Here is a 55,708-nt window from a genome sequence, read left to right as displayed (position 1 = left end):
CGTTGTTTGCCAGCGTCATGGTGCTGTGGCTGGGCGTGTGGATGCATGACCGTCGTCACGCGGCGGCCTGGCAGGATTACATCAAGACCAGCCTGGTGGGCGGCGGCGGGCGCTTGGGCTTCGCGACCCTGGCGTTTTTCTCGGTGTATCGCGAATTGTTCGAAGTGATTCTGTTCTACGAAGCCCTGTGGCTGCAGGCCGGTCCCGCGGGGCACAACGCGGTGCTGGCCGGTGGTGCGACCGCTGTGGTGATGCTGACTGGTCTGGCCTGGGTGATTTTGCGCGGTTCGGCGAAGTTGCCGCTGGCGCTGTTCTTCAGCATCAACGCCGGTCTTTTGTGCGCCTTGTCGGTGGTGTTTGCCGGGCATGGCGTGAAAGCGCTGCAGGAAGCCGGGATCTTCGGTACGCGACCGGTGCCGTTCTTTGACTTTGAATGGCTGGGGATCCATGCCGATGCGTATTCGCTGAGTGCGCAGGCCGTGGCGATTGCAGCGATCATCGTGTTGTATGGCCGCAGCCGGGTGGCTGAGAAGCAGCGCGTGCAGGTTTCTTAAACGGCATTCGCTTCGCTCACTTTCGCGGGCAAGCCACGCTCCCTCAGGTTTAGCGTTAACCTGTGGGAGCGTGGCTTGCCCGCGATGCTTTTCAACAGAGGAAAAACCAATGCGTGTGTGGATCGATGCCGACGCCTGTCCGCGGGCAGCCAAGGACCTGGTGGTGAAGTTCGCCCTCAAGCGCCAGTTCGAAGTGGTGCTGGTAGCCGGGCAGCCGCAGATCAAGCCCGGTCTGGCGCTGGTCAAGCTGATCGTGGTGCCAAGCGGCCCGGATGCAGCGGACGATTATCTGGTGGAACACGCGGTGCCTGGTGAACTGGTGATTTGCAGCGATGTGCCATTGGCCGACCGTCTGGTGAAGAAGGGCGTGGCAGCGCTCGATCCACGAGGCAAGGAGTTTGATGCGCAGAACATGGGGGAGCGACTGGCCGTGCGCAACCTGTTCACCGATTTGCGCGAACAGGGGCAAACGGGCGGGGGGCCAGCGCCGTTCGGCGACCGTGAAAAGCAGGCGTTTGCCAATGCGCTGGACCGGATTTTGACTCGGCTTTCGCGCAAGTCTTAAGTCTTGCGACGAACCCTGTGGGAGCGAGCTTGCTCGCGATGGGGTCAGCAACTTCAACATTGATGTCGCTTGCCAGACCGCTATCGCGAGCAAGCTCGCTCCCACATGTTTGAACAGTGTCAGGCATCGTTTTCGTGGGTCAGTTCAAGCACCCGGTCTACCAGCTTGTTGATCCCCGACGCCGCTTCGCTGATCGATTGCGCCAGCATGTAAGCCGGGGTGCTCACCAGTTTGCGTGCCTTGTCTTCGACGATGTCACTGACCGCGCAATCGGTATGGGTTGCGCCCATCTTGTTCATCGCGGCAGCGGTGTCGGTGTCGTTGCCAATGGTGCAGGTCACGCCCGGGCCGTAGATTTTTGCCGCCAGGGCAGGGGAAATGCACATCAATCCCACCGGTTTGCCGGCCTCGGCAAAGGCTTCGGTCAGTGCCAGGACATCCGGTTGAACGGTGCAGCCGGCGCCTTCGATGGCGAAGCTGGACAGGTTCTTGGCCGAGCCGAAGCCGCCGGGCACGATCAGCGCATCGAACTCATCGACGTTCGCGTCACGGATATCCTTGATGTTGCCCCGGGCAATCCGCGCCGATTCCACCAGCACGTTGCGCGACTCGGGCATTTCTTCGCCGGTCAGGTGGTTGATCACATGCAACTGCGCGATGTTCGGTGCGAAACACTGTACCTGGGCACCGCGCTGGTCCAGGCGCAGCAGGGTGATAACACTCTCGTGGAGCTCGGCGCCGTCGTATACGCCACAACCGGAAAGGATCACTGCAACTTTTTTGCTCATGGGCTTTTCTCCAGATTCATGGCGTTAAATGTCCACTAATTTGTCACTCGTTGCCATAGGGTTAATTCACGGTTACACATAGCATCTGTCCTCAAGATTCCGGTCAGGGCGCGTCATGGACCTCATTCTGTATGCGGTTCCGTTTTTCTTTGTGCTGATCGCGGTCGAGTTGCTGGCCGACCGTTGGCGTGGGGTGAGCAATTATCGGGTGGCGGACGCGATCAACAGCATCAGCACCGGCGTGCTGTCGACCACCACGGGTCTGTTGACCAAGGGTGTGGGTCTGGTGACCTATGCGTTTGCCCTCAGGCATCTGGCACTGTTCGAGCTGTCGGCCGACAGCGTCTGGACCTGGGTGTTTGCCTTTGTCTTCTACGACTTCTGCTACTACTGGCTGCACCGCTTGGGCCATGAGCGCAACATTCTCTGGGCCGCCCATTCGGTGCATCACCAGAGCGAGGACTACAACCTGTCCACGGCGTTGCGCCAGACCAGTACCGGATTCCTGTTGAGCTGGATCTTCTATCTGCCGATGGCAGTGTTCGGCGTGCCGCTGCTGGTGTTCGTCAGCGTCGCGGCGCTGAACCTGCTGTCCCAGTTCTGGGTGCACACGCGGCATATTCCCAAGCTTGGCTGGTTCGAATGGTTCTTTGTCACGCCGTCCAATCATCGGGCTCACCATGCACAGAACGCTCTCTACATGGATCGCAACTACGGCGGCGTGTTCATTATTTGGGATCGTCTGTTTGGCTCGTTCCAGGCAGAAGACGACAACGAACCGGTGATCTTTGGCGTGACCACGCCGCTGGCGAGCTGGAATCCCGTGTGGGCGAACGTGCAGTTCTACACGCAATTGTGGGCCGATGCCCGGCGTGCGGAAAGCACCTGGGACAAGCTGCGGATCTGGTTCATGCGCACCGGCTGGCGCCCGGCGGACGTGGCGGCCAAATACCCGATGAGTAAGCCGGACCTGAGCCAGTTCCGTAAATTCGAAGTAGCACTGGACGGGCGTCAGCAGCTCTATGTCCTTTTGCAGTTCTGTGTCTATATCGCGCTGGGCAGTTACTTGATGAATCTTGAGCCGAAGCTGCCAGTCGCTGCCCTGGTATTGGGCTGGGGAGCGGTGGCGTTCGGTCTGTTTGTGCTGGGCGTGGCCCTGGAGAATCGCCCGTGGGCGTTGAAGCTGGAGCTGGCGCGGCTGGCGTTGACTCTGCCATTGGTATGGCTGGCCCCGGTGGTGGGGCTGTGGCCGGCCAGCACCGTGGGCTGGGTCGGCCTGCTCAGTTACAGCCTGTTGAGCGGCATCGGTCTCTATTGCTGCAGAAACCGCATCACTCGGTTGGTGTCGTAGGGCCTTCGGTATTGGTCCGCACAGCTTTCAGGGCTTGCTCGTCGGCGTAGACCTGCTTGGCCAGGCGGGCATTCTTGAAGCGCCGGCGCAGCCACAGTACGAAGCCCAGGACCAGCAGCGCACCGAGCACCCATAGTTCGTACTTCTTCACACTGCCGAGCATGCCTTCGAGTACTGCGCCGAAATGGTACGCGGCCGCTGCCAGTGCGGCAGCCCAGATCGCCGCGCCAATGCCGTTGAGCAGCAGGTAACGACCCGGCGGATAGCCCGACAGCCCGATGGCTACCGGCATGACCGTACGCAAACCGTAGACGAAGCGGAAGCTCAGTACCCAGATGTCCGGATGCTTGCGAATGTGTTCCAGCGCGCGATCACCCATCATTTGCCAGCGCGGCTTGCGCGCCAGCAACTTGCGGCCGTGTTTGCGCCCCAGGAAATACCACAGTTGGTCGCCGGCATAGCTGCCGAAGAAGGCCACGACCACCACCAGGTTGATGTCCATGTATCCACGGAACGCGAGGAAGCCCGCGAGTACCAGAATGGTTTCGCCTTCGAAGAACGTGCCTAGAAAAAGGGCAAAGTAGCCGAAGTCATGCAGAAATTGTTGGAGCATTGTCTGGGTGCTGGCGAAATGAACGCGCAGCCTAACCCTTCGGACACATTCAGGAAAGTGTCCAAATGTGTCTCGACGTGAACATTTCCTACAACGACAATGGAATGCGGCTACCTGTCACAGGGGTGCACACAACTGTCACACGTTCGTCATAATGGCCGCTTATAACTGTCACGCTCGCCCGTAAGCGCGGGCTCAGGAGTCTGCCGTGAGCTTTACCCCCGCCAACCGTTTGTTCCCCGCAACCCGCCTGCGCCGTAATCGTCGTGACGACTTCTCGCGTCGTCTGGTCCGTGAAAACGTCCTGACCGTCGATGACCTGATCCTGCCGGTGTTCGTGCTGGACGGTGAAAACCGTCGCGAAGCAGTGGCCTCGATGCCGGGCGTCGAACGCCTGACCATCGATCTGTTGCTGGAAGAGGCGGCCAAGTGGGTCGAATTGGGGATTCCGGCACTGGCGCTGTTCCCGGTGACGCCAGCGGAGCTCAAGTCGCTGGATGCCGCCGAAGCGTGGAACCCGGAAGGCATCGCCCAGCGCGCGACCCGCGCATTGCGTGCGCAATTCCCTGAGCTGGGCGTGATCACCGACGTCGCCCTGGACCCGTTCACCACCCACGGCCAGGACGGCATTCTGGATGAAGAAGGCTACGTGCAGAACGACATCACCGTCGACGCACTGGTCAGGCAAGCCCTGTCCCACGCCGAAGCCGGCGCTCAGGTCGTGGCGCCATCGGACATGATGGACGGTCGCATCCAGGCGATCCGCGAAGCCCTCGAAGTGGCCGGTCACGTCAACGTGCGGATCATGGCCTACTCGGCCAAGTACGCCAGCGCCTATTACGGCCCGTTCCGCGATGCGGTCGGTTCGGCGCTGAACCTGGGCAAGGCCAACAAGGCCTCCTATCAGATGGACCCGGCCAACAGCAATGAAGCCCTGCACGAAGTGGCGGCAGACTTGTCAGAAGGTGCAGACATGGTCATGGTCAAGCCAGGCATGCCGTACCTGGACATCCTGTGCCGGGTAAAAGAAGAATTCAAAGTGCCGACGTTTGTTTATCAAGTCAGCGGCGAATACGCCATGCACATGGCGGCGATCCAGAATGGCTGGTTGAGCGAAGGGGTTATCCTCGAGTCGCTGACCGCTTTCAAACGTGCAGGGGCAGATGGCATCCTGACGTACTTTGCCGTTCGTGCCGCTCAATTGTTACGAGAGCAAAAATAGCCCTCCCAGGAACATTCGATGAATACCGAAGTACTCACTGAAGTTGCCGTAAAAGACGCTCAACCTGTTGTGGAGCAAGTCGACGAGACCCCGCCGGAGCTGGAGCCAGCTCCGCCCGCGGCGGTAGTCGAAACAACTGCGACAGTGCCGGCGGTGGCCATTCCCGGCCTGGATGACAGCAGCCTGTACATCCACCGCGAGCTCTCGCAACTGCAGTTCAACATCCGCGTGCTGGAGCAGGCGCTGGACGAGTCCTATCCGTTGCTGGAACGGCTGAAGTTTCTGCTGATCTTCTCCAGTAACCTGGACGAGTTCTTCGAAATTCGTGTCGCCGGCCTCAAGAAGCAGATCACCTTCGCCCGTGAACAGGCCGGCGCCGATGGTCTGCAACCGCATCAGGCACTGGCCCGCATCAGCGAACTGGTCCACGGTCACGTCGATCGCCAGTACGCGATCCTCAACGACATTCTGTTGCCGGAGCTGGAAAAACATCAGGTCCGCTTCATCCGTCGCCGTTACTGGACGACCAAGCTCAAAACCTGGGTGCGTCGTTATTTCCGCGACGAGATCGCGCCGATCATCACCCCGATCGGCCTCGACCCGACGCACCCGTTCCCGTTGCTGGTGAACAAGAGCCTGAACTTCATCGTCGAGCTCGAAGGCATCGACGCCTTCGGTCGCGACTCCGGTCTGGCGATCATCCCGGCGCCACGCCTGTTACCGCGCATCATCAAGGTGCCGGAAGAAGTCGGTGGCGCTGGCGACAACTATGTATTCCTGTCGTCGATGATCCACGCCCACGCCGATGACCTGTTCCAGGGGATGAAGGTCAAGGGTTGCTACCAGTTCCGCCTGACCCGTAACGCCGACCTGGCGCTGGACTCCGAAGATGTAGAGGACCTGGCCCGCGCCTTGCGCGGCGAGCTGTTCTCCCGTCGTTACGGTGACGCAGTACGTCTGGAAGTGGCCGACACCTGCCCGAAACACCTGTCCGACTACCTGCTCAAGCAGTTCAACCTGAGCGAGAGCGAGTTGTATCAGGTCAACGGTCCGGTGAACCTGACGCGGCTGTTCAGCATCACCGGCCTGGACAGCCAGCGCGAGCTGCAATACCTGCCGTTCACCCCGCAGATCCCGAAACTGCTGCAGAACAGCGAGAACATCTTCAGCGTGATCAGCAAGCAGGACATCCTGCTGCTGCACCCGTTCGAGTCGTTCACCCCGGTGGTGGACCTGCTGCGCCAGGCCGCCAAGGACCCACACGTGCTGGCGGTGCGCCAGACCCTGTACCGTTCCGGCGCCAACTCGGAAATCGTCGATGCGCTGGTGGATGCCGCGCGTAACGGCAAGGAAGTCACGGCGGTGATCGAACTGCGTGCGCGGTTCGACGAAGAATCCAACCTGCAACTGGCCAGCCGGCTGCAAGCGGCCGGTGCGGTGGTGATCTACGGTGTGGTCGGCTTCAAGACCCACGCCAAGATGATGCTGATCCTGCGCCGCGAGGCCGGCGAGATCGTGCGTTACGCGCACTTGGGCACCGGTAACTACCACGCCGGCAACGCCCGCCTGTACACCGACTACAGCCTGCTGACCTCCGACGACGCCCTGTGCGAAGACGTCGGCAAACTGTTCAGCCAGTTGATCGGCATGGGTAAGACGTTGCGCATGAAGAAATTGCTGCACGCGCCGTTCACCCTGAAAAAGGGCATGCTCGACATGATTGCCCGCGAAACACAGTTCGCCCTCGACGGCAAACCGGCGCACATCATCGCCAAATTCAACTCGCTGACCGATCCGAAGATCATCCGCGCGCTGTACAAGGCCAGTCAGTCGGGTGTGCGCATCGATCTGGTGGTGCGTGGCATGTGCTGCCTGCGGCCTGGCATTGCCGGGGTCTCGCATAACATCCACGTGCGTTCGATCATCGGCCGCTTCCTGGAGCACACCCGGGTCTTCTACTTCCTCAACGGTGGCGATGAGCAGATGTTCCTCTCCAGTGCCGACTGGATGGAACGCAACCTCGACAAGCGCGTCGAGACCTGCTTCCCGGTGGAAGGCAAGAAGCTGATCATGCGGGTCAAGAAAGAGCTGGAGCTGTATCTGACCGATAACACCCACAGCTGGAGCCTGCAGTCGGACGGCCGTTACATCCGTAACACGCCGACCGGTAACCAGAATCCGCGTAGCGCCCAGGCGACATTGCTGGAACGTTTGGGCAGTCCGATCCTGGCGGTTCGTTAACGCCGGCAACCTGTGGGAGCGAGCTTGCTCGCGATAGCGGACCGTCAATCGACACTTCGTTGCCTGACACGCCGTCATCGCGAGCAAGCTCGCTCCCACAGGGGGTAACATCGACTGCTGTATCGTAGATAAAAAAAGGCCTTCCGAAGAAGGCCTTTTTCAATTTCAGCGCACGCTCAGTACGACATCGACCCGGGTCAGCCACTCCGCTTCGATGGCGAAGTCGGCCTGGGTCAGCTGGTTTTCGTCCAGCCAGTTTTCCGGGAACACCACTTCCAGGCTGTTGCCATAGGCGTTCAGTTCCACCTGTGGCATTTGCTGGGTACCGCGAATGTGGTGGAACAGGATCGCGAAGCGCAGCAACACGCACAGGCGAATCAGCTTGGTGCCGTCCTCGCCGAACTCGGCGAACTTGTCCTTGGGAATGTTGCGTCGGTGGCCGCGTACCAGAAGCGCGAGCATCAACTGGTCTTCGCGGGAGAACCCGGCGAGGTCCGAGTGCTCGATCAGGTAGGCACCGTGCTTGTGGTACTGGTAGTGAGCGATGTCCAGGCCCACTTCATGGACCTTGGCCGCCCAGCCGAGCAGTTCGCGCCAGACGCCGTCTTCCAGATCCCAGTCCTCGGCCACCTGATCGAACGCATGCAGCGCCTTGCGCTCGACCCGTACCGCCTGCTCCTGATCGACGTGGTAGCGCCCCATCAGCGAAGTGAGGGTGCGTTCACGCACGTCTTCGTGATGATGGCGGCCCAGCAAGTCATAGAGCACGCCTTCGCGCAGGGCGCCTTCGCAGTGATCCATGCGTTGCAGTTCGAGGGAGTCGAAGATCGCTTCGAGAATCGCCAGGCCGGCCGGGAAAATCGCCCGGCGATCCGGCTTGATACCTTCGAAATCGATTTTCTCGACGTCACCCATCTTGATCAGTTTGCGCTTGAGCCAGGCCAGCCCCTCGGCATTGACCTCGCCCGAGCCTTGACCGCCGGCCTTCAGCGCCAGGCCGATGGCACGGATGGTACCCGAGGAGCCGATGGCTTCATCCCAGGTCAGGCGGTGCAGGGCGTGCTCGATGCTCATGATCTCCAGCCGCGCCGCGGTGTACGCCTGGGCGTAACGGGCCGGGGTGATCTTGCCGTCCTTGAAATAACGCTGGGTGTAGCTGACGCAGCCCATTTGCAGGCTTTCGCGCAGCAACGGTTCGAAGCGCTGGCCGATGATGAACTCGGTACTGCCACCGCCAATGTCGGCCACCAGGCGTTTGCCCGGGGTGTCGGCGAGGGTGTGGGACACGCCGAGGTAGATCAGGCGTGCTTCTTCACGGCCGGAGATGACTTCAACCGGATGGCCGAGGATTTCTTCGGCGCGGATGATGAATTCGGCACGGTTGCGGGCTTCGCGCAGGGCGTTGGTGCCGACGATGCGCACGGCGCCGGTGGGCATACCGCTGATCAGCTGGGCGAAGCGCTTGAGGCAATCGAGCCCGCGCTGCATGGATTCTTCGCTGAGGTGGCGCTCTTCGTCGATGCCCGCGGCCAGCTGAACCTTCTCCCCGAGACGCTCGAGAATACGGATTTCGCCGTTCTGGGCCTTGGCCACGACCATGTGAAAGCTGTTGGAGCCCAGGTCGATTGCGGCGATCAGGGACAGATTCTTGGCTTGGGATTGCGGCATGGTCAGGGGATCTCGGTCGATAACCTCGACATCGTGCCACGATCAAAGGCTGCCGCCAACGCGTAGGAGCTGCCGAAGGCTGCGATCTTTCACCATGGGGCTCTAGTGGTGCGGCCACTGGCCTCTTCGCGGGCAAGCCCGCTCCCACAGGTTTTTGCAGCGAATACGCAATCGTATTCCAGCAGAGGACCCTGTGGGAGCGGGCTTGCCCGCGAAGACGGCGTCAATAGCACCGCAGATCTTCAGCCCGCCGCTTCGACCGTGCCGATGAAATTCGCCAGCTCCGCCGTCTGCGGATTGGCGAACAACACCTTCGGATCGCCTGTTTCATGCACCTTGCCCTGGTGCATGAACACCAGTTTGTCCCCAACCTCCCGGGCGAAGCGCATTTCGTGGGTGACCATGATCAGCGTCATGCCTTCCCTGGCCAGTTGCCGGACCACGCTCAGCACTTCGTTGACCAGTTCCGGGTCCAGCGCCGAGGTGATTTCGTCGCATAGCAAAACCTTTGGCGACATCGCCAGTGCCCGGGCAATCGCTACCCGCTGTTGCTGCCCGCCGGACAGCCGATCAGGGAAGGCATCGAACTTTTCCCCCAGCCCGACCCTCTCCAGCATCTGCCGCGCCAGTTCGGTGGCCTTGGCTTTCGGTACTTTCTGCACCACTTGCGGCGCGAGCATGACGTTCTCGCCGACGGTCAGGTGCGGGAACAGATTGAACTGCTGGAACACCATCCCGACTTTCTGCCGCAGGCTGCGCAGATCGGCGCGGGCGGCGTCGAGGTACTCGCCGTCGACTTCGATCACGCCGTCGTTGATCGACTCCAGGCCGTTGAGCGTGCGCAGCAGGGTGGACTTGCCCGAGCCGCTGCGACCGATGATCGCCACCACCTGGCCTTCCTCGATGCTCAGGTCGATGCCTTTGAGCACATGGTGATCGCCGTAGTATTTATGCAGGGCGGAAATTCTAAGCAGAGGCATGCAGTCTCCTTTCCAGGTATCGCGCACTGAGCGACAAGGGGTAGCAGAGCAGGAAGTAGCCGAGGGCGACGAGGCCGTAGACCATGAAAGGTTCGAAGGTGGCGTTGGCGAGCATGCCGCCGGTCTTGGTCAGCTCGGTGAAGCCGATGATCGAGGTGACGGCGGTGCCTTTGACCACTTGCACCGAGAAGCCCACAGTCGGCGCCACGGCGATGCGCAATGCCTGTGGCAGGATCACATGGCGCAACTGTTCCAGCGGGCTCAACGCCAGGCTCGATGAGGCCTCCCACTGGCCGCTGGGAATCGAATCGACGCAACCGCGCCAGATCTCCGCCAGATACGCACTGGTGAACAACGTCAGTGCAATCGCCGCCGCCATCCACGGCGAAATCTCTATCCCGGCCAGCGCCACGCCGAAAAACACCAGGAACAGCTGCATCAATAGTGGCGTGCCCTGAAACAGTTCGATGTAGGTACGGGCGAAACTGCGCGGCAGGGATTTATCCGAGATGCGCATGACCATGATCAGCAAGCCAATCAGTCCGCCGCCAACGAACGCCACCAGCGACAGCGCCAGCGTCCATTGCAGGCCCGTGAGCAGGTTGCGCACGATGTCCCAGAAGGTGAAGTCGCTCATCGGCTGCTCCTTGCAATGAAACGGTGGCCGATCCAGTTCAGTAACTGACGGATCAGCAGTGCCATGCACAGATACAGCAGCGTGGTCAGGGCGTAGGTTTCAAAGGCGCGGAAGTTACGCGATTGAATGAAGTTGGCGGCGAAGCTCAGCTCCTCGGTGGCGATCTGCGAACACACCGCTGAACCGAGCATGACGATGATGATCTGGCTGCTCAGGGCCGGCCAGACTTTGCCCAGTGCCGGCAGCAGCACCACATGGCGGAATGCTTCGAGGCGCGTCATCGCCAGTGCCGCCGCGGCTTCCAGTTGACCCCGGGGGATCGCCTGGATGCCGGCGCGGATGATCTCGGTGGAATAGGCGCCGAGGTTGATGACCATCGCCAGCACCGCCGCCTGCCATTCGGAAATCTGCACGCCCAGAGACGGCAAACCGAAGAAGATGAAAAACAACTGCACCAGGAATGGTGTGTTGCGGATCAACTCGACATAAACCGCGAAAATCCCCGCGAAAGGCCGGATGTTCCACGCCCGCACCAGCGCCCCGACGATGCCCAGCCCCACGCCGAGCACAGCGCCGATGGCGGTCAGCTCAAGGGTGAACAACGCACCGCGCAGCAACAGATCGGTGTTGTTCACCACGGGCAGGAAATCGAACTGATAAGCCATAAAACGTCTCCAGCGCGCCGTATCAGAGATCGGCCGGCAACGGTTCTTTCAACCAGGTCAGGGCGTTCTTTTCCAGCGCACCGTCGCTCTTGGCGGTCACGAGGATCTGGTTGACCTTGTCCAGCAGCGCCGGCTCGTTCTTGTTAACGCCGACGTAGACCGGCGAATCCTTGAGCTTCACTTTCAGCGCCGGTACGCGTTTCGGGTTCTTCTCGCTGATGGCGACCATCACCACGTTGCCGCTGGCGATCAGGTCGACTTGCCCGGCCAGGTACGCGGCGATGGTCGAGTTGTTGTCTTCGAAACGCTTGATGGTCACGTCTTCAGGGGCGACCTTGGTCAGCTCGATGTCTTCGATGGCGCCGCGGGTGACGCTGATGGTTTTGCCCTTGAGACCGTCCAGACCTTTGATGTCGGCGTCTGGCGGACCGAACACGGCGAGGTAGAACGGCGCGTAGGCGCGGGAGAAGTCGATGACTTTTTCGCGCTCCGGGTTCTTGCCGAGGCTGGAGATCACCAGGTCGACCTTGCCGGTGGTGAGGAACGGGATGCGGTTGGTGCTGTTGACCGGCGTCAGTTCGAGTTTGACCTTGAGCTGGTCAGCCAGCAGTTTGGCGGTGTCGATATCGAGGCCGCGGGGTTTCATGTCCGGGCCGACCGAGCCGAAGGGCGGGAAGTCCTGGGGTACGGCCACCTTGAGGACGCCGCGCTTGACCACATCCTCCAGGCCGTCAGCGTAGGCGGGTGCCTGGCTCAGCATCAGACTGGCAAACAGTGCAGCGAGGAGGGCGCGGTAACGCTGGGTCATGGCAAATCTCCGAATCGGCAAGAAGTGATTTCTGCGGATCGACTGAGCATGGGCCATGCCAACTTAGGGTTATGGGGGCGCCAGAGCGCGGTTTTGCTGGTGTCGAACGGTCTTACTGGTCTGAACAGTCAGGTTGCAATTCGCACCCCGATAGCGCAGCCAGGTAAATCACCGAACCCCCATGGGGCACGACTTGCCGGGCGTCGCGAATAGCTTTACAACTGAGCGCACATTGGCCTGGTTCGTCTGGAAAACCATGAACTCGATCTCCCGCGCGGTACCTGAAGTGGCGCTGCAAGCCATCCGCAAACTGATTACCGAACAGGGCTTCGGGCCGGGGGATGCCTTGCCCTCGCAACGGGACCTGGCAGTGCAATTGGGGGTCAGCCGGGCTTCCTTGCGCGAGGCGTTGTCGTCCCTGAGTGCGCTGGGCGTCATCAGCATCCAGCCGGGCAAAGGCGTGTTCGTGCAGGCGCCGGTGGAACTGCCGCGAGGCGATGCGCCGCTGAACTGGCCGTTCGCGGCGCAGGCTTCGCCGCTGGACATCTTCCAGTTGCGCTATGCGCTGGAGGGCTTTGCGGCGGGGGCGGCGGCGGTGAATCTGGGCAGCGCCGACCTCGATGCGCTGGAGGAAAACGTCGCCGCCATGCGTGAGCACTTGCGTGCCGGCGATTTCGACGCAGCGTCGCGGCTGGATTTCGAGTTTCATCGGCGCATCCTGCTTGCCTGTGGCAATCAGGCGATGTTGAGCATCCTCACCGCCAGCGCCGATATCTTTCTTGAGAGCCAGAAGTTACCGTTCATCCGGGCCGAGCGGGCCATGGAAACCTGGCAGGAACACCGCAAAATCCTCCGGGCGCTGGCGCGGGGGGCAGCTGGCGCCGCGCAAAAGGCCATGCAAGAGCACGTACGCAATGCGGCGTTGCGCACCGGAATCGCGTTCGTGGTTCCCGTCACTTCATGACGTGAGCTATACCCAAACTCATGAATCACCATAGCGAGACTCAATCATCTGCACCTTCCTGAACGAGGGAAGGGCAGCTATGATGGGCCACGTTTTTTTGCTTACAACCTGGAGAATTCCATGAGCAGCGATCTTATCAAACACGTTAGCGACGCTAGCTTCGAGGCCGACGTACTCAAGGCCGAAGGCGCTGTATTGGTCGACTACTGGGCTGAATGGTGCGGCCCTTGCAAAATGATCGCTCCGGTTCTGGACGAAATTGCCGAGACTTACAAAGGCAAGCTGACCGTTGCCAAGCTGAACATCGACGAAAACCAGGAAACCCCGGCCAAGCACGGCGTGCGTGGTATCCCGACTTTGATGCTGTTCAAGAACGGCAACGTTGAAGCGACCAAGGTCGGCGCGCTGTCGAAGTCGCAACTGGCTGCTTTCCTCGACGCCAACATCTAAGCGTCGCTGCAAAGTGTCTTGAAAAAGCCTCGCAAATAGCGGGGCTTTTTGCGTATTCAGGGCTAGACGCTCCTAAACTCAGGTGGTACATTCGGCCCCGCACTGGTTTCTCCATTGCCCCCTGCTAGCCGTCGCCGACGCACTCCTTTTCGAATAAGTACGCGATCCTGTCGCCTTCTCAGCGGCGCGGCCTCATTAAGCCAAAAGCTTAATTTCCCCCCTCCATAAATGATTACGTCATTCCTATATGAATCTGACTGAACTCAAGCAAAAGCCGATTACCGAACTGCTCGAATTGGCCGAACAGATGGGCATAGAAAATATGGCCCGTTCGCGCAAGCAGGACGTGATTTTCTCCCTGCTCAAGAAGCACGCGAAAAGCGGTGAGGAAATCTCCGGTGATGGCGTGCTGGAGATTCTCCAGGACGGCTTCGGCTTCCTGCGCTCCGCTGACGCTTCCTATCTCGCAGGCCCGGACGATATCTACGTCTCGCCGAGCCAGATCCGTCGTTTCAACTTGCGCACCGGTGACACCATCGTTGGCAAGATCCGCCCTCCAAAGGAAGGCGAGCGATATTTCGCACTGCTCAAGGTCGACACGATCAACTTCGACCGTCCGGAAAACGCGAAAAACAAGATTCTCTTCGAGAACCTGACCCCGCTGTTCCCGACCGTGCGCATGAAGATGGAAGCCGGCAACGGTTCCACCGAAGACCTGACCGGTCGTGTCATCGACCTGTGCGCCCCGATCGGCAAAGGCCAGCGCGGTCTGATCGTTGCACCGCCGAAAGCGGGCAAGACGATCATGCTGCAGAACATTGCCGCGAACATCGCGCGAAACAACCCTGAAGTTCATCTGATCGTGCTGCTGATCGACGAACGTCCGGAAGAAGTAACCGAAATGCAGCGCACCGTGCGCGGCGAAGTGGTTGCCTCGACGTTCGACGAACCGCCAACCCGCCACGTGCAGGTTGCCGAAATGGTGATCGAGAAGGCCAAGCGCCTGGTCGAACACAAGAAGGACGTGGTGATCCTGCTCGACTCCATCACCCGTCTGGCCCGTGCCTACAACACCGTGATCCCGAGCTCCGGCAAGGTATTGACCGGTGGTGTCGATGCCCACGCCCTGGAGAAACCGAAGCGTTTCTTCGGCGCCGCGCGGAACATCGAAGAAGGCGGCTCGCTGACCATCATCGCCACCGCGCTGGTTGAAACCGGCTCGAAGATGGACGAAGTGATCTACGAGGAATTCAAAGGCACCGGCAACATGGAACTGCCGCTGGATCGCCGTATCGCTGAAAAGCGCGTCTTCCCGGCCATCAACATCAACCGTTCCGGCACCCGCCGCGAAGAGTTGCTGACCGCCGACGACGAGCTGCAGCGCATGTGGATTCTGCGCAAGCTGCTGCACCCGATGGATGAAGTCGCTGCCATCGAGTTCCTGGTCGACAAGCTGAAAACGACCAAGACCAACGATGAGTTCTTCCTGTCGATGAAGCGCAAGTAAGTCGAACGGGCAAAGAGAGCCGGGGAAACCCGGCTTTTTGCTATCTGATTTTTGATCAAACGCCAGTTCGTGGTTCTGAACGGAGGGCTTCGGCGCTAAACTGCCAGCCCCCGAACGCCACGGCCAAAACGAGGCTCACGCATGCAGTATCGCGACTTGCGCGACTTTATCAGCGGCCTGGAACAGCGCGGTGAACTCAAGCGCATCCAGGTTCCGGTGTCCCCAGTGCTGGAAATGACCGAGGTTTGCGATCGCACCTTGCGCGCCAAAGGCCCGGCCCTGCTTTTCGAAAAGCCCACCGGCTATGACATTCCCGTGCTTGGCAACCTGTTCGGCACCCCCGAGCGTGTGGCGTTGGGCATGGGCGCCGAAGCGGTCAGCGAGCTGCGTGAAATCGGCAAGTTGCTGGCGTTCCTCAAGGAACCCGAGCCGCCAAAGGGTCTGAAAGACGCCTGGTCCAAGCTGCCGATCTTCCGCAAGATCATCTCGATGGCTCCCAAGGTCGTCAAAGACGCGATCTGCCAGGAAGTGGTCATCGAAGGCGACGACGTCGACCTGGCCATGTTGCCGGTGCAGACCTGCTGGCCTGGCGATGTCGGTCCGCTGATCACCTGGGGCCTGACCGTCACCAAGGGCCCGAACAAGGATCGCCAGAACCTCGGCATCTATCGTCAGCAAGTGATCGGCCGCAACAAGGTCATCATGCGCTGGCTGAGCCACCGTGGCGGTGCGCTGGATTTCCGCGAGTGGTGCGAAAAACATCCCGGCCAACCGTTCCCGGTATCGGTCGCGTTGGGCGCTGACCCGGCGACCATCCTCGGTGCCGTGACCCCGGTGCCCGACAGCCTTTCCGAATACGCCTTCGCCGGCCTGCTGCGCGGTAACCGCACTGAGCTGGTGAAGTGCCGCGGCAACGACCTGCAAGTGCCGGCCACCGCCGAAATCATCCTCGAAGGCGTGATCCATCCGGGCGAGATGGCCGATGAAGGCCCGTACGGCGACCACACCGGTTACTACAACGAAGTCGACAGCTTCCCGGTATTCACCGTCGAGCGCATAACCCACCGGATCAAACCGATCTACCACAGCACCTACACCGGCCGTCCGCCAGATGAGCCGGCGATCCTCGGCGTGGCGTTGAACGAAGTGTTCGTGCCGATCCTGCAGAAGCAGTTCCCGGAGATCACCGATTTCTACCTGCCGCCCGAAGGTTGCTCGTACCGCATGGCCATCGTGACCATGAAGAAGTCGTACCCGGGCCACGCCAAGCGGGTAATGCTGGGTGTCTGGTCGTTTTTGCGACAGTTCATGTACACCAAGTTCGTTATCGTCACCGACGACGATATCAACGCCCGGGACTGGAACGACGTGATCTGGGCCATCACCACGCGCATGGACCCCAAGCGCGACACGGTGATGATCGACAACACGCCGATCGATTACCTGGACTTCGCCTCGCCGGTGTCCGGCCTGGGGTCGAAAATGGGCCTCGATGCCACGCATAAATGGCCGGGCGAAACCACCCGCGAGTGGGGCCGGGTCATCGTCAAGGACGATGCCGTGACCCAGCGGATCGATGCCATCTGGAATCAATTAGGAATAGATTGATGCGTGTAACCTTGCAGCCCTCCGGAGCAGTGCTTGAGATATTGCCCGGCGAGCGGATTCTCGATGGCGCGCGACGACTGGGCTACGAATGCCCGCAAAGTTGCCGCAACGGCAATTGCCACGTGTGCGCGGCGCTGCTGGTGGAAGGGCGGGTCGAGCAGGCCGGCAATGTGCGTGATCATGGCGAGTTCTACACTTGCATAGCGGAGCCGCTGGAAGACTGCATCGTGCTGTGGGATGGCGTGCTCGCCTTGGGAGAACTGCCGGTGCGCAGCGTGTCGTGTCAGGTCATTGAGTGCAAGGACGTGGGCGGCGACACCTGGCGCGTGCGTCTGCGGGCTCCGGCCGGCAAGCCGCCGCGCTACCACGCCGGTCAGTACCTGATGATCGAGCGGGAGAACGGCGAAAAGTCCGCCTTCTCCCTGGCCTCGGCGCCGCATGCGGGGCGCGACCTGGAAATCCACGTACTGGCGCGCGAATCCAGTGCGCTGAGCCTGATCGAACAGCTCCAGCGCAACAGCATGGTGCGGGTCGAGTTGCCATTTGGCGATACCCACCTGGAGGAGTTGCCGGACGGTCCTCTCGTGCTGATCGCCGCCGGCACCGGCATGGGCCAGATCCACGGCCTGATCGAACATTGCCGGGCCTCGGGTTTCAAGCATCCGGTGCATTTGTATTGGGGAGTGCGTCGTCCTGAAGACTTTTACCAGGTCGAACATTGGGACGAATGGCTGAAGTTGCCCAACCTGTTCCTGCACAAGGTCGTCAGCGATCAATGTGGCTGGCAGGGGCGGTGCGGCATGTTGCATGAAGCGGTCTGTGAAGATTTCCCTGATCTCAAGCCGCTTCACGTTTATGCCAGTGGTTCTCCGGCCATGGTCTACGGCACGCTGGATGCGCTGGTGGAAGCGGGGATGGACGCCCATCAGATGCGCGCCGACGTTTTCGCCTACGCACCGCGCTCTTGAGCCCAGATCCTGATCCTGTCCCCTCCCGTAGGAGCGAGCCTGCTCGCGATGGTCGTTAACGATTACGCGGGAAGTCAGGCTGCCCGCAGCGTTCTTGAGTCCATCGTCGGAACGCCGCCCGGAGCAAGCTCGCTCCTACAGGGTTATAGGTTTATAACCCGCTATATAGCCTATCGGTATTTATAAAAACATATAAATGCCGGTAGGTTATATTCCATTCAGGCAATTAATTAACAACAGTGCCATGGCATTTAAATTGCCTTAAAACTTATGTGCCTTATTGTTACAGCGGTGCGTTCTATTAAGTAATTCTTCACTCGCGGGGAGCTGAACGCTATTCGCCATGAGCGCCATCGAATCTGCTTTTTTGAACCTGGCTTACCCTCCGCGGCTCGATCTGGGGCCGCAGCTCACCCACGAACAATTGCTCTGCTCGATGCAGTCGACCATGGCACGCCACAAGGGCGGGCCGGTGTGGTTGTTTGCCTACGGGTCGCTGATCTGGCGGCCTGAATGCACGGCGGTTGAACGGGTTCGTGGCCGGGTGCATGGCTACCATCGCGGGTTGTACCTGTGGTCCCACGAACATCGCGGCACGCCGGAAATGCCCGGCCTGGTGTTTGGCCTGGATCGCGGTGGCTCTTGCAGCGGTTTTGCCTATCGCCTGCCCGAAGAGCAACTCGAAGCCTCGCTGTACGCACTTTGGCAGCGCGAGATGCCATTCCCTTCCTACCGCCCGCACTGGCTCAACTGCCGTCTCGAAGATGGCAGCCAGGTACAGGCCTTGGGCTTTGTGCTGGAGCGACATCTGCCCAGCTATGCCGGCAACTTGCCGGACCATGTGCTGAGCCACGTGTTCGAAAACGCCTGCGGGCGCTACGGCACCACCCGCGATTATGTCGAGCAGACCGCGCATGCCCTGCGCAGCCACGCCATGCCAGACCGCAATCTGGAGGCGCGGCTCAAGCGCTGTAAATCAAAGTCTGCCCAGGCGAATGCCGCGCCCTGACGGTGTGACCTGTTCCTATTGCTCGCCCACGCTGAAATGTCTGTCAGTTTGAATTCAGGTGGGCTGTAGGACGCGTTACCCATTTCTGATTTGAAGTGCTTGCACTGCCGGAAATAGCGCGGGGTTTTGGGAAATGTCCTTCGGCTAAACCGGAAGTCATGACGTTCTGTCGGAAGGCCCCGGGCCTTAACCTTTGTGCTGTTGCCAAGTCTGGCGTTGCGGTCGTAAAGGGAGAGAGGAATGCGCTGGTTAGTGGGTTGGCTTTTGCTGGTGCTGTCGTTGGATATCAGGGCTGGGGAGTTTTTTCTGATACCGGAGTACAACCCCAAGCCGATATACCCTATTGGGCTTCAGCGTGCCGGAATATTCGGTGATGTGCGGGTCAAGTTCACTGTTCGTGCAGACGGTTCGGTTGGCCATGTGAATGTTCTTGCAAGCGATCACCCGGATTTGTCGCAGGCAACCAGAATTGCCATAGAGCAATGGCGATTCAAGCCATGGAAAGTCGAGAAGGGGAAGCCGGCTGAACAGGATGTTGTTGCGCCGATGTTTTTTCGGTTTGATGCCCCGGTTGATGTAAATCTGTGGCTGAAAGAGCTGGAGTGTCGCGTGGTCAATGAGGCGCTCGTCCTTACACCGGAGTCCAGTTGGATCGACTCCGCAGCGTTTCTTTACACCCGGGCTTACCTGTCAGGTGCATTCTTCCAGCGTCAAATCTCGACGGAAAAGCGCCTGGCGTTGATCGCCAAACTCAATCACCTGGTTCCAAGCATTGCGCGGCAATGCCTGGATAACCCGGCTGGTAAATATGTGAGCTATTTGCCGGAAGATCTTCGCCAGTTGCTTTAATCCGTGTGCCAATGAAAAGCGATCCGAACGACTTTTTCGACGTTCAGATCGCTGCCTCGGCTCAGCGAACCTGCACAACAACCTTCCCGACGGCCTTGCGCTGACCAAGATCATTGATTGCTTGCGCTGCATTGCTCAATGGATACACCTGCGACACCAGCGGCTTCAGCTTGCCTTCAGCGAACCAGCCAAACAATTGCTGGAAGTTCGCGGCGTTGTCCTGGGGCTGGCGTTGGGCGAAGGAGCCCCAGAATACGCCGAGCACCGCCGCACCTTTGAGCAGCGCCAGGTTCACCGGCAGTTCGGGGATGCGACCGCTGGCAAAGCCGACTACCAGCAGGCGGCCGTTCCAGGCAATGGCGCGAATGGCCTGGTCGAACAGGTCGCCGCCCACCGGGTCGTAGATCACGTCGGCGCCCTGGCCGTCGGTCAGGCGTTTGATTTCGTCTTTGAGGCTGGTTTCGCTGTAGTTGATCAGTTCATCGGCACCGGCGGCCTTGGCCACGGCGAGTTTCTCTGCGCTGCTGGCCGCGGCGATGACCCGGGCGCCCATGGCCTTGCCGATTTCCACCGCGGCCAGGCCGACACCTCCAGAGGCGCCGAGGACCAGCAGGGTTTCACCCGGTTGCAGGTTGCCGCGCTGCTTGAGGGCGTGCATCGAGGTGCCGTAGGTCATGCTGAAGGCAGCGGCAGTGTTGAAATCCATGGACGGCGGGATCGGCAACACGTTGTAGCCCGGCACGGCGACCTGCTCGGCAAAGCTGCCCCAACCGGTCAGGGCCATGACCCGGTCACCGACTTTCAAGTGGCTGACTTTTTCCCCCACTGCGCTGACCACGCCGGCCGCTTCGCCACCCGGAGAAAACGGGAAGGGCGGCTTGAACTGGTATTTGCCCTCGATGATCAGCGTGTCGGGGAAGTTGACCCCGGCGGCGTGCACCTCCAGCAGGATTTCATTCTTCTTCGCGACAGGACTGGCGACGTCTTCCAGCACCAGCGATTCGGCAGGGCCGAAGGCTTTGCACAGCACGGCTTTCATCAGGGCTATTCCTTTGGGAGTGATGGCCGATAAGTGTAGGTGTGTGGGTCGATGGGTCAACGAGCATGCCCGGCCCTGATAGTCAGCCATAAGCTTGTGCTTGTATGGCGGGTCGTTATGCTAGGCCGCAAACCGGATAAGGAGCGAATTGTGAAAGCGTGGATCATGTTGTTGCTGGCCCTGTCTCTGCCTGTGGCAGCGGTGGCCGAAGAAGCCAAAGAAAATGCAGCTCCGAAGATCAGCTACATCACCCTGAGCCCGCCGTTCGTGGGTAACTACGGGCTGGACGGCACGCCGAAACTCAAAGTCTACAAGGCCGATGTGGCGTTGCGGGTGACCGGTGACGAAGCTGCCAAGGCGGTGAAGGCCAATGAGCCGTTGATTCGCAATCAACTGGTCGCACTGTTCGCCCAGCAGACCACCGAGACGATGAACAACGTCGAGGCCAAGGAAAAGCTGCGTCAGGAAGCGTTGAAGCAGACCCAGCAGGTGATGAACGATGAAACCGGTAAGCCGGTGGTTGAGGATTTGTTGTTCAACAATTTGATCATTCAGTAAGGTTTTCGCTGCTCTTGCCGGCCTCATCGCGAGCAGGCTCGCTCCTACAGGAGGTCTTCAGTGTATGCAGATCTACTGTAGGAGCGAGCCTGCTCGCGATGCGTCAGTCCAGGCGATAAATCACTCAAGGCTTTAAGGCGATCACCGTCGCCCACTGCTCCGGCGTCACCGGCATCACCGAAAGCCGCGAGCCTTTCTGCACCAGTGGCATCTCGGCCAGTGCAGTCTGCTGCTTCAGGTAATCCAGCTTCAGCACCCGGGCAAACGTCTCGACATGCGCGACATCGATCGCACTCCAGGCGTTTTTGTCCGGGGTGGCCTTCGGATCAAAATAATGGCTCTGCGGCTCCAGTGCCGTCGGGTCCGGATACGCGGCTTCGACAATCTTGCCGACTCCGGCGATGCCCGGCTCAGGGCAGCTTGAATGATAGAAAAAGAACTCATCCCCCACTGCCATGGCCCGCAGGAAATTGCGTGCCTGATAGTTGCGAACCCCGTCCCAGCGCGCTTTGCCGAGTTTTTCCAGCCCCTTGATCGAGAGCTCGTCGGGCTCGGATTTCATCAGCCAATAGGCCATGTCTTTTGCTCCTTGCGTGGTGATTGAGCGGCTTGTCGGCGATTTTATGACAAACCGACAGTCGGTTGACGTCAGCATTTGCGCAGCGGTTCACGTTGTCGCAAAATGCCGGCCTTTAAAGCTTGACGCTGCTGCACGGCCTACAAACGGAAACCGCTGCTGTCATCGTGTTGATGTGCCTTTGGGGGGCAATCGATGAAACGCAAACCGGATTTACTATGGATTCTGGTCATTTTGTTTGGCCTTGGCGTCGTGACCACTGGCTATGCCCAAAGCCTGTGGGCCAACAAGACCGATGCGCCGGTCGAGCTCGCTCAATTGCAGCAACAGTCGACCGCCTTCAAGCGCTGATCCTGTTGCCTCGGCGCTGCTGATCGAAGTGGCGCCTAGCCTGCGTAATACCAGGCCTTGTCCGTCACAGTTCCTTGCAGCGGCACATCCCAGCTCGCCTGAGCCAATCGCTCCACTTTCTGACATTCATGGGCCAGCCCCAACAGCGTCGGCTTGCGCCAGTCGTTTCGTCGCGCCAGGTAGGCCAGGCTCCGATCGTAGAAGCCACCGCCCATCCCCAGGCGTCCGCCAACATCGTCAAAACCCACCAAGGGCAATAACACCAGGTCCAGCGCCCAGATCTTGCGTTGCCGGGCGAGGTTGGCCCGTGGTTCGAGAATGCGGAAGCGGTTGGGTTTGAGTTTTTCCCCGGGGCGGATGCGCTGGAACACCATTTTGGTTCGCGGCCAGGCACTCAGCACCGGTAGATAGGTGGCCTTGCCCCGGCGTTGCGCGGCACGCAGCAACAGGCGCGGATCGATTTCACCGTCGGTCGGCAAGTAGAGCGAGATGTGTCTGGCGCGGCGGAACAGCGGTTGCTGGGCCAATTGCCTGTACAGCCCGCGAGCGGCCTGGCGCTGCTGACTCGGTGTCAGTGCGCGGCGGGCCTTGCGCAGCATGCGTCGAAGTTGCGGGCGGGGGAGCAGCGCAGGTTCGGTCATGTATTCGGGCTTCAGCAATGCGGATACGTGAAGCGTACCCGTAAAAACGCCAATGCCGGTATCAAAACCGGCATTGGACTGGAATCAGGCTCCCCGAATGTGCCGCTGTCGACTTAGCCCTTGAACCCGAAAGTTCAAGGTGGAAGATGCAGTAGGCTTTAAGGCTTTCCGTCTAGCGGACATGCACACCAGCCCAACGTGCAACCTCCAGGGTATAGCAAATCGGCTCAGGGACATCGCCAACTGGCAAGCACCCCAGGGAGTGAGGGGATTATACCGCAAGCGGCGGCGCGAATCAGCCTTTGGTGACGTCCGGATCGGTGGCGAGCGCCAGATCGACGCGATCGAGCAGGTCACGCACCTGTTCGCGGGTCGATCCGCTGGCCTGGATATCCGGGCGTTCTTCCTTGTGCAGCAGGTCGTGAGTGATATTCAGCGCGGCCATCACGGCGATACGATCGGCGCCGATGACTTTGCCGCTGCTGCGGATCTCGCGCATCTTGCCGTCCAGATAACGGGCGGCGCTGACCAGGTTGCTGCGCTCTTCCTGGGGGCAGATGATCGAATACTCTTTGTCGAGGATCTGCACGGTGACGCTATTGCTTGAACTCATGAGTCTTGCTCCAGGGCCTTGAGGCGCGAAATCATCGATTCGACCTTACGCCGGGCGATTTCGTTTTTTTCAATGAGGTGCGCGCGTTCCTCGCGCCAGGTCTTTTCCTGAGCTAGTAAGAGTCCGTTTTGACTCTTAAGTTGCTCGACTCGGGTAATCAGCAGTTCGAGTCTGGCCATCAGCGCTTGCAGATCGGTGTCTTCCATTGTGTTCACTGTCTGATGGGGGGCGGACTGTAGGAGCGAGCTTGCTCGTGATGAACCCGGGAACGCCACGGAGTGTCAGGGACCCAGCGTTATCGTTGGCGACCATCGCGAGCGTGCTCGCTCCTACAGGGGTAGTCGATGTAGGATACAAGGCCTTCATTCTAGACATAGCGCCGTCTGGCGCCTAGCTGCCCATGACCATTCAGAATTCCCCGTACCAAGCCTTCGCCACCCTGCTGACTTCCAGCGGTCACAACGTTTCGCCTGCCGAACTGCACGGCCTGCTGCTCGGCCGCAGCTGCGCCGGCGCCGGTTTCGATGCCGAAGGCTGGCTGATCGATGCCGCCGAACTGCTCGAAAGCGAGCCTCAGGACAACGTTCGCAGTGCCCTGATCGGCTTGCAAGAGATGGTCAAGGGCGAGCTCACCGGCGATGACGTGACAGTCGTTCTGCTGCTGCCGACCGACGACGCTCCGCTCACCGAGCGTGCGGTTGCGCTGGGCCAGTGGTGCCAGGGCTTCCTTAGCGGTTTCGGCCTGAATTGCCGCGATAGCAGTACCCTGAGCACCGAGGCCACCGAAGTGCTGCAGGACCTGGCGGCCATTTCCCAGGTGCAAGACGCGCTGGAAGAGTCCGAAGACGGCGAAACCGACTATATGGAAGTCATGGAGTACTTGCGCGTCGCACCGCTGTTGCTGTTCTCCGAGACCAAAAAAGACGTACCGGCCGCCGCCAAACCGTCGCTGCACTAAATCGTTTGCCAGGGAACGCCATCTGCCCATGATCCACATCCCGAAATCGGAATACAGCCGTCGCCGCAAGGCCCTGATGGCGCAGATGGAACCCAACAGCATCGCCATCCTGCCCGCCGCCGCGGTGGCCATCCGCAACCGCGACGTCGAGCACGTTTACCGTCAGGACAGCGACTTCCAGTACCTCAGCGGTTTTCCCGAGCCCCAGGCCGTACTGGTGTTGATGCCGGGCCGCGTGCATGGTGAATACATTCTGTTCTGCCGCGAGCGCAACGCCGAGCGCGAGCTGTGGGATGGCCTGCGTGCCGGGCAGGAAGGCGCGGTCCGCGACTTCGGCGCCGACGACGCCTTTCCGATCACCGATATCGACGACATCCTGCCGGGCCTGATCGAAGGCCGTGACCGGGTGTATTCGGCCATGGGCAGCAACCCCGAATTTGACCGCCACCTGATGGAATGGATCAACATGATCCGCTCCAAGGCCAACCTGGGTGCCCAGCCGCCGAACGAATTCGTTGCCCTGGATCATCTGCTGCACGACATGCGCCTGTATAAATCGGCGGCAGAAGTGAAAGTGATGCGCGAGGCGGCGCGGATTTCCGCCCAGGCGCACGTGCGGGCGATGCAGGCCTGTCGCGCCGGGTTGCATGAATTCAGCCTGGAAGCCGAGCTCGATTACGAATTCCGCAAGGGCGGGGCGAAGATGCCGGCCTACGGGTCGATCGTCGCGGCGGGGCGCAACAGCTGCATCCTGCACTACCAGCAGAATGATGCGGTGCTCAAGGACGGTGATCTGGTGCTGATCGACGCCGGTTGCGAGATCGACTGTTACGCCAGCGACATCACCCGGACCTTTCCGGTCAGCGGCAAGTATTCCGCCGAACAGAAAGCGATTTACGAATTGGTGCTGGCTTCCCAGGAAGCGGCGTTCGCCGAGATCGGGCCGAACAAACACTGGAATCAGGCGCACGAAGCGACGGTCAGGGTCATTACCGCCGGGCTGGTCAAGCTGGGGCTGCTCCAGGGTGACATAGACGAACTGATCGCCAGTGAAGCCTACAAGGCGTTTTACATGCACCGTGCCGGTCACTGGCTGGGCATGGATGTGCATGACGTCGGCGAATACAAGGTCGGCGGCGAGTGGCGCGTGCTGGAGGTCGGCATGGCGCTGACCGTGGAGCCGGGGATCTATATCGCCCCGGACAACCTCAACGTGGCGAAGAAATGGCGCGGCATTGGCGTGCGCATCGAGGACGATGTTGTGGTTACCAAAACCGGCTGTGAAATATTGACGGGCGGCGTGCCGAAAACCGTCGCCGAGATCGAGGCCTTGATGGCGCAAGCACGGACACAAGCGGCATGACTCGAGTCAATCTGGCAATCATCGGTGGCGGGCTGGTCGGTGCGAGCCTGGCGCTGGCCTTGCAGGCCGGGGCCAAGGCCCGAGGCTGGAAGATCGTGTTGATCGAGCCGTTCGCCCCTGGCGACACCTGGCAACCGAGTTACGATGCCCGTTCTTCGGCGTTGTCCTTTGGCTCGCGGCAGATTTATCAACGGTTGGGCATCTGGCAGGAAGTCTCCCGCCGCGCCGAGCCGATCAAGCAGATTCATGTTTCCGACCGTGGGCGCTTCTCCACCGCCCGATTGTCGGCGATGGAAGAGGGTGTTCCAGCGCTGGGTTATGTCGTTGAAAACGCCTGGCTCGGCCAGTGCCTGTGGCAAGGCCTGGACAAGGATGTGATCAGTTGGCGCTGCCCGGCGGAAGTCACCCGCATGGAGCCGCTGACCGATGGCTATCGCCTGACCCTCAATGACGAAACCACTCTGGAATGCGACCTCGCGGTACTCGCCGATGGCGGTCGTTCCGGCCTGCGCGAGCAACTGGGGATCGGCATCCGCAAGCGTCCGTACAACCAGAGCGCGCTGATCGCCAACATCACCCCAAGTGAATCTCACAACGGCATGGCCTTCGAACGTTTCACCGACGAAGGCCCGATGGCGTTGCTGCCGCTGCCGGAGAACCGTTGCGCACTGGTCTGGACCCGCCTGGGCATGGACGCGCAACGCCTGGCGGCCCTTGATGAGCGCAGCTTCCTCAGCGAGTTGCAGGGTGTGTTCGGTTATCGCCTCGGCTCATTGAAACAGGTGGGTGCGCGGCATCTGTATCCGCTGACGCTGGTCGAGGCCGAAGAACAGGTACGTCCGCATCTGGCGGTCCTCGGCAACGCTGCACACAGCCTGCATCCAATTGCGGGCCAGGGGTTCAACCTGTCTCTGCGCGATGCCCAGGCCCTGGCCGATGCCTTGCTCGCCAGCGAAAAGCCCTTGGGCGACTTCGCCACGTTGCAAGCCTATCGCGAACACCAGCGTCTCGATCAGAACCTCACCGTGGGCTTCTCCGATCAGGTCACGCGCCTGTTCGGCAGTACCCAACCGCTGGTGTCCCTGGGGCGCAACATCGGCTTGCTTGGCCTCGATCTGTTGCCACCGGCCAAACGCTGGTTTGCCCGGCAGGCGATGGGGCTGGGTACCCGTCCAGATGTGTAACTGGTTGATCTGCCGATTCGGCAAGGCGCGATTGATAAAAATACCTGCCGCAATTGCAGGTCTACATTCATGACGGCGCCGGCCACCTTGGCGCGGGTCGGGAAAACCCTTTACGTGCGGCTCAAGCCGCAAGAGAGACAGGCTTAAAGCATGGAAATGCGCGCAGATCTGCTGATTGTCGGGGCCGGAATGGTCGGCAGCGCCCTGGCGCTGGCGTTGCAGGACAGCGGACTGGAAGTCCTGCTGCTGGACGGCAGCCCCATGAGCGTCAAACCCTTCAACGCTCAGGCCGCGTTTGAACCCCGGGTGAGTGCCTTGTCGGCCGCCAGCCAGCGGATTCTCGAACGCCTTGGCGTCTGGGACGGCATCGCCGGGCGGCGCAGCAGCCCCTACACCGACATGCAGGTCTGGGATGGCAGCGGCACCGGGCAAATCCACTTCTCGGCGACCAGCGTGCATGCCGAGGTGCTGGGGCATATTGTCGAAAACCGTGTGGTCCAGGATGCCTTGCTTGACCGCTTGCACGACTGCGACCTGGGAATGCTGGCCAATGCGCGGCTTGAACAGATGCGCCACTCCGGCGATGACTGGCTGCTGACCCTGGCCGATGGCCGAACCTTGCGTGCACCGCTGGTGATCGCGGCGGATGGCGCCAACTCGGCCGTGCGGCGCCTGGCCGGGGTCGCGACCCGCGAATGGGATTATCTGCACCATGCCATCGTCACCAGCGTGCGTTGCGCCAAGCCGCATCAAATGACGGCCTGGCAGCGCTTCACCGACAACGGTCCGTTGGCGTTTCTGCCGCTGGAGCGCGACGGCCAACAGGATTGGTGTTCGATCGTCTGGTCGACCACGCCCGGCGAAGCCGAACGACTGATGGCGATGGATGACCAGGGTTTCTGCAAGGAACTGGAGCGCGCCTTCGAGGGGCGACTCGGTGAAGTGCTCAGCTGCGACCCGCGCCTGTGTGTGCCCCTGCGCCAGCGGCATGCCAAGCGTTATGTGGCTGAAGGCCTGGCATTGATCGGCGACGCCGCCCACACCATTCACCCGTTGGCCGGGCAGGGGGTGAATCTCGGATTCCTCGATGCCGCCGTGCTGGCCGAAGTGTTGCTGCAAGCGGCAACCCGTGGCGAACGCCTGGCGGATGTGAAAGTCCTCAGCCGTTACGAGCGTCGGCGCATGCCCCACAATCTGGCGCTGATGGCGGCGATGGAAGGCTTTGAGCGGTTGTTCCAGGCGGACCCGTTACCGGTGCGCTGGTTGCGTAATACCGGGTTGAAAATGGTTGAGAAGATGCCTGAGGCCAAGGCGTTGTTTGTGCGTGAGGCGCTGGGGTTGACCGGGGATTTGCCGGCACTCGCCAAGCCTTGAGATTTTCGTTGAGGCTGCCGGCCTCATCGCGAGCAGGCTCGCTCCCACAGGGGATCTCCAGAGTTCAGGAGTTTTGTGTTCACCACAAATCCTTGTGGGAGCGAGCCTGCTCGCGATGGCGGCGGTACATTCACCCCAATTTCTGCCTGTGCAACATCCGGTAACTCCTCCACAGCCAGCTTCGATTGAGAAGGCAAATGTGAGTCCTTATCATTTGGCCTCATTTTTCAATCGAGAGACCGCTCCCATGTTGGCACCGAAGCGTCTACTGACAGCACTGGCCTTGACCCTGATCGGCAGCACCGCCGCCCAGGCCGCTGACGAGGTGGTGGTCTACTCCTCGCGTATCGACGAGCTGATCAAGCCAGTATTCGATGCCTACACCGCCAAGACCGGCGTGAAGGTGAAGTTCATCACCGACAAGGAAGCACCACTGATGCAGCGGCTCAAGGCCGAGGGCGCGAATACGCCGGCCGACCTGCTGCTCACCGTCGATGCCGGCAACCTCTGGCAAGCCGAGCAGATGGGCATCCTCCAGCCGTTCACCTCGAAAACCATCGACGCCAACATCCCGCTGCAATACCGGGCAGCCTCTCATGCCTGGACCGGCCTGAGCCTGCGGGCGCGGACCATTGCCTACTCCACTGATCGGGTGAAGCCGGGTGAACTGACCACCTACGAAGCGCTGGCCGACAAGCAATGGGAAGGCCGCCTGTGCCTGCGCACGGCGAAGAAGGTCTATAACCAGTCCCTGACCGCGACCATGATCGAAGTGCACGGCGCCGAGAAGACCGAGGAAATCCTCAAGGGCTGGGTCAAGAACCTGTCCACGGACGTGTTTTCCGACGACACCGCCGTGCTGGAGGCGATCAATGCCGGCCAGTGCGACGTCGGTATCGTCAACACCTACTACTACGGCCGCCTGCACAAGCAGAAGCCAGACCTGCCGGTGAAACTGTTCTGGCCGAACCAGGCTGACCGTGGTGTACACGTCAACCTGTCGGGTATCGGCCTGACCCAGCACGCGCCGCACCCGGAAGCGGCCAAGGCCCTGGTCGAGTGGATGACCACGCCTGAAGCGCAGAAAATTTTTGCCGACGTGAACCAGGAGTTCCCGGCCAACCCGGCGGTGGCACCTTCTGAGGAAGTGGCGGCCTGGGGCAAGTTCATTGCCGATACCTTGCCGGTGGAAATTGCCGGCAAGCGCCAGGCTGAAGCAATCCGCATGATGGATCGGGCGGGCTGGAACTGAGTCGACCGTTATACTGCGCCCCGCCTATGCGGGGCGTTTTGTTTGAGTGCCCCGTGCTTTTGACTCTGTAGGAGCGAGCTTGCTCGCGATGAACGTCAGGGCACCGCGGACCGTCAGGCTCCCCGCGTTATCGTTGACGTTTTTCGCGAGCAAGCTCGCTCCTGCAGTGTCGATCTCACCCATTAATAGTAGAGAACCAAGCCTGTGGCCCACCCCGCCCAACGCCGCTGGTATCCAGTCGTCTTCGCCATTGCTGCGCTGGTCCTGTTGCCCCTGAGCGTCCTGCTGCTTTCCTGGCAAACCATCGACGCTCAGATCTGGTCCCACCTGTGGGACACACAGATGCCGCGCCTGCTGGGCAACACGCTGACGCTGGTGCTCGGTGTCGGTGCGGGTGTCACCCTGCTGGGTGTCAGCCTCGCCTGGCTGACCAGTCTCTGTGAATTCCCCGGCAGGCGCTGGCTGGACTGGGCATTGATGCTGCCCTTCGCGATTCCAGCCTATGTGCTGGCGTTCGTGTTTGTCGGCCTGCTGGATTTCGCCGGCCCCGTGCAAACCCTGCTGCGCGAGTGGTTCGGTAGTGGTCTGCGGCTGCCGCGCGTGCGCTCCACGGGCGGGGTGATTGTGGTGCTGGTGCTGGTTTTCTATCCCTATGTGTACCTGTTGGCCCGCACTGCATTCCTGGCTCAGGGCAAAGGCCTGATGGAAGCGGCGCGGGTCCTTGGCCAATCGCCCTGGCAAGCGTTCTGGCGGGTGGCTCTGCCCATGGCGCGGCCAGCCATTGGTGCGGGCGTGGCATTGGCGCTGATGGAAACCCTGGCAGATTTCGGCGCAGTGTCGGTGTTCAATTTCGATACCTTCACCACGGCCATCTACAAGACCTGGTACGGTTTTTTCAGCTTGTCCTCCGCTGCGCAACTGGCCAGCCTGTTGCTGCTGGTGGTGATGCTCGTGTTGTACGGAGAACGGCGTGCTCGCGGAGCCAACCGGGCGAGTAACGAGCGACCACGGGTCAAGGCGCTGTATCACCTGCGAGGCGTCAAGGCGCTGGCAGCCATGACATGGTGCGGACTGGTATTTGCCTGCGCCTTTGTCATTCCAATGCTGCAACTGATGGTGTGGTTCTGGCAGCGTGGGCGTTTCGATCTTGATGAGCGTTACGCCGGGCTGATCGCTCATACCTTGTACCTGGGGGCGATGGCGGCGTTGATCACCGTCAGCGTCGCCTTGTTACTGGCGTTTGCCCGACGACTGGCGCCAACCCGCGTCATTCGCTCCGGGGTCAGTCTGGCCAACCTGGGTTACGCCTTGCCGGGCTCGGTGCTGGCGGTGTCGATCATGCTGGCGTTCAGTTACCTGGATCGTGAACTGGTCATCCCGCTCTCGAGCTGGCTCGGAGGCGCGGGCAAACCGCTGCTGCTCGGTAGTCTGGCGGCGTTGCTGCTGGCGTATCTGGTGCGCTTTATCGCCGTGGCCTACGGGCCACTGGAAAACAGCCTGGCGCGTATACGGCCATCTTTGCCCGAAGCGGCACGTAGCCTGGGCGTCAGTGGGCCACGACTGTTTTTCAAAGTGTATCTACCATTGTTGTTGCCCGGCACGTTGAGCGCTGCGCTGCTGGTGTTCGTCGACGTGCTCAAGGAAATGCCCGCAACCCTGCTGATGCGCCCGTTTGGCTGGGACACACTGGCGGTGCGGATCTTTGAAATGACCAGCGAAGGCGAATGGGCGAGGGCGTCTTTGCCGGCATTGACCCTGGTGCTGGTCGGGCTGTTGCCGGTCATCGGATTGATCCGGCGCTCGGCACATCGAAACAGCTAGGTGTCAGTCCTACACCTTGCGGCTACAATGCGCGGCATTCGGTGCGGTCCGTCTGACAGACCAAGTGGCTGAAATCGGCTAAAGGCCCTTTGTTTCAAGGCCTTCAGTCCGTGCAGCGCTTGTCCGCACCTTCGCCACGCCCGGAAGGAGAAACCCATGGGACAGCGTACGCCTCTGTATGACCTTCATCTCGCACTCGGCGCGAAGATGGTCGATTTTGGCGGTTGGGACATGCCTCTGCATTATGGATCGCAGGTCGAGGAACACCACCAGGTGCGCCGCGATTGCGGTGTCTTTGATGTGTCCCACATGACCGTAATCGACGTCTGTGGCTCCCAGGCCAAAGCCTGGCTTCAGCATTTGCTGGCCAATGACGTCGAACGCCTGCACAGCCCTGGCCGTGCGTTGTACAGCGCCATGCTCAACGAGCAGGGTGGGATCGTCGACGATATGATCGTCTACCGTCTCGATGAGGGTTATCGCCTGGTGGTCAATGCCTCCACCCGCGATCAGGACTTGGCCTGGATGCAAGCCCGTCTCGACGGTTTCGACGTGCAACTTCGCGAACGTTCCGAGTTGGCGATGCTGGCCATCCAGGGCCCTCACGCCCGGCAAAAAATTGCCGAACTGGTCACCCAGTCCCGCGGCAACCTGATTCAGCTTCTCAAGCCTTTCGAAGGCCTGTCCGACGGTGACTGGTTCATCGCGCGCACCGGTTATACCGGCGAAGACGGCCTGGAAATCATTCTGCCGGCCGATCAGGCGCCAGGCTTTTTCAACGATCTGGTCGGTGCCGGGATTTCTCCTATCGGCCTTGGCGCGCGGGATACCTTGCGGGTCGAAGCCGGCATGAACCTTTACGGCCAGGACATCCAGCAGGATGTTTCACCGCTGGCCTCCAATATGGCCTGGAGCATTGCCTGGGCACCTGCCACCCGGCAGTTCATCGGGCGCAAGGCGCTGGAAACCGAGCAGGCTGCCGGCGTACAGCACAAACTGGTCGGTCTGGTCCTTGAGGAACGCGGGGTTTTGCGCGCTCATCAGGTGGTCCGCATCGCCAATGTTGGCGAAGGGGAGATCACCAGTGGTAGTTTCTCTCCTACGCTAAGCAAGTCGATTGCACTGGCGCGCGTGCCGATGGCAACTGCCGACCGCGCTGAAGTGGAAATCCGTGGCAAGTGGTACCCGGTTCGGGTGGTCAAACCGACCTTCGTACGCCACGGCAAAACCTTGATCTAACCTTTTCTGGCGGGCATGCCCGCCGACCATATTCCTGAGGACACAGAACATGAGCGATATCCCTGCCGACCTGCGTTTTGCCGAAAGTCACGAATGGGCACGTCTGGAAGCCGATGGCACCGTCACCGTGGGCATCAGCGATCACGCGCAGGAAGCGCTGGGTGATGTGGTGTTTGTCGAGCTGACTGAAGTCGGCAATGTGTTTGCCGCTGAAGATCAGGCTGGTGTCGTTGAATCGGTCAAGGCCGCTTCTGATATCTACTCCCCGATTGCCGGTGAGGTGATCGCGGTCAACGAAGACCTGAGCGCTTCGCCGGAACTGCTCAACAGCGACCCGTACGGCGCGTGGATCTTCAAACTCAAGCCAAGCAACACCGCCGATCTGGAAAAGCTGCTGGATGCCGCCGGCTACAAGGCTGCCATCGGCGAGTAAGCCTGGCGTTACCTCCCAAAGCCCCGATCCGTCGGGGCTTTTTCATTGCAGGTTCAGGCGTCGCGCAAAACCGCTTTCACGGCAGCCACCGAACGTTCGACATCCGCTTTGCTCATCGCCGTGAACATCGGCAGCGAGACAATCAGCCGGCCGACCCGCTCAGCGACCGGGAACATGCCCTCCTTGAAACCGCGCTCGCGGTAAAGGCTCAACAGGTGAATCGGCGGGTAGTGATAGCCGATCCCGACACCCAATGCCTGCATCTGCTCCATGAAAGTCGCCCGTGCCGGTTTGCCATCTTTGCGTTCCGGTAGTACCAGCTGGAACAAATGCCAGTTGCTTTGGGTGAAATCCGCCGGAGGCAATTGCGCCCCGTATTGCGCTTCGAAATCCTCGCCAAAGCAGGCGAAATAGTGTCGGGCCAGGTCACGGCGATGAGCGGTAATGGCTTCGATATGAGCAAATTGCCCAAGGCCAATGGCCGCCGCGACGTCGGTCATGTTGAATTTGCCACCCAGCACGTCGACGTCCAGGCCATCGAAGCCGTTGCGGGTAACGCCCTGCAGCCGGTATTTCTCCGCCAGTCGTACTTCTTCGGCCGTGTTCAGCACCAGGCAACCGCCCTCGGATGAGGTGACGTTTTTGTTCGCCTGGAAACTGAAGGACACGAAATCACCGGTCGAGCCAATGCGCTGGCCATTCCAGCTGGAGCCCAATGCCTGGGCCGCATCTTCGACAATCCGCAGGCCGTGCTTTTGCGCCAGGGCGTACAAACGCGTCATGTCCACGGGCAACCCGGCGAGGTACACCGGGATAATGGCTTTGGTGCGGGGGGTAATCGCCGCTTCCAGTTGATCGAGATCGATATTGCGGGTCACCGGGTCGATGTCGGCAAACACCGGGGTGGCGCCGACTTCCAGGATGACGTTGGCGGTGGCCACCCAGGAAATCGGCGTGGTGATCACTTCATCGCCCGGCCCGACCCCGGCAATACGCAAGGCGATTTCCATGGTGCAGGTGCCGGAATTGAAGGTGCGCACCGGGCGCCCGCCAAAATATTCGGAGAGTTGCGCTTCGAAGGCCTGGACCTTTGGGCCGCTGGTAATCCAGCCAGAGCGCAATACGTCACCGACGCTGGCAATCGTGGCTTCATCGATAGTGGGTTTGGAAAACGGCAGGAAAGGCAGTTGGCTCATGGATACAGTCACCGATCAGCGGACATTAGGTAGGCGTCGAGCATGATGATCGGGATTGGTCGAAGGCGCCACATCATCCACGCGGATATCGACTGCTATGCTGGTTTGACCGTGTTGCATCGACGCTGAGCGCCAGTCAAGAGAGAGCCCGTCATGTCCCAGTTGCCGTCCCTGAGCCAATTACGCGACCCCAATGCCTTTCTTCGCCGCCACCTCGGACCCGATACCGCCGAGCAACAGGCGATGCTCGACAGCCTCGGTCTTGGCAGCCGGGTCGAATTGATCGAGCAAACCGTGCCCCCGGGCATTCGCCTCAACCGGGCGCTGGACCTGCCCCCGGCACTCGATGAAGAGGCCGCGCTGGCCAAGCTGCGCGGTTATGCCGAGCAGAATCAGGTCTGGACCAGCCTGATCGGCATGGGCTACCACGGCACCCTCACACCGGCGGTCATTCTGCGTAACGTGCTGGAAAATCCCGGCTGGTACACCGCTTACACACCTTATCAGCCAGAGATCGCCCAAGGGCGGCTCGAGGCGCTGCTGAACTTCCAGCAACTGACCATCGACCTGACCGGCCTGGAACTGGCCAATGCCTCGCTGCTCGATGAAGCCACCGCCGCGGCGGAAGCCATGGCCCTGGCCAAGCGGGTCGCCAAGTCCAAAAGCAACCTGTTCTTTGTCGACGAAAACTGCCATCCGCAAACCATTTCCGTGGTGCAGACCCGTGCTGAAGGTTTCGGCTTCGAGCTGATCGTCGATGCTGTGGATAACCTGAAGCAGCACCAGGTGTTCGGTGCGCTGCTGCAGTACCCTGACACCCACGGTGAAATCCATGACTTGCGGCCGCTGATTGATCACCTGCACGCGCAACAGGCCCTGGCCTGTGTCGCCACGGATTTGCTGAGCCTGCTGTTGCTGACCCCGCCGGGTGAACTGGGCGCCGATGTGGTGTTCGGCTCGTCCCAGCGATTTGGCGTGCCCATGGGCTACGGCGGGCCTCACGCGGCATTTTTTGCCAGTCGCGATGAATACAAGCGAGCGATTCCCGGGCGGATCATCGGGGTTTCGAAAGATGCACGGGGCAACATCGCCCTGCGCATGGCCCTGCAAACCCGCGAGCAACATATCCGCCGGGAGAAGGCCAACTCCAATATCTGCACGGCCCAGGTGCTGCTGGCCAATATCGCCAGTTTCTATGCGGTCTACCACGGCCCGGAAGGACTCAAGCGGATCGCCCAGCGGGTTCATCGGCTGACCTGCATCCTCGCCGCCGGGCTCGAGCGAAACGGTATCACCCGGGTCAACCGGCACTTCTTCGACACCCTGACGCTGGAAGTCGGCGGAACCCAGACCGCCATCATCGAAAGTGCCCGGGCCGCGCAGATCAACCTGCGGATTCTCGGGCGCGGCCAACTGGGCTTGAGCCTCGACGAGGCCTGCGACGAAGCTACCGTGGCGAAGTTGTTCGACGTGTTTCTGGGGGCCGATCACGGGCTCAGTATCGAGGACCTGGATGCCGAAGTCTTGCCTGGTGGAATTCCCGAAGGGCTGGCGCGAACTTCGCCTTATCTGCGCCATCCCGTGTTCAGCGCCCATCACAGCGAAACCGAGATGCTGCGCTACCTCAAGCAACTGGAAAACAAGGACCTGGCGCTCAATCAATCGATGATCCCGCTGGGCTCCTGCACCATGAAGCTCAACGCCACCAGCGAGATGATCCCGATTACCTGGCCCCAGTTCGCCAATCTGCATCCGTTCGTGCCCAAAGAGCAGGCCGCCGGTTATGGGCTGATGATCGAAGAACTGGAGCGCTGGTTGTGCGCGATCACCGGTTTCGACGCGATCTGCATGCAACCCAACTCCGGTGCCCAGGGCGAATACGCCGGGTTGCTGGCGATCCGCAAATACCATGAGAGCCGGCAACAGGGCGGCCGCGATATTTGCCTGATTCCTTCGTCGGCTCATGGCACCAATCCCGCATCGGCGCAGATGGCCGGGATGCGTGTGGTGATCGTCGAGTGTGACGAGGCGGGCAACGTCGACCTGGACGATCTCAAGGAAAAAGCAGCGCAGGCCGCAGACAAGCTCGCCTGCCTGATGGCGACCTATCCTTCGACCCATGGGGTGTATGAGGAAGGCATCAGCGAAATCTGTGAAGTGATCCACCAGCACGGCGGTCAGGTGTACATGGATGGCGCCAACCTCAACGCTCAGGTCGGGCTGGCGCGGCCGGCCGATATTGGCGCCGATGTCTCGCACATGAACCTGCACAAGACCTTCTGCATTCCCCATGGTGGCGGTGGGCCGGGCATGGGGCCGATTGGTGTTCGGGCGCATCTGGCGCCGTTCGTGGCCAACCATCCGGTGGTACCGATCGACGGGCCGCATCCGCAAAATGGCGCCGTCAGCGCAGCGCCCTGGGGCAGCGCAAGCATTTTGCCGATCAGCTGGATGTACATCGCGATGATGGGGCCGCAACTGGCGGACGCCAGCGAAGTGGCGATCCTGGCCGCGAATTACCTGGCGCGGCATTTGTCCGGTGCTTTCCCGGTTCTTTATACCGGGCGCAACGAGCGGGTGGCCCACGAATGCATCCTCGACCTGCGACCGCTCAAGGCGTTGACTGGCATTACCGAAGAGGACGTGGCCAAGCGCCTGATGGATTACGGCTTCCATGCCCCGACCATGTCGTTTCCCGTGCCGGGGACGCTGATGGTCGAACCGACCGAAAGTGAATCGAAGGCGGAACTGGACCGGTTCATCGGGGCGATGCTGAGCATCCGCGCGGAAATCAACGAGGTGCAAAACGGTAATTGGCCAGCTGAAGAAAACCCGTTGAAAGGTGCACCGCATACGTTGGCCGATATCACCGGCGTGTGGGAGCGGCCGTACAGCATCGAGCAAGCGGTTACACCGGACGCACACACCAAGGCTCACAAATACTGGCCGGTGGTGAACCGGGTAGACAATGTGTATGGGGACCGGAACCTGTTTTGTGCGTGTGTGCCGGTGGATGATTACCGCTGATCTTCCAGGCAACGCATAACCCATGTGGGAGCGAGCCTGCTCGCGATTGCGGTGTGACAGTGACTGAAGATTTCACTGATCCCCCGCAAGCGCGAGCAGGCTCGCTCCTAAAGGGGTAGGAGTGAACATGGGATTTGTGGAAGAAAAAGGCAAAAAAATGCCGCTCATGTGAGCGGCATTTTGGTGTTCGCGATTGTTATTCCGAAGCTACGGCATTCTTCGCCAGGATCGCGTTCGCCAGTTCCATGTCCGTGGCTTGCAGGCCAGGGTTGTTGGCGCGGACTTTCTGCATGGCCGCTTCCAGGTACGGACCGCGGATGCCGCCGTCACTGGCGACGAAGCTGCTGGCGTCGTCCTGGGCCGCGACGATCAGCTTGTGATCCTTGGAAGTCAGATAGCTCGAACCGGTGGTGGCGCCGGATGTAAGAACGTTACGCCAAAAAGTATCGGCCATCGCCGAGCCGACAGGCAGGGACAACAGAGCGACGGTAGCGACAGCAAGCTTGAAACGCATGAAAGGGTGACTCCACTGGGTTAACTACGCCCTTGGATTGCCAACCCCCAATCGAGTTCCATGGCTGCCTATTCCGCCGCTTCGACCAGCAGGATCACGCCTTGCTGGCCGACCACCCGCACGCGGCTGCCAGTGGCGGTGTCCGGCCCGCGGGCCATCCACACGCCGTCGGCCACCTTGATTTTGCCGCGACCGTCGACAATCGCTTCATACACCACGAAGGTTTTGCCGATCAATTCCTGGCCACGCAGATTCAGGTGTGGCTGATCGCTCGGACGCGTCGCCGTGCGCTGACGCCGCCACCAGTACAACGCGGTGGCGATCGACAGCAGGCCGAACAACAGAAACTGCCACTCCCAGGACAGGTCCGGCAAGAGGAAGGTCAGGACGCCCACGGCTGCCGCCGCCATGCCGATCCACAACAGGTAGCCGCCGGCGCCGAACACTTCAAGAATCAACAGCACCGTGCCCAGCGCTAACCAGTCCCAGAACGAAAGATGCTGCAAAAATGCCCACATGGCGCGCCTCAGGCTTTCTTGTTGTCGAAAGTGGCCTTGATGATTTCGCCAATGCCACCCACCGAGCCGATCATTGAACTGGCCTCCAGCGGCATCAGGATCACTTTGCTGTTGTTGGCCGAAGACAACTTGCCCAGCGCATCGATGTACTTCTGCGCCACGAAGTAGTTGACCGCTTGCACGTTGCCACTGGCGATGGCTTCGGACACCACTTTGGTGGCCTGGGCTTCTGCCGCGGCTTGCCGCTCGCGGGCTTCGGCTTCCAGGAATGCGGCCTGACGACTGCCTTCGGCTTCGAGGATCTGCGCTTGCTTCTTGCCTTCGGCAGTCAGGATCGCTGCGGCGCGCAGGCCTTCGGCTTCGAGGATCTGTGCGCGCTTGATCCGTTCGGCTTTCATCTGCCCCGACATCGCCGCCATCAGGTCGGCGGGTGGGCTGATGTCCTTGATCTCGATCCGGGTGATCTTGATGCCCCACGGCGCGGTCGCTTCATCGACGGTGCGCAGCAGTTTTTCGTTGATCCCGTCACGCTGGCTGAGCATGGCGTCGAGCTCCATCGAGCCGAGCACCGTACGGATGTTGGTTTGCAGCAGGTTGCGGATGGCGTGTTCGAGGTTGTTGACCTCGTAGGCCGCCTGGGCCGTGTTGACCACCTGGAAGAAACACACCGCGTCGATTTGCACCGTGGCGTTGTCGGCGGTGATGACTTCCTGCGGCGGAATATCCAGCACGCTTTCCATCACATTCATCTTGCGGCCGATGCGGTCCATGACCGGAACGATGACGTTCAGCCCCGGCTTGAGCGTGTTGGTGTAGCGCCCGAAACGCTCGACGGTCCATTCAAAGCCCTGGGGCACGGCCTTGATACCCATGAACAGAATGGCGGCCACCAGGCCGATAAAAAGCAAAAGCACGCTACCGATCTGCATAACGATTCCTTGTTGATGTGTGGAGTTGCATTCGCTGGAGTGTAGCGGTCCCGGATAGAACAGCGGGGGTTCAGTTCTGCTCGCTCTGGGGTGTCACTCGCAGAACCTCCTCGATGGTCGTCATCCCGGCGGCGACCTTTTGCGCTCCTGACAGCCGCAGGCTGCGCATGCCTTCCTTGAATGCCTGCCGCCGCACGGCCAGCAGATCGGTGTCGGGACTGATCAGCGCTTTGATGCTGTCGCTGAGCTGCATGATTTCGTAGACCCCGGCACGACCGTGATAACCGGTGTCGCGGCATTCCACGCAACCGGTGGCACGCTGGGCATTGGCCGGCAACGGTGCTTGCCAGGGACGGGTCAGGGTTTGCCAGTCGTCTTCGCCCAGCGTCAGCGGTGCCTTGCAGTGCGGGCACAGGGTTCGCACCAGTCGCTGGGCCATGACGCCGAGCACCGTGGCCTTGATCAGGTAGTGCGGCACGCCGAGCTCCAGCAGGCGGCTGATGGCACTGGGTGCATCGTTGGTGTGCAGAGTCGACAGCACCAGGTGCCCGGTAAGCGCAGCCTGGATCGCCATCTCCGCGGTTTCGAGGTCGCGGATCTCGCCGATCATGATGATGTCCGGGTCTTGCCGCATCAGCGCGCGCACACCGGCGGCGAAGGTCAGGTCGATGTTGTGCTGGACCTGCATCTGGTTGAACGCCGGCTCGATCATTTCAATCGGGTCTTCGATGGTGCAGAGGTTGACCTCCGGTGTCGCCAGTTTTTTCAGGGTGGTGTAGAGGGTAGTGGTCTTGCCCGAACCCGTCGGCCCGGTGACGAGAATGATGCCGTGGGGCTGGCGGGTCATGTCCTGCCAGCGGCGCAGGTCGTCGGCGGAGAAACCAAGCTGGTCGAAGTCCTTGAGCAATACTTCCGGGTCGAAGATCCGCATGACCATTTTTTCGCCGAAGGCTGTGGGTAATGTCGACAAGCGCAGTTCGACTTCGCCGCCGTCCGGGGTCTTGGTTTTCACCCGGCCGTCCTGGGGTTTGCGTTTCTCCGCGACGTTCATGCGCCCCAGGGTTTTCAGGCGACTGACGATGGCCATGGTGACCTGGGGCGGGAATTGATAGACGTTGTGCAGCACGCCGTCGATGCGAAAGCGCACCGTGCCTTGCTCGCGCCGGGGTTCGATGTGGATGTCGCTGGCGCGTTGCTGGAACGCGTACTGGAACAGCCAGTCGACGATGTTGACGATGTGTGCGTCGTTGGCGTCCGGCTCCTGATCGCTGGCGCCGAGGTTGAGCAGCTGTTCGAAATTGCCGAGGGTACTGACCTGTGAGTCGGCGTTGTTCGCCCCGGTGACCGACTTGGCCAGGCGGAAGAATTCGACGCTGAAGCGCTGGATGTCCGCCGGGTTGGCCACCACGCGCTTGACCGGCAATTTGAGCACGTGGGTCAGGTCGGCCTCCCAGCCGCTGACATAGGGCTGGGCGCTGGCCACGGTCACCGCCTCACGGTCGATCGATACCGCGAGAATTTTGTGGCGCTGGGCGAAGGCATAGGACATCAGCGGTGTTACAGCCGCGACGTTGATTTTCAATGGATCGATGCGCAGGTAAGGCTGGCCGGCCTGCCGGGATAGCCACAGGGTCAGGCTTTCGAGGTCCAGCGGTTTGCCGGGACGGCTGAGGTCGTCCAGCTGTTGGCTGGCGATGAACTCCAGTGGATGCATCTGGCCATGGGCGGCGTTGCGGCGCCGGGTATTGAGCGCGTGTTCGGCCGAATCCTGGCTGATAAAGCCCTGGGCGACCAGTTCGCGCAGCACATCATTGAGATCCAGCCAGCGGTCCTGAAGGGCGAGTTGTACGGACATGCGGGCTCCTTTTGAACGAAAGTCCGCAAAGGATAGCCGTGGCCCGGCCGACTGTTGGGCCACTACCCGACAAAGCCGTTTCGGGGTTTTTCAGCCCACCGCTTGAGCTGCTTCGGCCCACGCAGAATCAGCTTCTTGCAGCTCCACCGAGCAGACGCTGATCAGGTTACGAAGTTTTTCCGCAATCACTTGCGCGCGGTGCCAGCTCAAACCGTCGATGACGATCGCGATGTCCAGCCAGTCATCCTGGTGCTGCACGTTGAGCTGTTCCGGCGTGAGCAATTGCAAGGCGAACAGGTTGAGGGCGCGGCACAGCAGGTCCGGTTCTGCCTCGGCCAGTATTTGATAGCGAACCCGGCAGTGGGTGTTGCTGATGTTCCAGACATCGGCGCGGGTGGACGGGGTGTTCACGGCTTCGAGATACGGCATGGTCGGGCTCCAAAATCACTGGAGAAATTTTTACATCCTGTGCCGGGTATTTCTTCTCTATGATTGACCAAATGGCAGAAACGTAGAATCAGTCAATTCACTGATTGATCATTCAAAGGTTTTTTTATGCAAAGTGAACTGGACAGTTACGACCGCAAGATTCTGGCCTTGCTGCAAGAGGACGCTTCGCTCTCCAGCGCGCAGATCGCCGAGCAGGTGGGTCTCTCGCAATCACCGTGCTGGCGGCGGATTCAGCGGATGAAGGAGGAGGGCATCATTCGCGGCCAGGTAACTTTGCTCGACCGCAAGAAAATCGGTCTGAATACGCAGATCTTCGCGGAGGTGAAACTCAATGCCCACGGGCGTTCGAACTTCACCGAATTCACCGAGGCGATTCGCGGCTTTCCGGAGGTGCTGGAGTGTTACGTGCTGATGGGGGCGGTGGATTTCTTGCTGCGGATTGTCACGGCGGACATCGAGGCCTACGAGCGCTTCTTCTTCGAGAAGCTGTCGATGGTGCCGGGGATTCAGGAGGTCAACTCGATCGTGGCGTTGTCTGAGATCAAGTCGACGACGAGTTTGCCGGTCTGATGTTTTGTGGTGAATGTGCGGGCCTCTTCGCGAGCAAGCCCGCTCCCACACTGGATCTGTGATCGACACAAATCCCCTGTGGGAGCGGGCTTGCTCGCGAAGGCGGTATTACAGGCGCAACAGCATTTTCCAGGCACGGTTCTGATACACCGCAATCGCCTGCTGCTTGCGCGCATCCAGGACTTCATCGGTGATCGATTCGTTGGCCAGTTGCGCCAGTTTGTTCAGCTCGCCGTACAGGCGATCCATTTCCGGAATCTCCAGCACGTTACGCGCATGGTGCAGCCAGACCTGGATGCGTTCGATGCGTGGCAGTTGCTCGGCCAGGTCTTCCGGCTGTTGCTGATAACGCTGCAATTGCAGCGAAGTGGCTTCCTCGCCCAGCAGGCGTGGCAACCAGCTGCCCAGTTGCGCAGCGCCCTGGCGATTGCCGCGGGTGTTGCGGTCGGCGGCCCAGGTGCGGGCCAGCAACCAGCGTGAGGTGGTCAGGGAGAACAGGCCCCAGCGCGGGTCTTCGAGTTCTTCGAGGAACTGCTCCGGCGCGGCTTTGCGCACGTCTTCGTCTTCCAGGCCGGCCTGGACCAGCGGGCGCCAGTCTTCCAGCAAGGCATCGAGGGCGACACGCAGATCGTGGGTCGACTGACGCGGTGCGGCCTGGCCGAGGCTGCTGATCAGGGCGCGCATTTCCGCGAGGTTTTCGACCCAGTCCAGCAACAGGCGCCAGTGACCGTTGAAGCGATACTGTTCGGCCAGACGCTGGCTGCTGCCCAGCAAATGCCAGCTCAGCGCGGCGAACGCGTCGTCCAGCGGTGTTTCGGCAGTGATCTGCGGCGCCGGCAGGCTCAACGAATAGCTGTGGGCGTCGTACAGGCGATAACCACGCTCGGCCTTGCTGATGTCACACGGCATCAGGGCCAGTTTCTCGGCCAGCTCGGCGGCCAGTTCCAGCAATGCGGCCGGCTCGCCTTCGCGCAGTTCCAGTTCCAGCTCACAGATTTCTTCTTTCTGCTTGCCGACCACGACGTGACCCAGGTCCAGCGCGGCTTCGATGACCACTTTGGTCTTGCCGCGACCCCAGGCGATTTCCGCGCGTTCGCGGACGAAGTCGGTGGTGAAGATCGGCTTCAGGGTTTTCTTGTCAAGTTCGGCCAGTTCCTCGGGCCAGCATTCGCCGTCGAGTTTCTTCAGGTCGAGCTTGGCTTTGGGCAGGTTCCAGTCGTACTCGTTACGCACCGACAGACCGGCGACGCTCTGGCCACGGGTCTTGAGGGTCTGGATCACTTCGTCGCCATCCTTGCGCAGGCGCAGGGCGACTTTGGCCTGGGCGAGGTCGCGCTCGGGGGTGTCGAAGTACTGGTTCATCAACTCACGGCGTTCCCAGCCACTTTTGTTGCGTTTTTTCAGTAACGGGTGCTCGCGCAGGGCGGCGAGGGTTTCGCGGCTGACGCGGAGTTTGATTTCGGTTTCTTTCTGCATGGCCGGAAAATCCAGGATCGGGAGCGCAGCCGGGGGAATGTGTGGCTGCCAAGGTCGTGCAGTGTACAGGACTCAAGGTTAGTCCGCGCCGCGACGGTTTATTCCTGTCACCGGTTGGTTCTATGATGGACTTCAATTCGGGAGCCGGGAGTCAGCGATGCCATTGCCGTCGATGAAAGAACAATTCGCTGCGCTGATCGCTGCACCGTCCGTCAGTTGTACCCAGCCCAGTCTCGATCAAACCAACGGCCCGGTGATCGACCTGCTGGCAATGTGGCTCGGTGAGCTGGGCTTTACCTGCGAGATCCAGCAGGTCAGCCCCGGCAAGTTCAACCTGCTGGCCAGTTTTGGTTCCGGTCCCGGTGGCCTGGTGCTCGCCGGGCACAGTGACACCGTACCGTTCGACGGTGCGTTGTGGCAGACCGATCCGCTGAAACTGACCGAAGTCGACGGTCGTTGGGTCGGTCTGGGCAGTTGCGACATGAAGGGTTTTTTCGCCCTGGCCATCGAAGCGGTCAAACCGCTGCTCGATCAACCGTTCAAACAGCCGTTGCTGATTCTCGCCACGTGTGACGAAGAAAGTTCGATGTCCGGCGCCCGCGCGCTGGCCGAAGCGGGGCGGCCGTTGGGACGCGCCGCGGTGATCGGTGAGCCGACAGGGCTCAAGCCGATCCGCATGCACAAAGGCATCATGATGGAGCGCATCGACATCCTCGGTCAGAGCGGTCACTCCTCCGACCCGCGCCTGGGCCACAGCGCCCTGGAAGCGATGCACGATGCCATAGGTGAACTGCGCGGCCTGCGCTTGTTGTGGCAGCGCGAATTCCGCAATCCACAGTTTGGCGTGCCGACCCCAACGATGAATTTCGGCTGCATCCATGGCGGCGACAACCCCAACCGCATCTGCGGCCAGTGTTCGCTGGAATTCGATTTGCGGCCGTTGCCCGGCATGGACCCCAAGGTCTTGCGTGCCGAGATCCTGCAGAAGCTCAACCCGATCGCCGAGCGGCATCAGGTCAGGATCGACTACGCGCCGCTGTTCCCGGAAGTACCGCCCTTCGAGCAGGCCGCGGATGCGGAACTGGTGCGGCTGGCTGAAAAGCTTACCGGCCATGGCGCCGAAGCAGTGGCGTTCGGCACCGAAGCGCCTTATCTTCAGCGCCTTGGCTGTGAAACGCTGGTGCTTGGCCCGGGTGATATCGCCTGCGCCCACCAGCCGGGGGAATACCTCGAAATGTCACGTTTGCAGCCTACGGTGCATCTGTTAAGGCAACTGATCGAACACTATTGCCTGACCACGACCCAAACCGCGGCCCTGTAGGAGCGAGCTTGCTCGCGATGAACGCAAGGGCCACGCGTCCATTCAGAAAGGTCGCGTAATCGTTGAAGTCCATCGCGAGCAAGCTCGCTCCTACAGGGGCTGTGATTTGCCTGACAAGCCGTATAAATTGCCGGTATTCAAACCCGTATTCATGAGGAGAGCGCGCGTGTCGCCAAGCCTGTTCCGACGATAACCATCAGCCCGCTGTGCGTTTTCAGTTTCGCCCTTTTTTCGGCTGCTATTTATTACAGGCCCAGGTTCATGCCCGAATACGTCAATTGGCTTCGTCACGCTTCGCCTTACATCAACGCCCACCGCGATTGCACCTTTGTCGTCATGCTGCCCGGCGACGGCGTTGAACATCCGAACTTCGGCAATATCGTTCACGACCTGGTGCTGTTGCACAGCCTGGGCGTGCGTCTGGTGCTGGTTCACGGTTCCCGGCCGCAAATCGAAGCGCGCCTCGCGGCCCGTGGCCTGACCCCGCATTACCACCACGGCATGCGCATCACCGATGCCGCGACCCTGGAGTGCGTGATCGACGCGGTCGGCCAGTTGCGCATTGCCATCGAGGCTCGCCTGTCGATGGACATGGCCTCGTCGCCGATGCAGGGCTCACGCTTGCGGGTGGCCAGCGGCAACCTGGTGACGGCACGGCCGATCGGCGTGCTCGAAGGCGTCGACTATCACCACACCGGCGAAGTGCGCCGGGTCGACCGCAAAGGCATCAACCGTCTGCTGGACGAGCGCTCCATCGTGTTGCTGTCGCCGCTGGGCTACTCGCCGACCGGGGAGATTTTCAACCTGGCCTGCGAAGACGTCGCCACTCGTGCGGCCATCGACCTGGGGGCGGACAAGCTGCTGCTGTTCGGCGCCGACCTGGGCCTGATCGATGAACACGGGCGCCTGGTGCGCGAACTGCGTCCGCAGCAAGTGCCGGCGCATCTGCAACGGTTGGGCAGTAACTATCAGGCAGAATTGCTGGATGCCGCGGCCGAAGCTTGCCGTGGCGGCGTAGCCCGCAGCCATATCGTCAGCTACGCCGAAGACGGTGCACTGTTGACCGAACTGTTCACCCGCGACGGTGGCGGTACGCTGGTGGCTCAGGAGCAGTTCGAAGTGGTGCGCGAAGCGGCCATTGAAGACGTCGGTGGTTTGCTGGACCTGATCAGTCCGCTGGAAGAGCAGGGCATCCTGGTGCGCCGTTCCCGCGAGGTGCTGGAACGCGAAATCGAGCAGTTCAGTGTGGTTGAACGCGAAGGCATGATCATCGCCTGTGCGGCGCTGTATCAGATCGCCGATTCGGACGCGGGTGAGCTGGCGTGTCTGGCGGTGAATCCGGAGTACCGCCATGGCGGTCGCGGCGATGAACTGCTGGAACGCATTGAAGACCGCGCACGGGCTCAGGGCTTGAAAACCTTGTTCGTCCTCACCACCCGCACCGCGCACTGGTTCCGCGAACGCGGTTTCGAACCCAGCAGCGTCGACCGACTGCCGTCGGCGCGGGCGTCGCTGTACAACTATCAGCGTAATTCGAAGATCTTCGAAAAAGCCCTGTAATCGCGGCGCTCCCATCGCGAGCAAGCTCACTCCCACAGGGTTCTCTGATGTCCGCAGACCTGTGGGAGCGAGCTTGCTCGCGATTGGCTGCACAGCAGCCTTCAGCTGTTAATCAGTGACAAACTTCGCGCTGACATACGGCGAGTAATCCGGCAGCACCGTCTCGACCTTCCCTTGTTCCTTCAAGAATTTCGCCGTCTCGCCAATGGCCTTGGCAGTGCCGCCGTCCAGCAACGCGGTGCTCTGTTGCGCCCGGGCATCCGGGAATGCGGAACCGGCCAATAGCTCCGGTACATCAGCGGCATTGGCACCGGTCAGTTTGGCGATTTTCCGGACAGGCAGCGAATCAGCGGTCCATTGGTCTTTATGAGCGGCGTATTCGGCGAATGAATCCAGGGTGACCCTGGCGAACTTTGCCACGACCTCCGGGTGTCTTTCGGCGTAATCCTTGCGCGCCACCCAGACCTCAAAGGTTGGCGCCCCCCATTGGCCCACCTGCGCGGCATCGGTCAAGGTCTTGCCGTTCTTGCGGATTTCCCCCAGGGCAGGCGACCAGACAAACGCACCATCAATATCACCACGTTTCCAGGCTGCCGCGATTTCCGCTGGCTGCAGGTTCACCACTTTGACCTTCGAGCTGTCCAGGCCCCAGTGCTTCAACGCGCCAAGCAGGCTGTAGTGGGAGGTTGAAACGAACGGTGTGGCGATGGTCTTTCCGATCAGATCTTGCGGATTTTCGATGCCGCTGCCGTTGCGCACCACCAGCGCTTCGGCAGCATTGATCTGGGCCGAGACGATGAACGCGACAATCGGCAGGTTACGCGAGGCGGCAGCAGCCAGCGGACTGGAGCCGAGATTGCCGATTTGCACATCGCCGGAGGCAATCGCCGTAACCACTTCCGGGCCGCTATTGAAACGCCGCCAGTCGATCGGCTGGCCGATGGTTTTTTCATAAACGCCATCGGCCTGGGGGACTTTGCTGGGGTCGATGCCGGTTTGATAGCCGACGGTGAGGTTCGCCGCATGAGCGGTGAAAGAAAATGCGAACGATACACAAACTGTAACAATTGGTCCGGATAGTGCGCGTTTAGTCGTCATGGGGCCGCCTTTCGGTAAAAGATTTGTTTCCGAATTACGTCAGAAACTAATCGATCTAAAAAATCAAAAACAAATACCGATTAGGAATTAGCTTGTAAGAAAAACCCTCTATTCTGGGGTGGTTGGGGAGTTGGGAGCTAAATTCCTAAACGGTATTAGAAAAGAATCGGGTAATTCTTTTCAGGTTCATGACGAATTCATGACCCTGCAGGGACCAAAAAACCGGGGGTTAGACTATGGTCGTAGACACACATGGTTACGATTGACTTGTGGGTCACGCTCTGGCGCTAATCGCGCATCTTAGGATTTCGGGCGTCGACTCGAGACCAGGAACACAAGAATTAGAATCGAGAGGAGCTACACAATGAACAAGTCCACCTTGGCTTTGGCCGTGGCCGTTGGGGTTTTGGCGCAGCAGGCAGGCGCCGCAGGTTTCCTGGAAGACAGCAAGGCGTCCATCAGCTCTCGCACCATGTATTACGACGCCGATATGCGTGAAGGTGCGAGCATTCCTGCCAACCGTCAGCGCGAAACCGCTGAGGGTCTGAAGTTCGACTACCTGTCCGGTTTTACCCAAGGTACTGTCGGCTTCGGTATCGATGCTCAGGCACTCGTCGGTATCCACCTGGATGGCGGCAAGGGGCATCACCCGACCGGTAACAGCAACTCCTTCTTCCCTAGCGATGGCAAAGAGGCGGCCGACGAGTGGAGCCGTCTGGATGGCAACGTCAAGGCGCGCTTCTCGAAGACCGAAGCCCACCTGGGCGGCGCTCTGGCACCTAACCTGCCGATCCTGATCGCGAACGACAGCCGTGTGCTGCCGCAGACCTTTGAAGGTGGCACCATCACCTCCAAAGAAATCGACAATGTGACCTTCAACTTGGGTCAACTGGAGCACGCGTCGGGTCGCGCCTCCTCGAACTCCACTGGCCTGTCTGTGGCTGGCGCGACTCAGGACAGTAACAAATTCCAATACGCCGGTGCTGACTGGAAGGTCACCAAAGACCTCTTGCTGCAGTACTACTATGCGAACCTGGAAGACTTCTACAAGCAGAACTTCCTCGGCCTGGTGCACGTCTACCCGATCGCGGCCAATCAGTCGTTCAAGACCGATATCCGTTATTTTGACAGCAGCTCCGACGGCAAGAACGGCGATCCGGGTTTCCGTTTCAACAACAACAACGGTTTCGCCAAGAACCCGGGTGAGGTCGATAACAAGACCTGGAGCGCCATGTTCACCTATACCCTGGGTGGCAACGCGTTCCTGATCGGGCATCAGCGTGTCAACGATGACGGCGGCTTCGTTTTCTTGAACCAAGGCAACCTTATCGATAGCAACGGTAATCCTGAAGGTGCCGGCGGCGCCAGCTTCTACTCGTTTACCGACGCCACAGTTGGCAGCTTTATCCGTGCCGGTGAGAACACCACGTTCGGTCAGTACTCCTATGACTTCGCCTCCCTGGGCGTGCCAGGCTTGAAAGCTTCGATTGCTTACCTGAATGGCCAGGACATCAAGGCTACCAACGGTGTTGGTAAAGACCTGAGTGAGCACGAGACCGACGCGCGTATTGATTACGTGATTCAAACGGGCGCACTGAAAGGGTTTGGCACGACGCTGCGTCACGGTACCTACCGTGGCAACACCAGCACCCTTGACCAAGACCAGACCCGTCTGATCTTCAACTACACCTACAGCTTCATGTAAAAACCGTAAGAAAAAGCCCCGTCGGTTGGCGGGGCTTTTTTTTGCGTCGAACTTTATATTCCATAAACAAAGATGCTATTTCTTTTTTATTCTTTTTGGTTTTTAACCATCCCGCTTAAAGTGCGCCTGTCCGACACTCATCCCTGAGATCGGATTCGGCAATTTCGTCCCTCGACAATTGATCAGGTACAGGAATTGGCCTTGCCGCCGATACCTCGGATCTGTCGTGGGAAGTCATATTCCCAACAGATATTAAAAAATATTAAGAAATTCTTTTTGGCTTTAAGGCCATGTATCCTGCGGCCCGCCAAACGACCGGCTCAGACGGTTTGCCGCGAATTTATGCATTCAGGATCCCGGGCAATCGATTCGGGACCAGGAACATCAGAATTAGAAACGAGAGGAGCGAAACATGAACAAGTCCACCTTGGCCATGGCTGTGGCCGTCGGGGTATTGGCCCAGCAGGCAAACGCCGCGGGTTTTATCGAAGACAGCAAGGCAACACTGGGGCTGCGCAACTTCTACATCAATACCGATAACCGTGACGGTGCCGGTGCCAACAAAAACGAAGAATGGGGCCAGGGCTTCGATCTGCGTTTCATCTCCGGTTACACCCAAGGCACCGTAGGCTTCGGTATCGACGCCATCGGTCTGCTGGGCGTCAAGCTGGATTCGGGCGGCGGCACCAACGGCGCCACGGCGACCTCTTACGGCGGCACGGTTTTCCCGAGCAAATCCAACGGCGAGGCGGTTGATAATTTCTCCAGCCTGGGCCTGACTGCCAAGGCCAAGGTTTCCCAGACCGAACTGAAGCTGGGCACCCTGCAGCCGAAAAACCCGGTGATCGTGACCAACGACGGCCGCCTGCTGCCGCAAACTTGGCAGGGTGGCCAGATCACTTCCGCCGAGATCAAGGACCTGTCGCTGGTCGGTGGTCAGATCGAAGCCGTTAAAGGCCGTAACTCCAGCAACAACGAGCAGATGTCGATTTCCGGTGCGAACACTCGCGGCACCAAATTCCGCGACAGCAACAAGTTCATCTACGCCGGTGGTGACTACAAAATCACCAAGGACCTGACGGCCCAGTACTACTACGGCAATCTGGAAGAGTTCTACAAGCAACACTTCCTGGGTCTGGTTCACAACTGGGCAATCGGCCCGGGCGTGTTGAAGTCGGACTTCCGTTATTTCAACAGCTCTGATGATGGTGCCAACGGTCACGACCCTCTGTACTTCACCACTGGCAACTACAACGCGCCAAACGGTAAAGGCAAGGTCGACAACAACCTGTACAGCGGCCTGTTCCTGTATTCGGTTGCCGGTCATACCTTCGGTGGCGGTTACCAGGTCAGCAACGGCAGCAGCGACTTCCCTTGGCTGAACCAGGGTGACGGTTCGTCGAACTACACCATCACCGATTCGCAAATCCAGAAGTTTGGCCGTGCCGGTGAGAAAACCTGGCAAGCACGCTACGCGTTCGACTTCGCCAAGGTCGGCGTACCTGGCCTGACCGCGGGTCTGGTGTACCTGCACGGCGACAATATCGATACCGTTAACGCCAAGGGTGGGGAGGCGGCCAACGGTGCTTCCGAGTGGGAGCGCGATCTGAGCGTGGCTTACGTGGTTCAGGAGGGTCCGCTGAAAAACCTGGGTCTGACGTGGAAAAACGCTACCTGGCGCACCGACCTGCCGAACACGCGTTCGCAGGACGAAAACCGCCTGATCCTCAGCTACTCGATCCCGCTGTTGTAATAGCGCTCGCGTAACCGAGACAAAAAAAGCCCCGCCCGGTATTGCACCGGGCGGGGCTTTTGCATTTCCAAGACGGGTTCACCCCCGTAATCCCGCCTTGAATTTCCCTCTTTGCAGCAACTCAAGGCCTTCTCGAACCTTGGGGACGATGTTCGGCGGGTTGTGCGTGCACGTCCAGTGAACAGATCTTTAATATTTCTTTATGATCTAAATAAAGCGATATTTATTCTTTTTAATAGATAAGAAACACAGGCACAGTTGAACCCATCAAGCACTCACAAGGAGCAGCACCATGGGTCTCAGACTTGGCGATATCGCCCCCGATTTCGAACAGAACTCCAGCGCCGGCATCATCCGTTTCCATCAGTGGCTGGGCGATAGCTGGGGCGTGCTGTTTTCCCATCCGGCGGATTTCACACCGGTGTGCACCACTGAATTGGGCTTCACCGCCAGGCTCAAGGATGAGTTCGCCCAGCGTGGAGTCAAGGCCATCGCGTTGTCGGTGGACCCGGTGGAGTCGCACCACAAGTGGATCGAGGACATCAACGAAACCCAGGACACCGTGGTCAACTTTCCGATCCTGGATGACGCCGACCGCAAGGTCTCGGACCTCTACGACCTGATCCATCCCAACGCCAACGACACCCTGACCGTACGCTCGCTGTTCGTGATCGACCCGAACAAAAAGGTCCGGCTGACGATTACCTACCCGGCGAGCACCGGCCGCAACTTCAATGAAATCCTGCGAGTGATCGACTCGCTGCAACTCACCGACAACTACAAGGTGGCCACACCGGCCAATTGGCAGGACGGTGATGAGGTGGTGATCGTGCCGTCGCTCAAGGATGAGGATGAAATCAGACAGCGCTTTCCCAAGGGCTATCGGGCGGTTAAACCGTATTTGCGCCTGACGCCGCAGCCGAACAGGTAAGTCTTTGGCATTCGCGGTGTGGCTGATACCGCCATCGCGAGCAAGCTCGCTCCCACAGTTGACCGCGTACCCCCTGTGGGAGCGAGCTTGCTCGCGATAGCGGCCGATCAGACGCAGCAGGATTCAAGGTTTGCATCCACAAAGCAGGGGATTTCAGGCCGTTTCGACGGCCTGTTTTTTTGCCTGGAAGAAGTGAGCTTGTATATCTCTTAAACGAATAACCAAATGAATAAATATGATTTATAGATATATAAATCAGCTGTTAAGGTCACTACATCGAAGCGAGATCGCAAGCCGCGAATCGCCAACACCGTGCAAGGAATCGTCTGAATGTTGGTTGTCTCACTCGGTGGCAGTCCCAGTCAGCGCTCTCGTTCCGGGGTGCTGCTGGATCGCTCCCAACGTTGGTTGCAAGGGCAGGGCGTGGAAGTGGTGAGTTATCAGGTACGGGACTTCCCGGCCGAGGACTTGCTGCACGCACGCTTCGACAGCCCCAAGGTGATCGACCTGCTGCAACAGATTGAAAACGCCGATGGCCTGTTGATCGCCACACCGGTTTACAAGGCATCGTTTTCCGGGGCGCTGAAAGTCGTGCTGGATCTGCTGCCCGAACGCGCCCTGAGCCACAAGGTGGTTCTGCCGATGGCCACTGGCGGCAGCATCGCCCACATGCTGGCGGTGGATTATGCGCTCAAACCGGTGCTGTCGGCCTTGAAGGCCCAGGAAATGCTGCAAGGGATTTTCGCCGTCGACAGTCAGATCGCTTACGGCGAAGGCAGCGCCCTGGCGCAGTTGGCGCCGGAGCTGGAGCAACGGCTGAATGAATCGCTGGAGCTGTTTTTCAGTGCCATGGCACGACGGCCCGAGCCGCTCGATCCGAACCTGTTGAATGATCGTTTGCTGAGTGCTCGCTGGAGCATTTAAGCCTCACCGAAAAATTGAAGTACTGGCCTTACTCGCCCGCCAACGGGCAAGCAGGTGCAGCCAAAACCCAACTGCAAAAAGGAGAGCGCCATGCGCCCTGTCATTTTGCGTCGTGGTCTGGTCGCTCTGTTTGCTGCGGCTGTCACCTTCGGCGCCATTACTCAAGCTCAGGCCGAGACGTTACGCATCGGCTATCAGAAGTACGGCACCCTGGTGCTGCTCAAAGCCAAAGGCACCCTGGAAAAACGTCTCGCCGCCCAAGGCGTGGACGTGCAATGGACTGAATTCCCCGGTGGCCCGCAACTGCTTGAAGGCCTGAACGTCGGCTCCATCGACTTCGGCGTTACCGGTGAGACGCCGCCAGTGTTCGCTCAAGCGGCTGGCGCAGATCTGCTCTACGTCGCCTATGAACCGCCAGCGCCACACAGCGAAGCGATCCTGGTGCCGAAGGACTCGCCGATCAAATCGGTAGCCGAGCTCAAAGGCAAGAAAGTCGTGCTCAACAAAGGCTCCAACGTGCACTACCTGCTGGTGCGTGCGCTGGAAGATGCCGGCCTCAAATACACCGACATCCAGACCGTCTTCCTGCCGCCGGCCGATGCCCGCGCCGCGTTCGAGCGAGGCAGCGTCGACGCCTGGGTGATCTGGGACCCGTACCAGGCCGCCGCCGAACAGCAACTGCAAGCGCGCACCCTGCGCGATGGCCAGGGCATCGTCGACAACCACCAGTTCTACCTGGCGACAAAGCCTTACGCGCAAAAGAATCCTGAGGTGATCAAGACCCTGGTGGAAGAAGTGCGCGCGGTTGGCGAGTGGTCCAGGGCCAATCCCGAGGACGTGACTCAACAGGTGTCGCCACTGCTCGGCCTGCCGGCGGATATCACCCTGACCTCGGTGAAACGCCAGGGCTACGGTGCGCTGTTCCTCACCCCGGAAGTGGTCGCGGCGCAGCAGAAAATCGCCGATAGCTTCTACCAGCTCAAGTTGATTCTCAAACCGTTGAGCATCAAAGACGTGATCTGGACGCCGCCGGCCGCCGTTGCGAAAGCCCAATAATTCGATTCCCCAAGGAGACCACTCCATGAGCCTCAATATTTTCTGGTTCCTGCCTACCCACGGCGACGGCCATTACCTTGGCACCGCCGAAGGCGCACGCGCCGTCGATCATGGTTACCTGCAACAAGTCGCGCAAGCCGCTGACCGTCTGGGTTTTGGCGGGGTGCTGATTCCGACCGGCCGTTCCTGCGAAGACTCGTGGCTGGTGGCGGCGTCGCTGATCCCGGTGACCCAGCGCTTGAAGTTCCTGGTTGCCCTGCGCCCCGGGATCATTTCCCCGACGGTGGCGGCGCGGCAGGCCGCGACCCTGGATCGACTGTCCGGCGGGCGGGCGTTGTTCAATCTGGTAACCGGCGGTGATCCGGAAGAGTTGGCCGGTGATGGCCTGTTTCTCAGCCACGAAGAGCGTTATCAGGCCTCGGTGGAGTTCACCCGCATCTGGCGCCGTGTGCTGGAAGGTGAAACCGTCGATTACGACGGCCAGCACATCAGCGTGAAAGGCGCGAAACTGCTCTATCCGCCAATCCAGCAACCGCGTCCGCCGCTGTACTTTGGCGGATCCTCGGAAGCCGCACAGGATCTGGCCGCCGAACAGGTGGAAATGGTCCTGACCTGGGGTGAACCACCGGCCGCCGTCGCGGAAAAAATCGAACAGGTCCGTGCCAAAGCAGCCAAGCTTGGCCGTACCGTGCGCTTCGGCATCCGCCTGCATGTGATCGTGCGCGAAACCAACGATGAGGCCTGGAAAGCTGCGGATCGGCTGATCTCCCATCTCGACGACGACACCATCGCTCGTGCCCAGGCTTCGCTGGCGCGTTTCGATTCGGTCGGTCAGCAACGCATGGCCGCATTGCATGGCGGCAACCGCAACAACCTGGAAGTCAGCCCGAACCTGTGGGCCGGAGTCGGTCTGGTGCGCGGCGGTGCCGGTACGGCGCTGGTGGGCGATGGTCCGACTGTGGCGGCCCGCGTGAAGGAGTACGCGGACCTGGGCATCGATACGTTTATCTTTTCCGGATACCCACACCTGGAAGAGTCGTACCGGGTGGCCGAGTTGCTGTTCCCGCACCTTGATGTCGAACGTCCTGAACTGCCGAAAAGTGCTGGCTACGTCAGCCCGTTCGGCGAGATGGTCGCCAATGACATTCTGCCCAAAGCCGCGTCCCAGAGCTGAGGCGCTGTCATGAAGAAAATCATCCACAGTCTGACGCCCTGGGCGTTGCCGGTATTGTTGCTGGCGGTGTGGCAGTTGTCGGTATCGGCGGGCTGGTTGTCGACACGGATCCTGCCGGCACCGATCGCCGTGATCGAGGCCGGCGTGCGCCTGGTGCGCAGCGGTGAAATCTGGACGCATCTGGCGATCAGTGGCTGGCGTGCCGCGTTGGGGTTCGCCATCGGCGGCGGCCTGGGTTTGACCCTGGGCTTCATCACCGGCCTGTCGAAGTGGGGCGAACGCTTGCTCGACAGTTCGGTGCAGATGATCCGCAACGTGCCGCATCTGGCGCTGATTCCTTTGGTGATCCTGTGGTTCGGCATCGACGAGTCGGCGAAGATTTTCCTGGTGGCGCTGGGCACGTTGTTCCCGATCTACCTCAACACCTATCACGGCATCCGCAACGTCGACCCGGCGCTGGTGGAGATGTCGCGCAGTTATGGCTTGTCCGGTTTCGGCCTGTTCTGGCAGGTGATCCTGCCAGGTGCGCTGCCTTCGATTCTGGTTGGCGTGCGCTTCGCCCTGGGTTTCATGTGGCTGACGTTAATCGTGGCGGAAACCATTTCCGCCAGTTCCGGCATCGGCTATCTGGCAATGAATGCCCGAGAGTTTTTGCAGACCGACGTGGTGGTGTTGGCGATTCTGCTGTACGCGGTGCTCGGCAAACTGGCCGACCTCGCGGCCCGTGGACTTGAACGTGTGTGGCTGCGCTGGCACCCGGCGTATCAGGTTGCCAAGGGAGGTGCGGCATGATCGCGGAGC

The 55,708-nt window shown here is 60.3% G+C and carries 54 protein-coding genes and 1 other RNA gene (2 of these 55 only partly in view); 34 read left to right on the top strand and 21 right to left on the bottom strand.

Translation table 11 applies throughout. The annotated features are described in order from the left end of the window. Both AB4Z35_RS06130 and AB4Z35_RS06125 read left to right on the top strand, forming a co-directional pair. Positions 1-554, top strand: the final stretch of a protein-coding gene (locus AB4Z35_RS06130; RefSeq protein ID WP_442096350.1) for an FTR1 family protein. It extends 1,345 nt beyond the left edge of the window; only the last 554 of its 1,899 coding nucleotides appear in the window; the start codon falls outside the window, past its left edge; its stop codon occupies positions 552-554. Between the two features lie 109 nt (positions 555-663). Then, a complete protein-coding gene (locus AB4Z35_RS06125) occupies positions 664-1,119 on the top strand; it encodes a YaiI/YqxD family protein (protein WP_442096349.1) in 456 nt (151 codons plus the stop codon). 119 nt (positions 1,120-1,238) lie between these two features. Here AB4Z35_RS06125 and elbB read toward each other — a convergent pair whose 3' ends face one another. Next, positions 1,239-1,907, bottom strand: coding sequence for an isoprenoid biosynthesis glyoxalase ElbB (gene elbB, locus AB4Z35_RS06120; protein ID WP_008048662.1), 669 nt, complete (start codon positions 1,905-1,907; stop codon positions 1,239-1,241). 115 nt (positions 1,908-2,022) lie between these two features. Between elbB and AB4Z35_RS06115 the strand changes: the two genes are divergently transcribed. Further along, positions 2,023-3,258, top strand: coding sequence for a sterol desaturase family protein (locus AB4Z35_RS06115; protein ID WP_442096348.1), 1,236 nt, complete (start codon positions 2,023-2,025; stop codon positions 3,256-3,258). Here the strand turns inward: AB4Z35_RS06115 and AB4Z35_RS06110 are convergent. After that, complete coding sequence (locus tag AB4Z35_RS06110) at positions 3,239-3,871, bottom strand: DedA family protein (protein ID WP_007998955.1); 633 nt, start codon at positions 3,869-3,871, stop codon at positions 3,239-3,241. The two genes, AB4Z35_RS06115 and AB4Z35_RS06110, sit on opposite strands and share 20 nt — an antisense overlap. A 208-nt stretch (positions 3,872-4,079) precedes the next feature. Here AB4Z35_RS06110 and hemB point away from each other — a divergent pair, with 208 nt between their 5' ends. Further along, a complete protein-coding gene (gene hemB / locus AB4Z35_RS06105; protein ID WP_008015467.1) occupies positions 4,080-5,093 on the top strand; it encodes a porphobilinogen synthase in 1,014 nt (337 codons plus the stop codon). 18 nt (positions 5,094-5,111) lie between these two features. Continuing rightward, complete coding sequence (ppk1, locus tag AB4Z35_RS06100) at positions 5,112-7,334, top strand: polyphosphate kinase 1 (protein ID WP_007998951.1); 2,223 nt, start codon at positions 5,112-5,114, stop codon at positions 7,332-7,334. Positions 7,335-7,499: 165 nt separating this feature from the next. On the opposite strand, the gene ppx is transcribed toward ppk1, so the two are convergent. The 5 genes from ppx to AB4Z35_RS06075 form a co-directional block, all read right to left on the bottom strand. Then, complete coding sequence (gene ppx, locus AB4Z35_RS06095; protein WP_442096347.1) at positions 7,500-9,002, bottom strand: exopolyphosphatase; 1,503 nt, start codon at positions 9,000-9,002, stop codon at positions 7,500-7,502. A gap of 242 nt (positions 9,003-9,244) precedes the next feature. Next, a complete protein-coding gene (locus tag AB4Z35_RS06090) occupies positions 9,245-9,982 on the bottom strand; it encodes an amino acid ABC transporter ATP-binding protein (protein WP_442096346.1) in 738 nt (245 codons plus the stop codon). Then, complete coding sequence (locus AB4Z35_RS06085) at positions 9,969-10,619, bottom strand: amino acid ABC transporter permease (RefSeq protein ID WP_108229731.1); 651 nt, start codon at positions 10,617-10,619, stop codon at positions 9,969-9,971. The genes AB4Z35_RS06090 and AB4Z35_RS06085 overlap by 14 nt, the downstream gene beginning before the upstream one ends. Continuing rightward, on the bottom strand, positions 10,616-11,284 hold the full coding sequence (locus AB4Z35_RS06080; RefSeq protein ID WP_007998942.1) for an amino acid ABC transporter permease: 669 nt from the start codon (positions 11,282-11,284) through the stop codon (positions 10,616-10,618). The genes AB4Z35_RS06085 and AB4Z35_RS06080 overlap by 4 nt, the downstream gene beginning before the upstream one ends. Positions 11,285-11,306: 22 nt before the next feature. After that, positions 11,307-12,092 carry a transporter substrate-binding domain-containing protein gene (locus AB4Z35_RS06075; RefSeq protein ID WP_442096345.1) on the bottom strand — a complete coding sequence of 262 codons (786 nt, stop codon included), beginning with the start codon at positions 12,090-12,092 and terminating at the stop codon, positions 11,307-11,309. Positions 12,093-12,348: 256 nt separating this feature from the next. Here AB4Z35_RS06075 and AB4Z35_RS06070 point away from each other — a divergent pair, with 256 nt between their 5' ends. The 7 genes from AB4Z35_RS06070 to AB4Z35_RS06040 all read left to right on the top strand — a co-directional run bounded on the left by AB4Z35_RS06070 (position 12,349) and on the right by AB4Z35_RS06040 (position 19,447). Next, positions 12,349-13,056: a FadR/GntR family transcriptional regulator gene (locus tag AB4Z35_RS06070; RefSeq protein WP_442096344.1), complete on the top strand. Its 708-nt coding sequence runs from the start codon at positions 12,349-12,351 to the stop codon at positions 13,054-13,056. Between the two features lie 120 nt (positions 13,057-13,176). Further along, complete coding sequence (trxA, locus tag AB4Z35_RS06065) at positions 13,177-13,506, top strand: thioredoxin TrxA (protein WP_003206727.1); 330 nt, start codon at positions 13,177-13,179, stop codon at positions 13,504-13,506. 247 nt (positions 13,507-13,753) lie between these two features. Beyond that, the gene (gene rho / locus AB4Z35_RS06060; RefSeq protein WP_003206716.1) at positions 13,754-15,013 is read left to right on the top strand and encodes a transcription termination factor Rho; all 1,260 of its coding nucleotides are present in this window, start codon (positions 13,754-13,756) and stop codon (positions 15,011-15,013) included. 141 nt (positions 15,014-15,154) lie between these two features. After that, on the top strand, positions 15,155-16,621 hold the full coding sequence (gene ubiD, locus AB4Z35_RS06055) for a 4-hydroxy-3-polyprenylbenzoate decarboxylase (protein ID WP_007998936.1): 1,467 nt from the start codon (positions 15,155-15,157) through the stop codon (positions 16,619-16,621). Further along, positions 16,621-17,589 carry a CDP-6-deoxy-delta-3,4-glucoseen reductase gene (locus tag AB4Z35_RS06050; RefSeq protein WP_442096343.1) on the top strand — a complete coding sequence of 323 codons (969 nt, stop codon included), beginning with the start codon at positions 16,621-16,623 and terminating at the stop codon, positions 17,587-17,589. Before ubiD ends, AB4Z35_RS06050 begins: the two co-directional genes overlap by 1 nt. Positions 17,590-17,932: 343 nt before the next feature. Beyond that, positions 17,933-18,598, top strand: coding sequence for a gamma-glutamylcyclotransferase (locus AB4Z35_RS06045; protein ID WP_008004717.1), 666 nt, complete (start codon positions 17,933-17,935; stop codon positions 18,596-18,598). Positions 18,599-18,838: 240 nt separating this feature from the next. After that, a complete protein-coding gene (locus AB4Z35_RS06040) occupies positions 18,839-19,447 on the top strand; it encodes an energy transducer TonB (RefSeq protein WP_442096342.1) in 609 nt (202 codons plus the stop codon). A 61-nt stretch (positions 19,448-19,508) separates the two neighbouring features. Here the strand turns inward: AB4Z35_RS06040 and AB4Z35_RS06035 are convergent, their stop codons facing one another. Beyond that, positions 19,509-20,486: an NADPH:quinone oxidoreductase family protein gene (locus tag AB4Z35_RS06035; RefSeq protein WP_086792362.1), complete on the bottom strand. Its 978-nt coding sequence runs from the start codon at positions 20,484-20,486 to the stop codon at positions 19,509-19,511. A 150-nt stretch (positions 20,487-20,636) separates the two neighbouring features. Here AB4Z35_RS06035 and AB4Z35_RS06030 point away from each other — a divergent pair, with 150 nt between their 5' ends. After that, positions 20,637-21,044, top strand: coding sequence for a flagellar basal body-associated protein FliL (locus tag AB4Z35_RS06030; protein WP_108229723.1), 408 nt, complete (start codon positions 20,637-20,639; stop codon positions 21,042-21,044). Positions 21,045-21,168: 124 nt separating this feature from the next. Here AB4Z35_RS06030 and AB4Z35_RS06025 read toward each other — a convergent pair whose 3' ends face one another. Next, positions 21,169-21,621 carry an EVE domain-containing protein gene (locus AB4Z35_RS06025; RefSeq protein WP_442096341.1) on the bottom strand — a complete coding sequence of 151 codons (453 nt, stop codon included), beginning with the start codon at positions 21,619-21,621 and terminating at the stop codon, positions 21,169-21,171. Between the two features lie 195 nt (positions 21,622-21,816). Here AB4Z35_RS06025 and AB4Z35_RS06020 point away from each other — a divergent pair, with 195 nt between their 5' ends. Next, positions 21,817-21,972 (top strand): hypothetical protein, encoded by a 156-nt coding sequence (locus AB4Z35_RS06020; protein WP_007982896.1) that lies wholly within the window; start codon positions 21,817-21,819, stop codon positions 21,970-21,972. Positions 21,973-22,007: 35 nt separating this feature from the next. Here AB4Z35_RS06020 and AB4Z35_RS06015 read toward each other — a convergent pair whose 3' ends face one another. From AB4Z35_RS06015 to AB4Z35_RS06000, 4 genes are all read right to left on the bottom strand, one after another. Continuing rightward, the gene (locus AB4Z35_RS06015) at positions 22,008-22,613 is read right to left on the bottom strand and encodes a 5-formyltetrahydrofolate cyclo-ligase (protein WP_008004722.1); all 606 of its coding nucleotides are present in this window, start codon (positions 22,611-22,613) and stop codon (positions 22,008-22,010) included. A gap of 86 nt (positions 22,614-22,699) precedes the next feature. After that, a non-coding RNA gene (gene ssrS, locus AB4Z35_RS06010) (6S RNA) lies at positions 22,700-22,878 on the bottom strand. A gap of 30 nt (positions 22,879-22,908) precedes the next feature. After that, the gene (locus AB4Z35_RS06005) at positions 22,909-23,226 is read right to left on the bottom strand and encodes a cell division protein ZapA (protein WP_007982900.1); all 318 of its coding nucleotides are present in this window, start codon (positions 23,224-23,226) and stop codon (positions 22,909-22,911) included. Next, positions 23,223-23,432, bottom strand: coding sequence for a TIGR02449 family protein (locus AB4Z35_RS06000; protein WP_007982902.1), 210 nt, complete (start codon positions 23,430-23,432; stop codon positions 23,223-23,225). The genes AB4Z35_RS06005 and AB4Z35_RS06000 overlap by 4 nt, the downstream gene beginning before the upstream one ends. Positions 23,433-23,626: 194 nt before the next feature. Here AB4Z35_RS06000 and AB4Z35_RS05995 point away from each other — a divergent pair, with 194 nt between their 5' ends. The 8 genes from AB4Z35_RS05995 (at position 23,627) to gcvH (ending at position 32,850) form a co-directional block, all read left to right on the top strand. Further along, the gene (locus AB4Z35_RS05995; RefSeq protein ID WP_008004723.1) at positions 23,627-24,184 is read left to right on the top strand and encodes a YecA/YgfB family protein; all 558 of its coding nucleotides are present in this window, start codon (positions 23,627-23,629) and stop codon (positions 24,182-24,184) included. Between the two features lie 28 nt (positions 24,185-24,212). Continuing rightward, positions 24,213-25,547, top strand: coding sequence for a Xaa-Pro aminopeptidase (gene pepP, locus AB4Z35_RS05990; RefSeq protein WP_442096340.1), 1,335 nt, complete (start codon positions 24,213-24,215; stop codon positions 25,545-25,547). After that, entirely contained in the window at positions 25,544-26,731 is a 1,188-nt protein-coding gene (gene ubiH, locus AB4Z35_RS05985) for a 2-octaprenyl-6-methoxyphenyl hydroxylase (protein WP_008004725.1), read from the top strand. The genes pepP and ubiH overlap by 4 nt, the downstream gene beginning before the upstream one ends. 156 nt (positions 26,732-26,887) lie before the next feature. Continuing rightward, a complete protein-coding gene (locus tag AB4Z35_RS05980; RefSeq protein WP_442096467.1) occupies positions 26,888-28,105 on the top strand; it encodes a 2-octaprenyl-3-methyl-6-methoxy-1,4-benzoquinol hydroxylase in 1,218 nt (405 codons plus the stop codon). Positions 28,106-28,352: 247 nt separating this feature from the next. After that, complete coding sequence (locus AB4Z35_RS05975) at positions 28,353-29,357, top strand: extracellular solute-binding protein (RefSeq protein ID WP_442096339.1); 1,005 nt, start codon at positions 28,353-28,355, stop codon at positions 29,355-29,357. Between the two features lie 204 nt (positions 29,358-29,561). Beyond that, positions 29,562-31,178, top strand: coding sequence for an ABC transporter permease (locus AB4Z35_RS05970; RefSeq protein ID WP_442096338.1), 1,617 nt, complete (start codon positions 29,562-29,564; stop codon positions 31,176-31,178). Between the two features lie 156 nt (positions 31,179-31,334). Further along, positions 31,335-32,417 (top strand): glycine cleavage system aminomethyltransferase GcvT, encoded by a 1,083-nt coding sequence (gene gcvT / locus AB4Z35_RS05965; RefSeq protein WP_442096337.1) that lies wholly within the window; start codon positions 31,335-31,337, stop codon positions 32,415-32,417. Between the two features lie 49 nt (positions 32,418-32,466). Further along, positions 32,467-32,850 carry a glycine cleavage system protein GcvH gene (gene gcvH / locus AB4Z35_RS05960; protein ID WP_007982924.1) on the top strand — a complete coding sequence of 128 codons (384 nt, stop codon included), beginning with the start codon at positions 32,467-32,469 and terminating at the stop codon, positions 32,848-32,850. 53 nt (positions 32,851-32,903) lie between these two features. Here gcvH and AB4Z35_RS05955 read toward each other — a convergent pair whose 3' ends face one another. Next, positions 32,904-34,046 (bottom strand): DegT/DnrJ/EryC1/StrS family aminotransferase, encoded by a 1,143-nt coding sequence (locus AB4Z35_RS05955; protein WP_442096336.1) that lies wholly within the window; start codon positions 34,044-34,046, stop codon positions 32,904-32,906. Between the two features lie 153 nt (positions 34,047-34,199). On the opposite strand from AB4Z35_RS05955, the gene gcvP reads away from it, so the two are divergent. Then, the gene (gcvP, locus tag AB4Z35_RS05950) at positions 34,200-37,073 is read left to right on the top strand and encodes an aminomethyl-transferring glycine dehydrogenase (protein ID WP_008004735.1); all 2,874 of its coding nucleotides are present in this window, start codon (positions 34,200-34,202) and stop codon (positions 37,071-37,073) included. 196 nt (positions 37,074-37,269) lie between these two features. Here the strand turns inward: gcvP and AB4Z35_RS05945 are convergent, their stop codons facing one another. The 5 genes from AB4Z35_RS05945 to AB4Z35_RS05925 form a co-directional block, all read right to left on the bottom strand. Further along, positions 37,270-37,587 carry a DUF2388 domain-containing protein gene (locus tag AB4Z35_RS05945; RefSeq protein WP_108229709.1) on the bottom strand — a complete coding sequence of 106 codons (318 nt, stop codon included), beginning with the start codon at positions 37,585-37,587 and terminating at the stop codon, positions 37,270-37,272. Positions 37,588-37,655: 68 nt separating this feature from the next. Further along, positions 37,656-38,105 (bottom strand): NfeD family protein, encoded by a 450-nt coding sequence (locus tag AB4Z35_RS05940; protein WP_442096335.1) that lies wholly within the window; start codon positions 38,103-38,105, stop codon positions 37,656-37,658. Positions 38,106-38,113: 8 nt separating this feature from the next. Beyond that, positions 38,114-39,034 (bottom strand): SPFH domain-containing protein, encoded by a 921-nt coding sequence (locus tag AB4Z35_RS05935; protein ID WP_442096334.1) that lies wholly within the window; start codon positions 39,032-39,034, stop codon positions 38,114-38,116. Between the two features lie 70 nt (positions 39,035-39,104). Continuing rightward, complete coding sequence (locus AB4Z35_RS05930) at positions 39,105-40,889, bottom strand: GspE/PulE family protein (protein WP_442096333.1); 1,785 nt, start codon at positions 40,887-40,889, stop codon at positions 39,105-39,107. Positions 40,890-40,979: 90 nt separating this feature from the next. Beyond that, positions 40,980-41,318, bottom strand: coding sequence for a hypothetical protein (locus tag AB4Z35_RS05925; RefSeq protein ID WP_442096332.1), 339 nt, complete (start codon positions 41,316-41,318; stop codon positions 40,980-40,982). Positions 41,319-41,444: 126 nt separating this feature from the next. Between AB4Z35_RS05925 and AB4Z35_RS05920 the strand changes: the two genes are divergently transcribed. After that, the gene (locus tag AB4Z35_RS05920) at positions 41,445-41,909 is read left to right on the top strand and encodes an Lrp/AsnC family transcriptional regulator (protein WP_008015415.1); all 465 of its coding nucleotides are present in this window, start codon (positions 41,445-41,447) and stop codon (positions 41,907-41,909) included. A 108-nt stretch (positions 41,910-42,017) separates the two neighbouring features. Here the strand turns inward: AB4Z35_RS05920 and AB4Z35_RS05915 are convergent, their stop codons facing one another. Beyond that, positions 42,018-43,385, bottom strand: coding sequence for a CYTH domain-containing protein (locus AB4Z35_RS05915; RefSeq protein ID WP_442096331.1), 1,368 nt, complete (start codon positions 43,383-43,385; stop codon positions 42,018-42,020). Positions 43,386-43,542: 157 nt separating this feature from the next. On the opposite strand from AB4Z35_RS05915, the gene argE reads away from it, so the two are divergent. Together argE and argA are read left to right on the top strand one after the other, a co-directional pair. Further along, positions 43,543-44,706: an acetylornithine deacetylase gene (gene argE, locus AB4Z35_RS05910; RefSeq protein ID WP_442096330.1), complete on the top strand. Its 1,164-nt coding sequence runs from the start codon at positions 43,543-43,545 to the stop codon at positions 44,704-44,706. Positions 44,707-44,967: 261 nt separating this feature from the next. After that, complete coding sequence (gene argA, locus AB4Z35_RS05905) at positions 44,968-46,266, top strand: amino-acid N-acetyltransferase (protein WP_442096329.1); 1,299 nt, start codon at positions 44,968-44,970, stop codon at positions 46,264-46,266. A gap of 108 nt (positions 46,267-46,374) precedes the next feature. On the opposite strand, the gene tauA is transcribed toward argA, so the two are convergent. Then, the gene (tauA, locus tag AB4Z35_RS05900) at positions 46,375-47,364 is read right to left on the bottom strand and encodes a taurine ABC transporter substrate-binding protein (RefSeq protein ID WP_442096328.1); all 990 of its coding nucleotides are present in this window, start codon (positions 47,362-47,364) and stop codon (positions 46,375-46,377) included. Between the two features lie 364 nt (positions 47,365-47,728). Here tauA and AB4Z35_RS05895 point away from each other — a divergent pair, with 364 nt between their 5' ends. From AB4Z35_RS05895 to ssuB, 8 genes are all read left to right on the top strand, one after another. Continuing rightward, complete coding sequence (locus tag AB4Z35_RS05895; RefSeq protein ID WP_442096327.1) at positions 47,729-49,069, top strand: OprD family outer membrane porin; 1,341 nt, start codon at positions 47,729-47,731, stop codon at positions 49,067-49,069. A 412-nt stretch (positions 49,070-49,481) separates the two neighbouring features. Then, entirely contained in the window at positions 49,482-50,822 is a 1,341-nt protein-coding gene (locus tag AB4Z35_RS05890; protein WP_442096326.1) for an OprD family porin, read from the top strand. A 292-nt stretch (positions 50,823-51,114) separates the two neighbouring features. Then, positions 51,115-51,753 (top strand): peroxiredoxin, encoded by a 639-nt coding sequence (locus AB4Z35_RS05885; protein ID WP_442096325.1) that lies wholly within the window; start codon positions 51,115-51,117, stop codon positions 51,751-51,753. Between the two features lie 330 nt (positions 51,754-52,083). Next, positions 52,084-52,677: an NADPH-dependent FMN reductase gene (gene ssuE, locus AB4Z35_RS05880; protein WP_442096324.1), complete on the top strand. Its 594-nt coding sequence runs from the start codon at positions 52,084-52,086 to the stop codon at positions 52,675-52,677. A gap of 90 nt (positions 52,678-52,767) precedes the next feature. Then, positions 52,768-53,733, top strand: a complete 966-nt coding sequence (locus AB4Z35_RS05875) for a sulfonate ABC transporter substrate-binding protein (protein WP_442096323.1) — start codon at positions 52,768-52,770, stop codon at positions 53,731-53,733. Positions 53,734-53,758: 25 nt separating this feature from the next. Further along, complete coding sequence (ssuD, locus tag AB4Z35_RS05870) at positions 53,759-54,907, top strand: FMNH2-dependent alkanesulfonate monooxygenase (protein ID WP_116261579.1); 1,149 nt, start codon at positions 53,759-53,761, stop codon at positions 54,905-54,907. 9 nt (positions 54,908-54,916) lie between these two features. After that, a complete protein-coding gene (gene ssuC, locus AB4Z35_RS05865; protein ID WP_442096322.1) occupies positions 54,917-55,699 on the top strand; it encodes an aliphatic sulfonate ABC transporter permease SsuC in 783 nt (260 codons plus the stop codon). Then, positions 55,696-55,708, top strand: partial view of an aliphatic sulfonates ABC transporter ATP-binding protein gene (gene ssuB, locus AB4Z35_RS05860; protein ID WP_442096321.1) — the 5' portion only. It continues 794 nt past the right edge of the window; only the first 13 of its 807 coding nucleotides appear in the window; the start codon lies at positions 55,696-55,698; its stop codon lies off the right edge, out of view. The genes ssuC and ssuB overlap by 4 nt, the downstream gene beginning before the upstream one ends.

The organism is Pseudomonas sp. KB_15, assembly GCF_052114525.1.
GTDB lineage: Bacteria > Pseudomonadota > Gammaproteobacteria > Pseudomonadales > Pseudomonadaceae > Aquipseudomonas.
This window is presented reverse-complemented; position numbering and strand designations above follow the sequence as displayed.

Coding starts and splice junctions, on each gene's coding strand:
- ppk1 (WP_007998951.1), top strand. CDS start 5,112: ATGAATACCGAAGTACTCACTGAAGTTGCCGTAAAAGACGCTCAACCT.
- AB4Z35_RS05875 (WP_442096323.1), top strand. CDS start 52,768: ATGCGCCCTGTCATTTTGCGTCGTGGTCTGGTCGCTCTGTTTGCTGCG.
- AB4Z35_RS05945 (WP_108229709.1), bottom strand. CDS start 37,587: ATGCGTTTCAAGCTTGCTGTCGCTACCGTCGCTCTGTTGTCCCTGCCT.
- AB4Z35_RS06015 (WP_008004722.1), bottom strand. CDS start 22,613: ATGACCGAACCTGCGCTGCTCCCCCGCCCGCAACTTCGACGCATGCTG.
- AB4Z35_RS05895 (WP_442096327.1), top strand. CDS start 47,729: ATGAACAAGTCCACCTTGGCTTTGGCCGTGGCCGTTGGGGTTTTGGCG.
- ppx (WP_442096347.1), bottom strand. CDS start 9,002: ATGCCGCAATCCCAAGCCAAGAATCTGTCCCTGATCGCCGCAATCGAC.
- gcvH (WP_007982924.1), top strand. CDS start 32,467: ATGAGCGATATCCCTGCCGACCTGCGTTTTGCCGAAAGTCACGAATGG.
- AB4Z35_RS05995 (WP_008004723.1), top strand. CDS start 23,627: ATGACCATTCAGAATTCCCCGTACCAAGCCTTCGCCACCCTGCTGACT.
- tauA (WP_442096328.1), bottom strand. CDS start 47,364: ATGACGACTAAACGCGCACTATCCGGACCAATTGTTACAGTTTGTGTA.
- AB4Z35_RS05975 (WP_442096339.1), top strand. CDS start 28,353: ATGTTGGCACCGAAGCGTCTACTGACAGCACTGGCCTTGACCCTGATC.
- AB4Z35_RS06025 (WP_442096341.1), bottom strand. CDS start 21,621: ATGGCCTATTGGCTGATGAAATCCGAGCCCGACGAGCTCTCGATCAAG.
- AB4Z35_RS05935 (WP_442096334.1), bottom strand. CDS start 39,034: ATGCAGATCGGTAGCGTGCTTTTGCTTTTTATCGGCCTGGTGGCCGCC.
- AB4Z35_RS05940 (WP_442096335.1), bottom strand. CDS start 38,105: ATGTGGGCATTTTTGCAGCATCTTTCGTTCTGGGACTGGTTAGCGCTG.
- AB4Z35_RS06005 (WP_007982900.1), bottom strand. CDS start 23,226: ATGAGTTCAAGCAATAGCGTCACCGTGCAGATCCTCGACAAAGAGTAT.
- rho (WP_003206716.1), top strand. CDS start 13,754: ATGAATCTGACTGAACTCAAGCAAAAGCCGATTACCGAACTGCTCGAA.
- trxA (WP_003206727.1), top strand. CDS start 13,177: ATGAGCAGCGATCTTATCAAACACGTTAGCGACGCTAGCTTCGAGGCC.
- gcvT (WP_442096337.1), top strand. CDS start 31,335: ATGGGACAGCGTACGCCTCTGTATGACCTTCATCTCGCACTCGGCGCG.
- AB4Z35_RS05890 (WP_442096326.1), top strand. CDS start 49,482: ATGAACAAGTCCACCTTGGCCATGGCTGTGGCCGTCGGGGTATTGGCC.
- AB4Z35_RS06075 (WP_442096345.1), bottom strand. CDS start 12,092: ATGACCCAGCGTTACCGCGCCCTCCTCGCTGCACTGTTTGCCAGTCTG.
- gcvP (WP_008004735.1), top strand. CDS start 34,200: ATGTCCCAGTTGCCGTCCCTGAGCCAATTACGCGACCCCAATGCCTTT.
- AB4Z35_RS06070 (WP_442096344.1), top strand. CDS start 12,349: ATGAACTCGATCTCCCGCGCGGTACCTGAAGTGGCGCTGCAAGCCATC.
- pepP (WP_442096340.1), top strand. CDS start 24,213: ATGATCCACATCCCGAAATCGGAATACAGCCGTCGCCGCAAGGCCCTG.
- ssuC (WP_442096322.1), top strand. CDS start 54,917: ATGAAGAAAATCATCCACAGTCTGACGCCCTGGGCGTTGCCGGTATTG.
- AB4Z35_RS06050 (WP_442096343.1), top strand. CDS start 16,621: ATGCGTGTAACCTTGCAGCCCTCCGGAGCAGTGCTTGAGATATTGCCC.
- AB4Z35_RS05915 (WP_442096331.1), bottom strand. CDS start 43,385: ATGCAGAAAGAAACCGAAATCAAACTCCGCGTCAGCCGCGAAACCCTC.
- AB4Z35_RS05930 (WP_442096333.1), bottom strand. CDS start 40,889: ATGTCCGTACAACTCGCCCTTCAGGACCGCTGGCTGGATCTCAATGAT.
- AB4Z35_RS05920 (WP_008015415.1), top strand. CDS start 41,445: ATGCAAAGTGAACTGGACAGTTACGACCGCAAGATTCTGGCCTTGCTG.
- AB4Z35_RS06110 (WP_007998955.1), bottom strand. CDS start 3,871: ATGCTCCAACAATTTCTGCATGACTTCGGCTACTTTGCCCTTTTTCTA.
- AB4Z35_RS06115 (WP_442096348.1), top strand. CDS start 2,023: ATGGACCTCATTCTGTATGCGGTTCCGTTTTTCTTTGTGCTGATCGCG.
- AB4Z35_RS06000 (WP_007982902.1), bottom strand. CDS start 23,432: ATGGAAGACACCGATCTGCAAGCGCTGATGGCCAGACTCGAACTGCTG.
- ssuE (WP_442096324.1), top strand. CDS start 52,084: ATGTTGGTTGTCTCACTCGGTGGCAGTCCCAGTCAGCGCTCTCGTTCC.
- ssuD (WP_116261579.1), top strand. CDS start 53,759: ATGAGCCTCAATATTTTCTGGTTCCTGCCTACCCACGGCGACGGCCAT.
- argA (WP_442096329.1), top strand. CDS start 44,968: ATGCCCGAATACGTCAATTGGCTTCGTCACGCTTCGCCTTACATCAAC.
- argE (WP_442096330.1), top strand. CDS start 43,543: ATGCCATTGCCGTCGATGAAAGAACAATTCGCTGCGCTGATCGCTGCA.
- AB4Z35_RS06040 (WP_442096342.1), top strand. CDS start 18,839: ATGCGCTGGTTAGTGGGTTGGCTTTTGCTGGTGCTGTCGTTGGATATC.
- AB4Z35_RS06085 (WP_108229731.1), bottom strand. CDS start 10,619: ATGAGCGACTTCACCTTCTGGGACATCGTGCGCAACCTGCTCACGGGC.
- AB4Z35_RS05925 (WP_442096332.1), bottom strand. CDS start 41,318: ATGCCGTATCTCGAAGCCGTGAACACCCCGTCCACCCGCGCCGATGTC.
- AB4Z35_RS05980 (WP_442096467.1), top strand. CDS start 26,888: ATGCGCGCAGATCTGCTGATTGTCGGGGCCGGAATGGTCGGCAGCGCC.
- AB4Z35_RS06090 (WP_442096346.1), bottom strand. CDS start 9,982: ATGCCTCTGCTTAGAATTTCCGCCCTGCATAAATACTACGGCGATCAC.
- AB4Z35_RS06080 (WP_007998942.1), bottom strand. CDS start 11,284: ATGGCTTATCAGTTCGATTTCCTGCCCGTGGTGAACAACACCGATCTG.
- ubiD (WP_007998936.1), top strand. CDS start 15,155: ATGCAGTATCGCGACTTGCGCGACTTTATCAGCGGCCTGGAACAGCGC.
- ubiH (WP_008004725.1), top strand. CDS start 25,544: ATGACTCGAGTCAATCTGGCAATCATCGGTGGCGGGCTGGTCGGTGCG.
- AB4Z35_RS06020 (WP_007982896.1), top strand. CDS start 21,817: ATGAAACGCAAACCGGATTTACTATGGATTCTGGTCATTTTGTTTGGC.
- AB4Z35_RS06045 (WP_008004717.1), top strand. CDS start 17,933: ATGAGCGCCATCGAATCTGCTTTTTTGAACCTGGCTTACCCTCCGCGG.
- AB4Z35_RS06125 (WP_442096349.1), top strand. CDS start 664: ATGCGTGTGTGGATCGATGCCGACGCCTGTCCGCGGGCAGCCAAGGAC.
- AB4Z35_RS05885 (WP_442096325.1), top strand. CDS start 51,115: ATGGGTCTCAGACTTGGCGATATCGCCCCCGATTTCGAACAGAACTCC.
- AB4Z35_RS06035 (WP_086792362.1), bottom strand. CDS start 20,486: ATGAAAGCCGTGCTGTGCAAAGCCTTCGGCCCTGCCGAATCGCTGGTG.
- AB4Z35_RS05955 (WP_442096336.1), bottom strand. CDS start 34,046: ATGAGCCAACTGCCTTTCCTGCCGTTTTCCAAACCCACTATCGATGAA.
- elbB (WP_008048662.1), bottom strand. CDS start 1,907: ATGAGCAAAAAAGTTGCAGTGATCCTTTCCGGTTGTGGCGTATACGAC.